A 47,718-nucleotide genomic window follows, 5' to 3' on the forward strand; every position below is an offset into this window, starting at 1 on the left:
TCGCCAGCGGCCACGAGTAGTACCAGGGCAACGCGGCCGGGACGAACAGCACCACGATCAGCATCGAGTACGCCATGCCGGTGAGCGCGGCCCGGTCATCACGCCGGAACCGCCACCACAACAGCGGCAGCGAGACCGCGATGATCGCGATGCCGACCAGCCGGGTGACCCGCAGGAGCGGATAGAAGCTCACCGGAAACAACCCGCTGCCGATCGCGTGGATCAGGTTGGCCGCCGCGGTCGGCACGGTCAGCCAGTTGATGATCTTCACCGAACCGGCCAGCGCGGTCAGCCATCCCAGCCCCACGCCGGCCACCGCGGACAGGATCGCGAACACCACCGCGAAGACCAGCAGCGACGCCGCCGCGGCCGCGAGAAGCGCTCGCGCGGAACGATATCCCCGCCGGTCGCGCAGGTCCCGCGCCCACACCCACACCAGGAAGGGCAGCGCGATGCCGGCGGTGGCCTTGACCGCGATGGCGACCGTGATCAGCGCGGTGCCCGCGACGTGGCGGCCGCCGAACGTCAGCGCGATGCCGGCGGCCATCAGGCCCACCATCAGCATCTCGTTGTGCACGCCGCCCATCAGATGGATGAGCACCAACGGGTTGAGCACGCAGATCCACAGCGCCGTCGAGGGGTCGGCCCCCAGGTGCCGCGCCACCCGGGGCGTCGCCCAGATCAACAGCGCCAGACCGGGCAGCATGCACAGCCGCAGCAACATGGTGCCCGCCACCACGTTGTTGCCGACGAGGACGGTGATCAGCTTCGCCACCAGAATGAACGCCGGACCATAGGGGGCGGTCGTGATCGACCAGATGGGACTGACGTTGTCCAACAAGATGTTTGGATTGGCGACCGGGCCGACGGCGTAGGGATCCAGGCCGTCGCGCAGCAGTGCGCCCTGCGCCAGATACGAATAGGTGTCCCGGCTGAAGACGGGCACCGACACCAGCAGCGGCGCCAGCCAGAATCCGGTGGTGGTCTTCATGACGAACTCGGTCGCGTGGCCGGCCAGCACGCGGCGGCCCAGGCCCAGCCAGGCGATCAGCATGAGGCCGACGCCGGTCCACAGCACGATCGACGACAGCACCAGGCCGTGGCCAAAACGCAGCCAGGACATGTGAATCGACTCGAGCAGCGGGTCGTGCTGGCGGGTGCTGCCCGCGCCCAGCCCGCCCAGGGTGATCAGCACCGACCCCAGCAGGCCCAGTTTGGCCGGCCGCGATTCGTCGGCCGCCACGAACGCCCTCAGCTGGGAAAGCCGTTCGCCGCGAGGGGGTTTGGCTGCTGGCGCGTCGTCGGCCGGGGTGTCGGTCGGAGTCGTCATCGGTTCAGGCGGACCGGTTCGTGGCGATCTTGGCCAATTCGGACAGCCCGGCTTTGGCCGCGGTGTTGATGGGGGCGGCGGCCAGCGTCGCCAGCGCCCGCTGGGTCAGCGTGGCGATCCGTTGTTCGGCCGCGGCCAGGGCACCCACCGACTCGATGACGTCACGCAGCCGATCCACTTGCGCGTCGGTCAGCTGGGCGCCGATCGAGGTCCGTAACAGGTTGGCCGCCACCGGGTCTGACGTCTCCGCCAACTCCACCGCCTCGGCCAGCAGCACGGTGCGCTTGCCGGATCGCAGGTCGTCCCCGGACGGCTTGCCGGTCACCGCGGGGTCACCGAAGACGCCCAGGACGTCGTCGCGCAGCTGGAACGCCACCCCGAGGTCCGTGCCGAACTGGCTGAAGATGTCGTGGACGTCGGGTCGGTCGGCGGCGGCGGCCACGCCGAGCTGCAGCGGGCGCGACACGGTGTAGCAGGCGGTTTTGAAGGTGTCGACGTTCATCGCCGACGCGATCGAGGCGGCGGCGCTGGCTTCGGCGACGATGTCGAGGTACTGCCCGCCGAGCACCTCGGTGCGGATGTTGGCCCAGACCCGGCGGATGCGGCGCTGGGCCTGCGGCGTCAGGTCGACACCGAAGACGATGTCGTCGGCCCAGGCCAGGGCGAGGTCACCGAGCAGGATGGCGGCCGACGCCCCGAACCGCTCGGGCGAGCCCCGCCAGCCCCGGTCGCGATGCAGGGTCGCGAACTGGACGTGGGTGGTCGGCCGTCCCCGCCGGGTGGAGGAGTCGTCGATCACGTCGTCGTGCACCAGCGCGCAGGCGTGCAGCAGCTCGAGCGCGGAAAACAGCAGCAGCACTTGCTCATCGGGTTCGTCGGTGGCCACGGCGCGCCACCCCCAGTAGGCGAACGCGGGGCGCAGCCGCTTCCCGCCGCCCAGCACGAAATCTTCGAGCGCGGCGATCAGGCCGTTGTAGTCGTCGCCGATGTAGGCGGTCTCGGCGCGCCGCTCGTCCAAATACCGCCGCAACTGTTCGGTGATGGCGCCGGTCAACTCGACGGTTGCCGCCGCTGCTGTGGCTTTGACGCTCAGCGCGGCGCCCCTTTCTGCTCGGCTGGCTGGGTGTTCCAGGCCCGACCAGTGTATTCGTCGCGCGGCCCGGGGTGGGTCCCGCGTGAGGTCGCCGGGTGCACCCAGTTGCTTCGACCGCCTCACTAACCCGCCCCTATGCTGGCGGGTGCGCTGGGGCTCGCGCGGATGCTGCGCGGCCAAGAGACGCCCCGGGCCCAAAGTCGTCGGACGGAGAGAAGCCGCGTGACCCTCAACACCATTGCGCTCGAACTGGTGCCACCAAACGCCGACGAAGGTCGGGAGCGGGCACTCGAAGAGGCGCACAAAGTGGTGCGGCATTCGGCCGAGGCCGGTCTGGACGGCCGGATCCGGCACGTGATGATCCCCGGGATCATCGCCGAGGACGACGACCGTCCCATTCAGATGAAGCCCAAGCTGGATGTGCTCGACTTCTGGTCGGTCGTCAAGCCGGAACTGACCGGGATCAGGGGCTTGTGCACGCAGGTCACCGCGTTCATGGACGAGCCGTCGCTGCGGGGCCGGCTGACCGAGTTGTCCTCGGCCGGAATGGAAGGCGTGGTGTTCGTCGGCGTGCCGCGCACCATGAACGACGGCGAGGGCTCCGGCGTCGCCCCGACCGACGCCCTGTCGATCTATCGCGAGCTGGTGACCAACCGCGGGGTGATCCTGATCCCCACCCGCGACGGCGAACAGGGCCGGTTCAACTTCAAGTGCGACCAGGGCGCCACCTACGGCATGACCCAGTTGCTGTATTCCGACGCAATCGTGGGGTTCCTGAGCGAGTTCGCCAGGCAAACCGATCACCGGCCCGAGATCCTGCTGTCCTTCGGCTTCGTGCCGAAGATGGAAAGCCGCGTCGGACTGATCAACTGGCTCATCCAGGACCCGGGCAACGCCGCGGTCGCCGACGAGCAGGAGTTCGTCCGCAAGCTCGCCGAATGCGAGCCCCCGCAGAAGCGTCAGCTGATGGTCGACCTCTACAAGCGCGTCATCGACGGGGTGGCCGACCTCGGTTTCCCGCTGAGCATCCATCTAGAGGCGACCTACGGGATCTCCGGTCCCGCGTTCCAGACCTTCGCGGAGATGCTCGCATACTGGTCACCCGCCCAGCAGGGTTAGCGCCGCGAGGCTAGGTGGGCGGCGGCTGGTCGCGGGGCGCGGTGAGCCGCGGTGAGCGGTCCCGGCCGACCCACGCCAGCAGCCCCACCACGCCGGCGGCCGCGAAGGACGCGATGCCCAGCCACACCACGGCGCCGGTGAAGGAACGGGTGTTGGGGTCGGTGTAGCGGGCCTGGGCGGTCATGGTGCTCACCACGCCCGGCTTGAGCTTCCAGGACACCACGTCGGGCTCGACCCGGTCGCCGTTGGTGGAGGTGACCACCCCCGGAAAGGCGACCGTCAGCTCGACGTCCGCCTCCGAATCGGTCAGCGACGTCAGATCCGCGCGGCCCTCCAGGATCACCAGGTTGCCGTTGCGGCGCAGCGACAGGTTGACGCCGGAGGCGTCGGAGTTCATGTTGGCCAGCTGCGGCAGCTCGGCGAACGTCAGATCGGAGAACACCGCCTGGGAGCCGACGTAGCCGTCGCTGTCGTAGTTCGACACCGCCACCTTCTGGCTGAACGGCAGGTTGTTGCTGTCCAGCTGGGGGCCGGTGTCCTTCGGGGTCTTGGGTTTCGCGGCGGCGACGATCTCCCCGGAGACCAGGTCGTCGGGGGAGACGGTGAGCGAGGCCCGGACCCGCAGGCATCCGGTGGCCAGCGGCACCAGCAGCAGCAACATCGCGATGGCCAGCAGACGGCGCCGTCGGGCCCGGGGGGCTTTCACGCCGCGGTCGCGGGCTGGGGGAGAGCTGGCGCGCACCAGGTCATCGTGCCAGATCCGATGTGCCACTTGAACAAGGCCACTCCGGAGCGCGGGCGTCCGATGCGCGCCCGATTCCGCGGTGTCACAGCGGCAGTTCGCGGCCCAGGATCGCAAACGCCCGCGGGTCGCCGGCGAAGTGGTAGCGGCGGATGACGTCGGTGAAGCCCAGCCGGCGGTACAACCGCCAGGCGCGGTTGGGCTCGCCGTTGGTTTCCGGCGTCGACAGCAGCACGTTCTTTTCCGCGCGTCCGGCGAGCAGCCGCCGAGCCAGCGCCTCGCCGAGGCCGCGGCCCTGGGCGCGGGGATGAATGTGCAGCTCGGTCAACTCGAAATAGCTGTTCATCAGCCGGGCGATCTCGTGGGGCGGCGAGCCGCCGCGCTGCATGCCCAGCACCACCTGCTGCTGCCACCATTGGCCGGGCGCCCCGGGATAGCCGTAGGCCACGCCGAGCAGCGGGGCGCTGGTCAGATCCTCCGCTGAGGGCATCGGCGCGCCCTCGTCATCGGGCCCCTCGGCTTCGACGACCCCGGCCCCTTGCCAGCCGCGGCGGCGGATGTGCTCGAGCCACATCGCGGCGCGCTGTTGCTCGGTGCCGCGCGGGTAGCGCATCGCATCGACGTACACCGTCAGGGCGTCGGTGAGGCGACGCTCCATATCGTGGGGGAGCAGATCGATGAGGAATATCCCCAACTCGCGGTGCCCTCCTCATCCGGTGATCGGTCTCGTTCGATGCTGCGGCGGTCTTACCCGGCTGCCAAGAATCATTATCGGACCCTCACGGGCCGGCGCGACGAGCGGTCGTGGCGCCGAACCGACGGACCGCCCCGGTTCGGGAAGCCGGTTGTAGCGCACGGGCGTTCCGGTCTGGCGGATTGCCGCGATCCGGCCGGGATAGAATCGGCGCGGAACCAGTGGTATGGGGCAGATTGACCTCGTATCATTCAATTAGTTGCCCGCGCAACGGGCATCGCGTGCTATCGATAGTCACGTGCCAAACTGTCGGCAAGGAGGGACGAATGCCACTCTCCGATCATGAGCAGCGAATGCTCGATCAGATCGAGAGCGCTCTCTACGCCGAAGACCCCAAATTCGCGTCAAGCGTCCGCGGCGGGGGCTTTCGCGCGCCCACGGCCCGCCGGCGCCTGCAGGGAGTGGCGCTGTTCGTCGTCGGCCTGGCGATGCTGGTGTCGGGGGTGGCGTTCAAGGCCACCTGGATCGGCGGCAGCGTCCCCATTCTCAGCATTTTCGGGTTCATCGTCATGTTCGGCGGCGTGGTGTTCGGCATCACCGGTCCCCGATTGTCAGGCAGGCCAGACCATTCCGGCTCCGCGCCCACCTCGCTGCGCCAGCGCCGCAACAAGGGCGGGGGCTCCTTCACCAGTCGCATGGAGGATCGGTTCCGCCGCCGCTTCGACGACTGAGCGCCGACCCACCCGCACGGGGTAGCCGCTGGCTGCCCCGTTTTGCATTTCTCCCGCGTCGTCCCACGCCTCGCGCCGCCCCGGCCGTCATCGTCGCAGCTTCCGGCCGGCTGACTGACGCCGCGCAACCGTCGATACCGTTTTGCGCCCCAACCGAGCCCTAGCCGACGCGCGGGCCGGCGGTTAATCCCCACCGGGCCCCACTAGAGTTCCCCACTACGCCCCACCGGCGACATTTTCCCTGCTAGCTGCCCTGCCGGCGCCGCCCTGAATCACGGTGCGCGGGCCGCCCGACACGCCTCTCGTAGCGCGTCGAGGGCCCCGTGACGACGGAGAACCCGGAAAACGCCACGGCGACATGCCATGAATGGGGCGAAGTGGGGGATTGTGGGGTATGGTGGCTGCAGTGTTTGGGTGACCTCGAACGGGAGGTGAGCTGGTGTTTCTTGGCACCTACACGCCCAAACTCGACGACAAGGGGCGGCTGACGTTGCCCGCCAAGTTCCGTGACGCGCTGGCAGGGGGGTTGATGGTCACCAAGAGCCAGGACCACAGCCTCGCCGTCTACCCGCGGGCGGAATTCGAGCAACTGGCCCGCCGGGCGAGCAAGGCGTCGCGAAGCAACCCTGACGCCAGGGCCTTCCTGCGTAACCTCGCCGCCGGCACCGACGAGCAGCACCCCGACGCCCAGGGCCGCATCACGTTGTCGGCCGACCACCGTCGTTACGCCAGCCTGTCCAAGGAGTGCGTGGTGATCGGCGCGGTCGACTACCTCGAAATCTGGGATGCGCAGGCCTGGCAGGACTACCAGCAGACTCACGAAGAGAACTTCTCCGCGGCCAGCGATGAAGCACTCGGCGACATCATCTGAGGCGCATGCCCGTGCAACGTGGCCTCTGCCCGAACCGACCCTGGCGTACTTCCCCAACGCCAGGTTCGTGCCTTCGGACAGGGACCTCGATGCAAGGGCGCCACACCTTTTCCGGCACGCTCGGGCCGTGCCGGGGCGTGCGGCCCACGGGTGGCGGCAGATCCGGGGAGGCGTTGCGGTGGCTGACAATTCAGGGCGCGGTGATCGCAAGCGCGGCCGTGGTGATCGCAAGCGCGGCCGTGGTGATCGCAAGCGCGGCGCAGCCGGGCGCAGCGGGTCGCCACTAAAGGATGCAGCCGGGCGCAGCGGGTCGCCACTAAAGGATGCAGCCGGGCGCAGCGGGTCGCCACTAAAGGATGCAGCCGGGCGCAGCGGGTCGCCGCCATCGGGATCAGGCGGGCACGTGCCCGTCCTGCTGGAGCGTTGCGTCGCGCTGCTCACACCCGCATTGACCCGCCACCACCCGGACGGGACGGGGGCGACCCTCGTCGACGCGACCGTCGGCGCGGGAGGGCACGCCGAGCGGTTCCTGACCGAACTGCCCGGCCTGCGGCTGATCGGACTCGACCGCGACCCCACCGCTTTGGACATCACCCGAACGCGGTTGGCGCGATTCTCCGACCGGGTCACGCTGGTGCGCACCCGCTACGACGGCCTCGCCACGGCGCTGGCCGAATCCGGCTATGCCGCAACCGAATCGGTCGACGGGATGCTGTTCGACCTCGGTGTGTCGTCCATGCAGCTCGACCGCGCCGAACGCGGTTTCGCCTATGCCCAGGACGCGCCGCTGGACATGCGGATGGACCCCGACGCGCCGCTGACCGCGGCCGACATCCTCAACACCTACGACGAGGCCGAGCTGGCGAACATCCTGCACCGCTACGGCGAGGAGCGCTTCGCGCGGCGCATCGCCGCGCACATCGTGCGCCGGCGGGCCCGCCAGCCGTTCGCGTCGACCGCGGACCTGGTGGCCCTGTTGTACGAAGCGATTCCGGCCGCGGCCCGGCGCACCGGCGGGCACCCGGCCAAGCGCACCTTCCAGGCGCTGCGGGTCGCGGTCAACGACGAATTGGATTCGCTGCGTGCCGCGCTCCCGGCCGCCCTGGACGCGCTTGCCGTCGGCGGTCGCATCGTGGTGATGGCGTACCAATCGCTGGAAGACCGGATCGTCAAACGGTCGTTCGCCGAGGCGGCCGCGTCCCGCACCCCGGTGGACCTGCCGGTCGAACTCCCCGGTCACCAGCCCCGATTCCGGGCCCTGACGCAGGGTGCCGGACGGGCCGATGCCACCGAGATCGAACGCAACCCGCGTAGCGCCGCGGTGCGGCTGCGGGCCCTGCAACGAATGGAATCACAGCAGGCAACCGGGAAAGGCGATTGATGAAAGCGGACCGCGAGACGTCGAAACGACGCGTCGGCAGCGACCGCCGGGGCGCCCGCGACGGTGCTGCCCGACGGGGCAGGCGTCCGGCGCCCGAACCCGGCGCGGCGCGGCGCGCCCGCGGCGCCAGGACCGCGGCGCCCGCCCGCGAACCCCGCGCGCCCAAGGCCGGTCCGCAGAGCAGCCCCGTCGCCCGGCCGGTCGAGCGGTCGGCGCGGCCGAAGAACGCCAGCCAGGCCAAGGCGCGCGCCAAGGCCCGCAAAGCCAAGGCGCCCAAAGTCGTTCGGCCCAAGCTCACCGAGCGTCTGGCCGCCCGGCTGGCGTCGATCGACCTGCGGCCGCGGACGCTTGCGAGCAAGGTTCCGTTCGTCGTGTTAGTCATCGGGGCGCTGGGCGTCGGGCTCGGGCTCACGCTGTGGTTGTCCACCGACTCCGCCGAACGCTCCTACAAGTTGAGCCACGCCCGCGAGCGGACCCGGTTGCTGCAGCAACAGAAGGAGGCCCTGGAGCGCGACGTGCGTGAGGCCGAAGCCGCCCCCGCGCTGGCGGAGGCCGCCCGCAAGCAGGGCATGATCCCCACCCGGGACACCGCGCACCTGGTCCAGGACCCGTCCGGGAACTGGGTGGTGGTGGGTACCCCCAAGCCCGCCGACGGTGTTCCGCCGCCGCCGCTGAACACCAAGCTCCCCGACGAAGCGCCGCAGCCCCCGAAGCCCGCGGCGCCCGCCGCGGAGGTCCCGATGCGGCTCGAGCCGGTCCCCGGCGCCCCCGCCCCGGCCAGGTCGGGGCCCGAAGCGCTGCTGCGCGCACCCGACGGCGCCTCGACGGTAGGCGGTCAACACTTCCCGCCGGCAGTTCCGCCGGTGCCCGGCGCGCCTGGCGCCGCCGGTGCGCCCCCTGCCGGTACGCTGCCCGGCATGCCAGGCGGCCCCGTGACCGGTGCGCTCCCCGGCATGCCCGGTGGGCCGGTGACCGGCGCGCTGCCGACGCCGGGGCTGCCGATGCCGGCCAGACCCGCGACCCCCCCGGTGCCCGTCGAGGTCCCGATCCCGTTGGGCGGCCTGCCCATTCCGGCCCCTGGCCAGCTACCTGCGCCCCTGCCGCCGGAGGTTTCCGTCCCGGTGCCGCTGGGCCGCGCGGCCGGCCCCCAGCCGATCGCCCCCGCCGCTCCGGCGCCCGCCCCGATGCCGCAACCGGGTACCGGCTCCCTGCCCGGGCCCCCCGGCGCGGTGCCAGGTGCTCCCAGGTGAGCCGCGGCGACACCCCACGGGCACGCCGGTCGCAGGCCGCACGCCCGACACGCGGTCCCCGTAAGGACATGGCGGACAACGCCGCCCGGCAGCCCAAGCGCCGCGCGAAACCGCAGCAGGCGGACCAGGGCGGTGACGTTCGCGAACCGAAACGACTCCGGAAAGCCAAGCAGCCCAAGGCCAGCCGGGGTGCGCAGCGCCCCGAGCCGGTGGGGGCCGGGCATTCGGCGCGGGAGCGACGCACCCGTCAGATCGTGCAAATGGCCGGCCGCGGTGGGTCGTTCGTCTTCCGCCATCGCGCCGGCAACGTGGTCATCCTGGTACTGATGCTGGTGGCCGCCGCCCAGCTGTTCGTCCTGCAGGTGACCAAGGCCCCGACGCTGCGCGCCCAGGCCGCCGGGCAGCTCAAGGTCACCGACGTGGAAAAGGCGGTGCGGGGCAGCATCATCGACCGCCGCAAGGATCAACTGGCGTTCACCATCGAATCTCGTGCGCTGACGTTTCAGCCGAAACGCATTCACAAGCAGCTGGAGGAGGCCAAGGCCAAGAATTCGGCCGCCCCCGACCCGCAGCAGCGCTTGCGCGACATCGCCAAGGACGTCTCGGGTCGCCTCGGCAACAAACCCGACTCGGCGACCCTGCTGAAGAAGCTGCAAAGCGACGAGAACTTCGTCTATCTCGCGCGTGCCGTCGACCCCGCCGTCGCCAGCGCGATCTCGGACAAATTTCCCGAGGTCGGTTCCGAACGCCAGGATCTGCGCCAGTATCCGGGCGGATCGCTGGCCGCCAACATCGTGGGCGGCATCGACTGGGACGGCCACGGGCTGCTGGGCTTGGAAGAGGCCATGGACTCCGTGCTGTCCGGGACCGACGGTTCGGTCACCTATGACCGCGGATCCGACGGTGTGGTCATCCCCGGCAGTTACCGCAACCGGCATCGGGCGGTCAACGGCTCGATGGTGCAGCTGACCCTCGACGACGACATCCAGTTCTATGTGCAGCAGCAGGTTCAGCAGGCCAAGAATGTTTCTGGCGCGCACAATGTTTCGGCCGTCGTGCTCGACGCGAAGACCGGTGAAGTGCTGGCCATGGCCAACGACAACACGTTCGATCCCTCCCAGGACATCGGGCGTCAGGGCGACAAACAGCTGGGCAACCTGGCGGTGTCCTCGCCGTTCGAGCCCGGCTCGGTGAACAAGGTGATCACCGCGTCGTCGGTCATCGAGTACGGCCTGTCCAATCCCGATGAGGTGCTGCAGGTTCCCGGCACGATCCAGATGGGCGGGGTCTCCATCCACGACGCGTGGGACCACGGCGTGATGCCCTACACGACCACCGGTGTGTTCGGAAAGTCTTCCAACGTCGGCACTTTGATGCTCGCGCAGCGGGTGGGGCCGGAGCGCTTCTACGACATGGTCCGCAAGTTCGGGCTCGGGCAGCGCACCAACGTGGGCCTGCCCGGTGAGAGCGCCGGGCTGGTGCCGCCGATCGACCAATGGTCGGGCAGCACCTTCTCCAACCTGCCCATCGGGCAAGGCCTTTCGATGACGCTGCTGCAGATGACGGGCATGTACCAGACGATCGCCAACGACGGGGTGCGGATCCCGCCGCGGATCATCAAGGCCACCATCGCGCCCGACGGCACCCGCACCGAAGAACCGCGCCCGGACGGCGTGCGGGTGGTGTCGGCGCAGACGGCCCAGACCGTGCGCAACATGCTGCGAGCCGTCGTGCAACACGACCCGATGGGCTATCAGCAGGGGACCGGCCCCGCCGCCGCGGTGACGGGCTACCAGATGGCCGGCAAGACCGGCACCGCCCAGCAGATCAACCCGGCCTGCGGCTGCTACTTCGACAACGTCTACTGGATCACGTTCGCGGGCATGGCCACCGTCGACAACCCCCGGTATGTCATCGGCATCATGATGGACAACCCGGAGCGCAACGCCGACGGCACGCCGGGCCACTCGGCGGCCCCGTTGTTCCACAACATCGCCGGCTGGCTCATGCAGCGCGAGAACGTGCCGCTGTCGCCGGACCCGGGCCCGCCGCTGACGCTGCAGGCCACCTAGCGACGATCGCCAGCGCGGCGTAGCCGGGCGCAGCGGGTCGTCGCCGGCAGGCTAGGCTTCCCGGCCGCGGCCGGTTGCGACGGTGAAATCGCGGTTGCGCGCGTCGATTTGAGCTTGGGTGGCCGGAACCAGGAGGTCACCGCCGGGTGCCGCCGTGGCCTGGCAGCGCAGGGCGTGCGGTCGCTGGTCGCGTTCGTATTGCTCGCACGCGTGGCCGAGATCGCCGGGATGGTCGCGCAGCGCTCGAGCGAGAAACCAGGCCCCGGTCAGGGCCAGGGAGGTGCCGCGGCCCGACAGGCTCGAGGCGCAGTGCGCCGCGTCCCCGACCAGGACGACGCGACCGCGGTGCCAGCCGGGCATGTGAATCTGGCTGACGGAATCGAAGTAAAGTTCCGGGTCGGCGACCGCGGCGTCGAGCAGTTCGGGTACCCGCCACTCGCTGTGGCCGGCGAACGCGTCGACGAGTATCCGCTTCTGCGCCGCGAGGTCGTGGTAGTCGTAGTCGATCCAGGGCGATCGAAACATCAAGACCGCCAAGGCTTTGTCGTTGTAGGCGGCGATGCCGGCCAGGCGCCCGGGGAAGTTGTACATCGGGTTGTCGCGCCCGGACGGCGTATAGCCGGGCAAGTCGGCCAGTGCGACATAGAAGCCGAGATGGCGCAGAAACCGTTGCTCGGGACCGAACGTCAGCCGTCGCACGGCCGAGTGCATCCCGTCGGCACCGACAACCAGGTCATAGCGCTCGCGGCCGCCGGAATTGAACCGCACGTCGACGCGACGGTCATCGTCGTCGAGTTCGCCGATGGATTCGTTGAACCGCAGTTCTACCGTCGGCCCCAGGCGGTCGCGCAGGATGGTTGTGAGGTCTTCCCGCGGGATTTCGATGTCGCCGGCGGAGTCGTTGATCTCGTCGAGCGGCGGTTCGGCCACCACGGCGCCGTTTTCGTCGACGAACTGGACGCGTTCGGTCATGTCGACCCGGTGCGCGCGGATCGGTGCGAGCACGCCCATCTTGTCGGCGACACCGATGGAGTCCCCGCGAATGTCGATCGGGGAGCCGTTCACCCGCAGGTGGTTGGCGCGTTCGACCAAGGTGACGTCGTGGCCGTCGGCGCCGAGGTTTATCGCCGCGCTCAGGCCGGCGATTCCGGCACCGGAGACGAGAATGCGCATCGATTCCACTCCTGTTCGCTATAAGATACGTTCTGTATCCAAAGAACGTAGACCCGACCGTTAGGAAACGCAATGTCTCTTAACTCGGCCGGCGTGGCCCGGCGGCGCCGGGGTCCCGCGTTGGAGGAGGCGTTGCTGGATGCGGCGTGGACGGAGCTGACCGAACGCGGGTACGACGAGCTCACGATCGACGGCGTCGCCGTGCGGGCGGGCACCAGCCGTGCGGTGCTCTACCGGCGCTGGCCGAACAAGCAGGAACTCGTGCTCGCCGCGGTGGCACATGAGGTCGCCAAGGACGTCGTGGTCGCCCCTGACACCGGCAGCCTGCGCGGTGACGCGATCGCGCTGCTGCGGCAAGCGAACAAGGTCAGGGTGGGGTTGGTGGTCCCGTTGCTGACCCGGCTCGGCGGCTTCTACCAGCAGACCGGCAGCAGCCTGGCCGATCTCGAAACGCTGGTGCGGGGGCGGCGCGATGCCGCATTGAATCAGGCGATCCAGCGCGCCATCGATCGCGGCGAAATCGAGCCCGACCAGGTGACCGAGCGCATTGCGCGCCTGCCCGTGGACCTGTTTCGCTACGAGGTCCTGATGACGCTGCGGCCCCTGCCCGACGAAGCCATCGAAGAGATCGTCGACACCGTCTGGCTCCCCCTGCTCGAGCGGCGCAACGGGTCGTGACACCGGGGCCCGGGCGCGGGAACATCCGTCGGCCGGTGCTCCTAGGTAGGGTGTCATGGCCGATCATGGCTGACGGAGGTGGTGACGGGGTGTCGGTGCCCAGTGCGCTGCGGCCCAGCGCCGCAGCGGGCGTGCGCTTGCCGGCGTTGGCGGCTGACATCGGAGCCGCGCCGGCCGGCGATCGGGCCGTCCCGAACCTGCCGGTCACCGGGGTCACGCTGCGCGCCCAGGAGGTGCGGCCCGGCGATCTGTTCGCCGCGCTGCCCGGTTCCACCACCCACGGCGCGCGTTACGCCGGCGACGCGGTCGAACGCGGCGCGGTCGCCGTGCTCACCGACGCCGGCGGGGTCGCCGAGATGGGCGCCCTAGGGCAATCCGTGCCGATCCTCGTTCACCCGGACCCCCGCGGCGTGCTCGGCGGGCTGGCCGCCGCGGTGTACGGGAACCCGTCCGAGCGGGTGACGGTCGTCGGCGTCACTGGCACGTCCGGCAAGACCACCACGACGTATCTCATCGAGTCCGCACTGCGCGCCGCCGGCCGCACCGCCGGGCTGATCGGCACCATCGGGATCCGCATCGACGGCGCCGACATTCCCAGCGCGCTGACCACCCCGGAGGCCCCCGCCCTGCAGGCAATGCTGGCGGCCATGGCCGAACAGGGGGTGGACACCGTCGTCATGGAGGTCTCCAGCCACGCCCTGGCGCTGGGGCGCGTGGACGGAACCCGGTTCGCGGTGGGCGGTTTCACCAACCTGTCCCGCGACCACCTCGACTTCCACCCGACGATGGCCGACTACTTCGAGGCCAAGGCGATGCTCTTCGACCCGAGCTCCCCGCTGCGGGCCCGGCGCGCCGTGGTCTGCGTCGACGACGACGCCGGGCGCGCCATGGCCGCCCGCGCCGGGGACGCGATCACCGTCAGCGCCGAGGGCCGGCCCGCGCACTGGCGCGCCGCCGACGTGGCCCCGATGGGCGCCGGGGGACAACGGTTCACCGCCATCGATCCCGCCGGGGCGCGCCATCAGCTGGGTGTTCGGCTGCCCGGCCACTACAACGTCGCCAATTGCCTTGTCGCACTGGCTATTCTGGACGCGGTCGGGGTGTCCCCGGAGCAGGCGTCGACGGGCCTGCTACAGGCCCGCGTGCCGGGACGCATGGAGGAGGTCGATGCCGGCCAGGACTTCCTGGCGCTGGTCGACTACGCCCACAAACCGGGCGCGTTGCGCGCCGTCCTGACCACGCTGGCGCGTCCGGATCGCCGGCTGGCCGTGGTGTTCGGCGCCGGCGGCGAACGCGACCCGGGCAAACGGGCGCCGATGGGCGCGACGGCGGCCGAGCTGGCCGATCTGGTCGTCGTCACCGACGACAACCCGCGCGGTGAGGACCCGGCGTCGATTCGTCGCGAAATCATCGCCGGGGCGACCGAAAGCGGTTGTGCGGCAGACATTGTCGAGATCGCCGACCGCCGCGACGCGATCAGGCACGCCGTCGCCTGGGCGGGCCCGGGCGACGTCGTGCTGATCGCCGGCAAGGGCCACGAAACCGGCCAGAGCGCCGGCGGGCACACCCGCCCCTTCGACGACCGGGTCGAGCTGGCGCAGGCGCTGCGGGACCGGAACGGGGCACCGCGATGATCGAGTTGACCGTCGCCGAGATCGCCGACATCGTCGGCGGCACCCTGGCCGACATCTCGCCGCAGGACGCCGCGCGACGCCGCGTCACCGGGACGGTGGAATTCGACTCGCGCGCCGTCGGACCCGGCGGGCTGTTCCTGGCGCTGCCGGGCGCGCGCTCGGACGGCCACGACCACGCGGGCGCGGCGATCGCCGCCGGCGCGGTGGCGGTGCTGGCCGCCCGGCCGGTCGGCGTTCCCGCCGTCGTCGTCGCCCCCGCGGGCGCGTCGGGATCGCGGGCCGGGGTGCTCGAGCACGACCCGGACGGCTCGGGCGCGGCGGTGCTCGCGGCGCTGGCCAAATTGGCCCAGGTGGTGGCCGCCGAACTGGTCGCCGGCGGGCTCAGGATCGTCGGGATCACCGGATCGTCGGGGAAGACGTCGACCAAGGACCTGGTGGCCGCCGTGCTGAAACCGCTCGGCGAGGTGGTCGCCCCGCCCGGGTCGTTCAACAACGAGCTGGGGCATCCGTGGACCGTGTTGCGCGCGACGCCCGACACCGACTTCCTGGTCCTCGAGATGTCGGCGCGCCACCCGGGCAACATCGCCGCGCTGGCCGAGATCGCCCCGCCGGCGATCGGCGTCGTCCTCAACGTCGGCACCGCGCACCTGGGCGAATTCGGCTCGCGCGAGGCCATCGCACAGACGAAATCCGAACTGCCCCAATCGGTTCCGGCATCCGGGGTGGTGATCCTCAATGCCGACGACCCGGCGGTGGCGGCCATGGCCGGCGTGACCGCGGCCCGGGTGGTGCGGGTCAGCCGCGCCGAGAACACCAGCGCGGGCCCCAGCCAGCTGTGGGCCGGGCCCGTCTCGCTCGACGAGGTGGCCAGGCCGTGCTTCACGCTGCACCACCGCGACGCCTCCGGGACCACCCAGGCGCAGGTCCGGCTCGGCGTCTACGGCGACCACCAGGTGACCAACGCGCTGTGCGCCGCCGCGGTCGCGCTGGAATGCGGCGCCGACGTCGACCAGGTGGCGGCCGCACTCGCCGGCGCCGGCCCCGTCTCGCGGCACCGGATGCACGTCACCACGCGCGCCGACGGCGTCACCGTGATCGACGACGCCTACAACGCCAACCCCGATTCGATGCGCGCCGGGCTGCAGGCGTTGGCCTGGATCGCCCACGGCGGGGGGGACCGGCCTGCCGAAAAGCGCAGGAGTTGGGCGGTGCTCGGTGAGATGGCCGAACTCGGCGAGGACGCGATCGCCGAGCATGATCGCATCGGCCGGCTGGCCGTGCGCTTAGATGTGTCTCGACTCGTTGTCGTGGGAAGTGGGAGGTCGATGAGCGCCATGCACCACGGAGCGGTCATGGAGGGTTCGTGGGGCTCGGCCGATAAGGGGGCCGTCAACGTGGCCGACAGCGAGGCCGCCCTGGCGTTGCTGCGGGCCGAGCTGCAACCCGGCGACGTCGTGCTGGTCAAGGCCTCCAACGCGGCCGGGCTGGGGGCGCTGGCCGACGCCCTGGTATCACAAGGCTCGCAGGGCGGTGCCCGCCCGTGAGACAGATCCTCATCGCCGTCGCCGTCGCGCTGACCGTGTCGATCCTGTTGACCCCGGCGCTGATCCGGCTGTTCACTCGGCAGGGATTCGGCCACCACACCCGCGACGACGGCCCGCCGACCCACCACGCCAAGCGCGGCACGCCGTCGATGGGCGGCGTGGCGATCCTGGCCGGCATCTGGGCCGGTTACCTGGGGACCCACCTGGCCGGGCTGGCGTTCGACGGCGAGGGCGTCTCCGCGTCGGGTCTGCTGGTGCTGAGCCTGGCCACGGTGCTCGGCGGCGTCGGCTTTCTCGACGACCTGATCAAGATCCGCCGGTCGCGCAATCTCGGGCTGAACAAGACGGCCAAAACCGTCGGCCAGGTCGCCGCCGCGGTGCTGTTCGGCGTGCTGGTGCTGGAATTCCGTAACGCCAACGGCCTGACCCCGGCTAGCGCGGACCTGTCCTACGTGCGCGAGATCGCGACCGTCGCGCTGGCCCCGGCGCTGTTCGTGTTGTTCTGCGTGGTCGTCGTCAGCGCCTGGTCCAACGCCGTCAACTTCACCGACGGCCTGGACGGGCTCGCCGCCGGCAGCATGGCGATGGTCACCGCGGCCTACGTGCTGATCACGTTCTGGCAGTACCGCAACGCGTGCGTCACCGCGCCCGGGCTGGGTTGCTACAACGTGCGTGATCCGCTCGACTTGGCGATCGTCGCCGCCGCCACCGCGGGCGCCTGCATCGGCTTTCTGTGGTGGAACGCCGCGCCCGCCAAGATCTTCATGGGCGACACCGGATCGCTGGCGTTGGGTGGCATCATCGCCGGCATCTCGGTCACCAGCCGCACCGAGATCCTCGCCGTCGTGCTGGGTTCGCTGTTCGTCGCCGAGGTCAGCTCGGTGGTGTTGCAGATCCTGACTTTCCGCACCACCGGGCGCCGGGTGTTCCGGATGGCGCCGTTCCACCACCACTTCGAATTGGCCGGCTGGGCCGAGACCACGGTCATCATCCGGTTCTGGTTGCTCACCGCGATCGCCTGCGGGCTGGGCGTGGCCCTTTTCTACGGTGAGTGGCTGGCCGCGATCGGTGCCTGATGAGCGGGCTTGACCCCTTGGCGCCGGGCGCCCCGGTGCTGGTGGCCGGCGGCGGGGTGACGGGCAAGGCGGTGCTGGCGGCTCTGACCCGCTTCGGCGTGGTGCCAACCCTGTGCGACGACGACCCGGCCACCCTGCGCGGGTACGCCGACGCGGGGGTGGCGACCGCGCCGACGTCGGTGGCCGCCGAGCAGGTCTCCCGCTACGCCCTGGTGGTGACCAGCCCCGGCTTCTCGCCGACCACGCCGCTGCTGGTCGCCGCCGCGGCGGCGGGCGTGCCCGTCTGGGGCGATGTGGAGCTGGCCTGGCGGCTGGACGCGGCCGGCCACTACGGCCCGCCGCGGCGCTGGCTGGTGGTGACCGGGACCAACGGCAAGACGACGACGACGTCGATGCTGCACGCCATGCTCACCGCGGCGGGGCGGTCAAACCTGTTGTGCGGCAATATCGGCAGCCCGGTGCTCGACGTGCTGGACCAACCCGCCGAGCTGCTGGCCGTCGAGTTGTCCAGCTTCCAGCTGCACTGGGCGCCGTCGCTGCGGCCCGAGGGCGGCGCGGTGCTCAACATCGCCGAGGACCACCTGGACTGGCACGGCACCCTGGCCGACTACGCCGCGGCCAAGGCCCGGGTGCTCGACGGCCGGGTAGCCGTCGTCGGGCTGGACGACGCCCGGGCCGCCGCGCTGCTGAGCACGGCGCGGGCGCCGGTGCGGGCCGGCTTTCGGCTGGGCGAACCGGGCCCGGGGGAGCTCGGCGTGCGCGACGGACACCTGATCGACCGCGCGTTCGCCGACGACCTGACGCTGGCGCCCGTCGACTCGATACCGGTGCCGGGCCCCGTCGGCGTGCTCGACGCGCTCGCCGCCGCCGCGCTGGCCCGCAGCGTCGGGGTGCCGGCCGAGGCGATCGCGTCCGCGCTCGCGGCCTTCCGGGTGGGGCGGCACCGGGCCGAGGTGGTGGCCGTCGCCGAGGGCGTCACCTACGTCGACGACTCCAAGGCCACCAATCCCCACGCCGCCGAGGCGTCCGTGCTCGCCTACCCCCGCGTCGTCTGGATCGCCGGCGGCCTGCTGAAGGGCGCCTCGGTCGACGCCGAGGTCGCCAGGATCGCGTCGCGGCTGGTCGGGGCGGTGCTCATCGGCCGAGATCGGCAAGAGGTTGCAGAGGCGTTATCGCGACACGCGCCGGATGTCCCCGTCCTCCAGGTTGTGACAGGCGAGGATGCTGGTATGGATGCGACTGCAGTGGTTCTTGGTGCAGATGTGACAGAAGTGAAATATTCGGGTGGAGATCTCGGCGCCACCGTCATGACCGCGGCGGTCGCCGCGGCTCGTGGCTTGGCCGCGCCCGGTGACACTGTCCTGCTGGCACCGGCGGGCGCATCGTTCGACCAGTTCGCCGGGTATGCCGACCGGGGCGACGCGTTCGCGGCCGCCGTGCGCGCGGCGATCCGGTAGGGCGGGGCGTGGGTAACTCACTGACCCGGCTGCTGGGCCGGCGCAAGGCGACCAGCGGAACCGCGACCGAGCCGGGGCCGGCGCAGGACGCGGACGCGACGGCCGAGGTCACCGACGCGGCCGCGGGCGACGGCGACAAGGCCGATGAGCCCGCCAAGGCCGCGAAGGCGCCCAAGGCGAAAAAGGACCAGGCCGCCGGTGGCGATGGCGGTTCGCCCACCCGGTTCGGCGCCTGGCTCGGCCGCCCGATGACCTCGTTTCACCTGATCATCGCCATCGCCGGCCTGCTGACGACGCTTGGCCTGATCATGGTGCTCTCGGCATCGGGGGTGCGGTCCTACGACGCCGACGGGTCGGCCTGGATCATCTTCGGCAAGCAGGTCCTCTGGACGGTGATCGGGCTCATCGCGTGCTACACCTCGTTGCGGATGTCGGTGCGGTTCATCCGCCGCGTCGCCTTCACCGGCTACGTCGTCACCGTGATCCTGCTGGTCCTGGTGCTCGTTCCCGGCATCGGCAACCTGGCCAACGGATCCCGCAAGTGGTTCGTGGTCGCGGGCTTTTCCATGCAGCCCTCCGAGCTGGCCAAGATCGCCTTCGCCATCTGGGGCGCGCACATGCTGGCGGCCCGCCGCCTCGAGCGCGCCAGCCTGCGCGAACTGCTCATCCCGCTGGTGCCGGCGGCGGTGATCGCGCTGGCGCTGATCGTCGCGCAGCCCGACCTCGGGCAGACGGTGTCGCTGGGCATCATCCTGCTCGCCCTGCTCTGGTACGCCGGCCTGCCGCTGCGCGTCTTTGCCACCTCGCTGCTCGCCGTCTTCATGGCCGGGGCGATCCTGGCGATGTCGGCCGGCTACCGGTCCGACCGGGTGCGGTCCTGGATCAACCCCGAGAACGACCCGCAGGACACCGGCTACCAGGCCCGGCAGGCGAAATTCGCGCTGGCCCACGGCGGCATCTTCGGCGACGGCCTGGGCCAGGGCACCGCCAAGTGGAACTACCTGCCCAACGCCCACAACGACTTCATCTTCGCGATCATCGGCGAGGAGCTCGGTTTCATCGGCGCCTTCGGGCTACTGGTCCTGTTCGGGCTGTTCGCCTACACCGGGATGCGGATCGCCCGCCGGTCGGCCGACCCGTTCCTGCGGCTGCTGACCGCCACCACGACGATGTGGGTCCTGGGTCAGGCGTTCATCAACATCGGCTACGTGATCGGGATCCTCCCGGTGACGGGCATCCAGCTGCCGCTCATCTCCGCCGGTGGAACCTCCACGGCGGCAACGCTTTTCATGATCGGGATCATGGCCAACGCGGCCCGTCACGAACCCGAGGCGGTGGCCGCGCTGCGGGCCGGCCGCGACGACAAGGTGAACCGGCTGCTGCGGCTGCCGCTGCCCGAGCCCTATTCGCCCACGCGCCTGGAGGCGTTCCGCGATCGCAAGCGATCGCGCCCGCAATCGGGCACCGCGCCGCGCAAGGGCGCCGGGTCGCCCGGGCGCAAGGCGCCCCGCAACGGCGAGGCGCCGCTGCGCGGGGCTCCCCCGCGGGCGGCCGGTCGCCCGGTGCGCCGGTCTGCGGGTAACCCCCGCTCGCGGGCGGGGCATCATGGATCTGGCCAGCGCTATGCGACCCTGGGAGCCAATCAGGCCGCCGGCCGGCGCCAGCAACGGCGCACACGCGCATTGGAAGGTCAGCGTTACGGGTGAACGACACGGTCAACGAGCCGACCGGCGGGCGGGGGGCAGACCCTCTGCCCGCCGGTGCCGCGTTGTCGGCTTTTAAGCCCTTGTCGGTCGTGCTGGCCGGCGGGGGAACGGCCGGACACGTCGAACCGGCGATGGCCGTCGCCGACGCGCTGCGCGCGCTGGATCCCAAGGTCCGGATCACCGCGCTGGGCACGGCGCGGGGGCTGGAGACCAGGCTGGTGCCCGCGCGCGGCTACGACCTCGAGCTGATCACGCCGGTGCCGCTGCCGCGCAAGCCCAGCGGTGACCTGGCCCGCCTGCCCTCGCGGGTGTGGCGGGCCGTCCGGGAAACCCGCGCCGTGCTGCGGTCGGTCGACGCCGACGTCGTGATCGGCTTCGGCGGATACGTGGCGCTGCCGGCCTATCTCGCAGCGCGTGGTGTCTCGCCGCGCAGACCCCGGGTTCCGGTGGTGATCCACGAAGCCAACGCCAGCGCCGGGCTGGCCAACCGGGTCGGCGCCCGCAGCGCCGAGCGGGTGCTCTCCGCGGTGCCCGACTGCGGCCTGCCGGGCGCCCAGGTCATCGGGGTGCCGGTGCGCGAAGCCATCACCTCGCTGGACCGCGCGGCGCTGCGCGCCGAAGCGCGCCGACACTTCGGTTTCGCCGACGACGCCCGGGTGCTGCTGGTGTTCGGCGGCTCGCAGGGGGCGGCCTCGCTGAACCGGGCCGTCTCCGGGGCGGCCGCCGGGCTGGCCGCCGCGGGCGTGGCGGTGCTGCACGCGCACGGCCCCAAGAACACGCTCGACCTGCGCGAACCACTGCCGGGCGACCCGCCGTACGTGGCGGTGCCCTACCTCGACCGGATGGACCTGGCCTACGCCGCCGCCGACCTGGTGATCTGCCGGTCCGGGGCGATGACGGTCGCCGAGGTCTCGGCGGTGGGCCTGCCGGCGATCTACGTGCCCCTGCCGATCGGCAACGGCGAGCAGCGCCTCAACGCGCTACCGGTGGTCAACGCCGGCGGCGGCATGGTGGTCGCCGACGCCGACCTGACCCCCGGGCTGGTCGCCCGGGAGGTGGCCGCGCTGGTGGGCGACCCGCCGCGGCTGGCGGCGATGACGACGGCCGCCGCGCGCGTGGGACACCCCGACGCGGCCCGCCAGGTGGCCCAGGCGGCGCTGGACATCGCCAGGAAGGCGCAGCTCGGCCGCTTGTCGGCCGGAGGGAAGCCATGACCACCCAGCAGCTGCCGCCGGAGCTGCAGCGGGTGCACATGGTCGGCATCGGGGGAGCCGGCATGTCGGGCATCGCCCGCATCCTGCTCGACCGCGGCGGGCTGGTCTCCGGCTCCGACGCCAAGGAGTCGCGCGGCATCCACGCCCTGCGGGCCCGCGGCGCGCAGATCAACATCGGGCACGACGCGTCGTCGCTGGACCTGTTGCCCGGCGGCGCCACCGCCGTCATCACCACCCACGCCGCCATCCCGAAAACCAACCCCGAGCTCGTCGAGGCCCGGCGGCGCGGCATCCCGGTGATCCTGCGGCCCGCCGTGTTGGCCAAGCTGATGGACGGGCGCACCACGCTGATGGTCACCGGCACGCACGGCAAGACGACGACGACGTCGATGCTGATCGTGGCGCTGCAGCACTGCGGGCGCGACCCGTCGTTCGCGGTCGGCGGTGAGATGGGGGAGGCCGGGACCAACGCGCACCACGGCAGCGGCGACTGCTTCGTCGCCGAGGCCGACGAAAGCGACGGGTCGCTACTCGAGTACACGCCCAACGTCGCGGTGGTCACCAACATCGAGACCGATCACCTGGACTTCTACGGCAGCGCCGGCGCCTACGTCGACGTGTTCGACGCGTTCGTCGACCGGCTGGCCCCCGGCGGGGCGCTGGTGGTCTGCGTCGATGACCCCGGGGCGGCGGCGCTGGCCCGACGCACGGCCGAACTGGGAATCCGGGTGCTGCGCTACGGATCCGGGACCTCGTTTCCCGGTGAACCCCTGGCGGCCACCCTGTTGTCGTGGCAGCAGCAGGGCACCGAGGCGGTCGCCCAGATCCAGCTGGCGCCCGACCTGGACCCCGAGCAACGCCCGCGGGTGATGCGGCTGTCGGTGCCCGGACGCCACATGGCGCTCAACGCGATGGGCGCGCTGCTGGCGGCCCTCGAGATCGGCGCCCCCGTCGACGCGGTGCTGGACGGGTTGGCGGGCTTCGAGGGGGTGCGGCGCCGATTCGAGCTGGTCGGTACCGCGGGCAACGGGCAGCCGGTGCGCGTGTTCGACGACTACGCCCATCACCCCACCGAGATCGTCGCCACGCTGGCGGCGGTCCGAACCCTGCTCGAGCAGAGTGGCGACGGCCGCAGCATCGCGGTGTTCCAGCCCCATTTGTATTCGCGGACAAAGGCTTTCGCCGAGGAGTTCGGTCACGCGCTGGACGCCGCCGACGAGGTCTTCGTCCTCGACGTCTACGGCGCGCGCGAACAACCGCTGGCCGGCGTCAGCGGTGCCAGCGTCGCCGGGCACGTCAGCGTCCCGGTGCGCTACCTGCCGAACTTCTCCGCCGCCGCCGAGCAGGTGGCCGCGGTCGCCGGGCCCGGCGACGTCATCGTCACCATGGGGGCCGGCGACGTGACCCTGCTGGGACCCGAGATCGTCACGGCGCTGCGGGCGCGGGCCAACCGCGGCGCGCCGGGAGCTCTGTGATGACCCAGCCGCTCGACCCGGGCACACCGGGCGGCGGGGCCGGCCAGGCCGACGACCCGGTCCCGGACGACGCCGCCACCGAACCGCTGGTCACCGGCACGGGCACCGAGCCGACGGCAACCGATCAACAGCCCGATCCGGCCGAGGTCGAAGGGCCGCGCCGGCGCGCCCGCCGGGAGCGCGCCGAACGACGCGCCGCCCAGGCCCGCGCCATGGCCATCGAAGAGGCGCGCCGGGAGGCCAAGCGCAGGGCCACCGGGCGGCCGGTCCACGAGCCCAAACCCGTTGCGCGCGGCGTTGTTCGGGGGCTCAAGATGCTGTTGATCACCGTCCTGCTGGTGATCGTCGGCATCGGCCTGGCATTGGTCCTCTATTTCACGCCGGCGATGTCGGCCCGCAACATCGTCGTCGTCGGGACCGGGGTGGTGACCCGCGAAGAGGTCCTGGATGCGGCTCAGGTGCGGCTCGGAACGCCGCTGCTGCAGATCAACACCAGCCAGGTCGCCGACCGGGTGGCGGCGATCCGCCGAGTGGCCAGCGCGCGCGTGCAGCGTCAGTACCCGTCCGCGCTGCGGATCACCATCGTCGAGCGAGTCCCGGTGGCGGTCAAGGATTTTCCCGACGGGCCACACCTGTTCGACCGGGACGGCGTGGACTTTGCGACCGGACCGCCGCCACCGGCGCTGCCCTACCTCGATGTCGCCGATCCCGGGCCCAACGACCCGGCCACCAAGGCTGCCCTGCAGGTGCTCACCGCGCTGCGTCCCGAGGTCGCCGACCAGGTCGGCCGGGTCGCGGCGCCCTCGGTGGCCTCGATCACGCTCACACTGGGCGACGGCCGGGTGGTGATCTGGGGGACCACCGACCGCACGGACGAGAAGGCCGAGAAGCTGTCCGCGCTGTTGACCCAGCCCGGCAAGACCTACGACGTGTCCAGCCCGGACCTGCCGACGGTCAAGTAGCGATCTTCGTCACGTCGCTCGCGCCGCGGCGCCGCCGAACAGCGCTCACGCCCGCTCAGCCGCGGAAAAATGCCCAAAATTTGCGGGACGCGCCTCGGCGCGCCTGCGGGGTTCGCGCGCGCCATGCCCATACCGTTCTGGTTGCGCGGAACTACTTGACATAACTCTAACTCTATGGTTGAGGTTGAGGGTTTGCCAGGGAGACCGCCACCGTCCGGAGGAGCCCACCACCGGGAGAGCCGAGCCCATCAGGGAGGAAGACGAATGATGACCCCCCCGCACAACTACCTGGCCGTGATCAAGGTCGTGGGTATCGGTGGCGGCGGCGTCAACGCCGTCAACCGAATGATCGAACAGGGCCTCAAAGGCGTCGAGTTCATCGCGATCAACACCGACGCGCAGGCGCTGTTGATGAGCGACGCCGACGTCAAACTCGACGTCGGGCGCGACTCCACCCGTGGCCTGGGCGCCGGCGCCGACCCCGAGGTCGGGCGCAGGGCCGCCGAGGACGCCAAGGACGAGATCGAGGAGCTGCTGCGCGGGGCGGACATGGTGTTCGTCACCGCCGGCGAGGGCGGCGGGACCGGCACCGGCGGGGCTCCCGTCGTCGCCAGCATCGCCCGCAAGTTGGGCGCGCTCACCGTGGGTGTGGTCACCCGCCCGTTCTCGTTCGAGGGCAAGCGGCGTGGCAACCAGGCCGAAAGCGGCATCGCGGCGCTGCGCGAGAGCTGCGACACCCTGATCGTGATCCCCAACGACCGGCTGCTGCAGATGGGCGACGCCGCGGTGTCACTCATGGACGCCTTCCGCAGCGCCGACGAGGTGCTGCTCAACGGTGTCCAGGGCATCACCGACCTGATCACCACCCCGGGTCTGATCAACGTCGACTTCGCCGACGTCAAGGGCATCATGTCCGGCGCCGGCACCGCGCTGATGGGCATCGGCTCGGCGCGCGGCGAGGGCCGCTCGCTCAAGGCCGCCGAGATCGCCATCAACTCGCCGCTGCTGGAGGCGTCGATGGAGGGTGCGCAGGGCGTGCTGATGTCGATCGCCGGTGGCAGCGACCTGGGGCTCTTCGAGATCAACGAGGCGGCCTCGCTGGTGCAGGACGCCGCGCACCAGGACGCCAACATCATCTTCGGTACCGTCATCGACGACTCGCTGGGCGACGAGGTGCGCGTCACCGTCATCGCGGCGGGCTTCGATGCCACCGGCCCCGGCCGCAAACCCGTCATCGGCGGCAATGCCGACAAGGAAGAGAAAGTCGGCGCGCACCGCATCGAGTCGGCAAAGGCCGGCAAGCTCACCTCGACGTTGTTCGAACCGGTCGACGCGGTCAGCGTGCCGGTGCACACGAACGGTTCGACCTTGAATATCGGTGGCGATGACGACGACGTCGACGTGCCGCCGTTCATGCGCCGCTGAGGTCTCGATTTGCTTGCCACTGCGCGACGAACCGGCCTCGAAAGATAGTGGCCCTACGTCGATGCAGCCTGGCAGGCAACAACTTCCGGATACTGATCACGTGAGCGTTCGCGTCCGACGGGTGACCACCACCCGCGCCGGTGGTGTCTCGAAGCCGCCCTTCGACACCTTCAATCTGGGCGACCACGTCGGCGATGACCCGGCCGCGGTCGCCGAGAACCGGGCCCGGTTGGCCGCCGCCGTCGGTCTGCGCCCCGGCCGCGTGGTGTGGATGAACCAGGTCCACGGCGATCGGGTCGAGGTGGTGGACGGGCCACGCGAGGCCGCCGTGGAGGGCACCGACGCGCTGGTGACCCGCACGGCGCGACTGGCGCTGGCGGTGGTGACCGCCGACTGCGTTCCGGTGTTGATGGCCGATGCGCGCGCCGGGGTGGCCGCGGCGGTGCACGCCGGCCGGGTCGGTGCCCAGCGCGGCGTGGTGGCGCGCACGGTGGAGGCGATGCTCGAGCTGGGGGCGCAGCCCGACGACATCTCGGCCCTGCTGGGCCCGGCGGTCAGCGGCCACAACTACGAGGTGCCGGAGGCGATGGCCGACGAGGTCGAAGCTGCGCTGCCGGGCAGTCGCACCATCACCGGTGCCGGAACCCCCGGGCTTGACCTGCGGGCCGGAATCGCTTGCCAGCTCAAGGGTTTGGGCGTCACCGCGATCGATATCGATCCGCGGTGCACGGTCGCCGACCCGACGTTGTTCAGTCATCGCCGGGAGGCGCCCACCGGCCGGCTGGCCTCGCTGGTCTGGATGGAGTGACCGCGATGGCGGTGGACATGTCCAATGGGGGAGACCGCGAATCGGAATTGACCCACGCATTGGCGGCGGTGCGCTCCCGCCTTGCCGCGGCAGCACAAGCCGCGGGCCGCAATGCCGCGGAAATCGAGGTTTTGCCGATTACCAAATATTTTCCAGCAATCGACGTCGTGACTTTGTCCCGATTGGGGTGCCGGGCCGTCGGCGAATCGCGGGACCAGGAAGCGACCGCAAAAGTGGCCGAAGTCACTCGGCTCCTGGCGGCTCCCGAACGGGCGAACGTGGGAAATCCGCGCTGGCACATGGTGGGTCATATCCAACGGAACAAGGCTCGGTCGGTGGCCTGTTGGGCCCACACCGCGCACTCGGTCGACAGCACCCAGCTGGTGACCGCCCTCGACCGGGGGGTGGCGGCGGCGCTGGCCGAAGGGCGCCGCACCGACCCGATGCGGATCTACGTCCAGGTCAGCCTCGACGGCGACGAGTCCCGCGGCGGTGTGGACATTTCCCGGCCGGGGGCCGTCGACCAGATGTGCGCCCAGGTCGAGGAGGCGTCCAATCTCGACCTGGCCGGGTTGATGGCCATCCCGCCGCTGGACTCCGATCCCGACGAGGCCTTTGACCGGCTGCAATCGGAACATCGGCGGGTCCTGGAGTCGCACCGGAACGCGGTCGGGCTCTCCGCCGGCATGTCCAACGACTTCGAAATCGCGGTCAAACACGGATCGACATGTGTGCGTGTCGGTACCGCCCTATTGGGCCGTCGGAGGTTACCGTCACCGTAAGTAGTCACTGCAGTAACAGCTTTATCACTAACACCAGGAATCCCAGGGGCTAGAAGGGTCAACGCAATGAGCACACTGCACAAAGTCAAGGCCTATTTCGGTATGGCCCCAATGGACGACTACGAGGACGAGTATTACGACGACCGCGCGCCGTCCCGCGGTTTCCCGCGCCCCCGATTTGATGACGGCTACGGCCGCTACGACGGCGACGACTACGAGGACCCCCGTCGCGAGCCCGCCGACTACCCGCCGCCCGCCGGCTACCGCGGCGGCTACGCCGACGAACCCCGCTACGGCTCGGTGCACCCCCGCGAATTCGACCGGGCCGAGCGGGGCGGGCCGCGCTTCGGCTCGTGGTTGCGCAACTCCACCCGCGGCGCGCTGGCGATGGACCCCCGCCGGATGGCGATGATGTTCGAAGAGGGCCACCCGCTGTCGAAGATCACCACGCTGCGGCCCAAGGACTACAGCGAGGCCCGCACCATCGGCGAGCGCTTCCGCGACGGCACCCCGGTCATCATGGACCTGGTGTCGATGGACAACGCCGACGCCAAGCGGCTCGTCGACTTCGCGGCCGGCCTGGCCTTCGCGCTGCGCGGTTCCTTCGACAAGGTGGCGACCAAGGTGTTCCTGCTGTCGCCCGCCGACGTCGACGTGTCCCCGGAGGAGCGTCGCCGGATCGCCGAAACCGGTTTCTACGCTTACCAATAGGCGCACCCGCCGCGCTCGGCAGCGAGAGCTGACCGCACCCTCGAACGGTTGAACGACTCCCGAGACCACGTGAGGTGGGGCCGCTGACCCGGAGTCGGTAGGCTGGCAGGCGCCGCGCACGTCCGCGGCGCTTGGCATCTCATCGATAAGGTCGGGGCACTTCAGTTGGTGTTGTTCTTTCAGATCCTTGGGTTTGCGCTGTTCATCTTCTGGCTGCTGCTCATCGCTCGGGTCGTCGTTGAGTTCATCCGCTCGTTCAGCCGGGACTGGCATCCCACCGGGATCACCGTGGTGGTGCTGGAGATCATCATGTCGATCACCGATCCGCCGGTGAAACTGCTGCGCCGGCTGATCCCCCAACTCACCATCGGAGCGGTCCGCTTCGACCTGTCGATCATGGTGCTGTTGCTGGTCGCGTTCATCGGGATGCAGCTGGCGTTCGGCGCCGCGGCGTGACCCCGTTCCGGCCCGCCGCCTGAGGCCTCCGCGCCGCCCCGGAGACGGTTCGGACACGTTTTAGCGTCGGTTTGGTTCCCGCGATTTAAAATTTCTAAGGTTTCGGATTTTATTGGCCTCAATGTTTGAAATTGGCTCTTATTTATTGGGCTAATCAGCAACCGTCGCGCCTGGTGTGACAGGATGGACGGCAGTTGCACCACGGCTACCACTGCGTTCTACACTTTCCAGAACGTTCGACAGGAACTTGAGGGGACGAAACAATGCCGCTTACACCAGCCGACGTCCACAATGTGGCGTTCAGTAAGCCACCGATCGGCAAGCGGGGCTACAACGAAGACGAGGTGGATGCCTTCCTCGATCTGGTGGAAGCCGAGCTGACGCGACTCATCGAAGAGAACAGCGATCTGCGCCAACGGATTGAAGAGCTCGACCAGGAGCTGGCCTCCGGCGGCGGGGCCGCCGCCCCGGCCGCGGCCGCCGCGCCCACGCAGGCCATTCCGGTCCGCGAGCCCGAGCCCGAGCCCGTCAAGGCCGCGGCCGCGCCGGCCGCCGCGGTCAACAACGAGGAACAGGCCATGAAGGCCGCTCGGGTGCTGAGCCTGGCCCAGGACACCGCCGACCGGCTCACCAGCACCGCGCAGGCCGAGTCGGAGAAGATGCTGTCCGACGCCCGCGCCAACGCCGACCAGATCCTCAGCGAGGCCCGCAGCACCGCCGAGACCACGGTCGCCGAGGCCCGGCAGCGCGCCGAAGCGATGTTGGCGGACGCGCAGACCCGCTCGGAGACCCAGTTGCGCCAGGCCCAGGAGAAGGCCGACGCCCTGCAGGCCGACGCCGAACGCAAGCATTCCGAGATCATGGGCACCATCAACCAGCAGCGCACGGTCCTGGAGGGTCGCCTCGAACAGCTCCGCACCTTCGAGCGCGAATACCGGACCCGGCTCAAGACCTACCTGGAGTCTCAGCTCGAGGAACTCGGCCAGCGCGGGTCGGCGGCCCCCGTGGACTCCAGCGCCGATGCCGGCGGGTTCGACCAATTCAACCGGGGCAACAACTAGCGTTTTCAGCTGTGCCGGACGCTCGCCGAGCTCGGGGTTGGCACACTAGGTCCTGAACACCGCAGTCCCGCTCGTCGCCTGGAGGATGCCCGATGCTCGTCATTGCGCTGGTATTGGCCCTGATCGGGCTCGTCGCGTTGGTGTTCGCCGTCGTCACGAGCAACGAGCTGGTCGCCTGGCTGTGCATCGCCGCCAGCGTGGTGGGTGTGGTCCTGTTGATCCTCGACGCCTTGCGCGAGCGCCAGCACCGCGAGCCCGGTGGGGCCGAGGCCCAGGATGCGGGCGAGGCCCGTCCCGACGAGGACGACTACGTGGACTATCCCGAGGAGGCTGCCGCCGAGGGCGAAGCGGAGGCGGTCACCGACGGGACCGAGGCGACGGAGGAATCCAGCGTCGCGGCCGAGGGCCGCGGCGACGAGTCCGCCAAGTAACGCTCAGGCCGTCGGGGTGGCGAGCAGTTCGCGCACCTCGTCGTCGCTGACCTGATGAAAATCGTCGTAGACCTGCCCGACCGCTTCGAATCCGGGCGGCATCGTCGCGCACACCACGTCATCGGCCTCCCGCGCCAGGTCGCGGCAGGCGGACTCCGGCCCCACCGGGACCGCGACGGTGATTGATTCCGGCCCCGCGGCGCGCACCGCTCGCACGGCGGCCAGCATGCTGGCGCCGGTGGCGATCCCGTCGTCGGCCAGGATCACGACCCGGTCGCGCGGGTCGGCGATCGGCCGGCCGCCCCGGTAGGCGTGCTCGCGCCGGAGCAGTTCGGTCGTCTCGCTGTCGATCACCTCGCGCACCTGCTCATCGGTGACGCGCAAGCTGGCCACGACGTCGTCGTTCATCACCAGGCCGCCACCGCTGGCCAGGGCGCCCATCGCCAGCTCCGACCAGTTCGGCACCCCGAGCTTGCGCACCAGGAACACGTCCAAGGGGGCGCCCAGGGCCGCGGCGATCTCCCAGGCCACCGGCACGCCGCCGCGCGCCAGCCCGAACACCAGCACGTCGCGCCCACGGTAGGACGTCAGTTCCTCGGCCAGCGCGCGACCGGCCTCGCGGCGGTCACGGAAGTTGCGCGTCGCCGTTCGCCGGAGAAAGCCGTTCGGTCGATTCATTGGTCGTATACCAGCCTACGTGGGAAAGCTCACTTCGGCGGTGCATGTTCGGTGGGACGGCCGGCGCAAGCGCAATACGGTTGCGCGGGAAGGCGATTGGATTTGGCCGGCGGCGCAGGTCTGGGCCGCAGCATCGGTGTGATCGCGGCTTCGCCGCTCAACACGCTCCATCGGGTGTGATCGCGGCTTCGCCGCTCAACACACTCCATCGCCTCAGGAATGAATGCGAGCATTCATTCCATTCGGCTCAGTCGTGTGTCCGAGGGGGGACTTGGCCACTTACGACACGGGTTGAGACCTTTCAACTGCGTCTCTGACCAGTGAGTTTACGGCGTCAGGCGTCTGGGGTGCAGTGGACGCAACGGAGCGATGTCCGGTGGGGTTGCAGAGGTGGCCGAGTTCGGTATTCGTGCGCTCGAACCATCACGCGGCGCCGAGTTTGCGAGGGCAGGCAGTAACGATGTACACGCGACCGCCGAGGCGGCGGATAGGTAATTCAGCGGTCTTCACCGTGCCGTAGGCAGACGCCGTTCGCCAAGAAGAAGAGCCGGCACGGGGCCGTCAGTGTCCATCAAAGGCATCGTCGCGACTGGGTGGTCAGAAAGGTCCGCGGCGCAGCTGCGCGACGGTGGCCGTCCATACGGTGTCGACGGCTTCCTGTAGCCGTTTCTTTGATCCCCCGAACAGACCGGCTTCTACGGCTGGCCACTGGTCGCCCGCGTTTCGAGCATCCACCAACGTGTGCGCGACTTCGGTCTCCTCGAAGGGGTAGCACTCGGCCGCGTGCGCGACGAACAGCCCCAGCCAGGGCTGGTCGAGGAGGCCTGGGCTACGTTGAGCCGCGAGATCGGTGACTAGAAGGGCAAAAAGTAGCTCGCTGGCATCGAACAGCCTGATGTACTGAGAATCGGTGTGGTCGGGAAAGTACGACCGCAGCGCATCGAACAAGAAAGCCGAGACCGGGTAGACCGGTCGGCGCGGAAGTCGACCCGCTGCGAGGGCGTCCAGCAGCTGCTCGGTGAGTACACCTGTCTGGGCGGCACGCAGGGCAAGTCCGAGATGCCGCTCGCGGCCGACTATCTCCCAGGGGCCAGCCTTATCGAGGACCGCCACCTTGCGGTTCGTAAAAAGGGACCAATCGACGGTCAGAGCGCGGACGGCGCCATAGTTCTCGTGTTCAATTGCCGCGATTGTGCCGGCGTAGATCGTGAGCGTCGCTGGCAGCAATGCCAACGCCTCCAGCTGTTGGTTTCGGACAGCCGTGATGAGCGAACCACTCTCTTGGGCAAGCGGTCTCGGCTCGGCGAGCGCGGTGATGACCTGTCGATATTCGACTTCAAGCGTAGTGCTTTCGACCCGACAACCCTCGATGACGAGAGGAAGCAAAGGCGCCGCGGTCTCGCAGTAGCCATCAGCGATCTCGACGTATTGGGTGATCTGCTTCGTCGGCACTCGACTGGCGAAGCCGGGTGGGAACTGTTCAGGGTTGCTGCACGCGTCGATCACACCGCGGGCGGCGCTGCGCATCAGGCGGCCGGCCAACCGGTAGTTGCCGTTACCGATCGCCTCGTCGAACGCGTCACTGTCAGAGACCGGAGGGTCCTGCAGGAGCCGGTTCTGCAGTTCGTTGAGCTCTCGATGGGTTGCCGGCTCGGAGCCGGAGATGCCGCGGCGGAAAACAGTTCCGGACTTGTAGCTCTCGTAGTCCTTGACCAGGGAGTGGATCCGGTGGCCGGGCTGCGGTGGTGCGACCGTGATGATCAGGACGTGTTGCCCGTGGAACTCGACATAGTCGACGTCCCAGTGTGGTCCGTCGACGTAGGTTCGCAGCATCCCGGCGAGGTCCGCCGCGTCGTGCACCGCGACGGCGCCGAGCACGCCGTCAGGCGAAACGCCCACGACGAGGTACCCTTCGCCCTCGCACTCGCGGGCCGCGTTCGCCGGGTCGCGATTGGCCAAAGCGATGATCGCTTTGGCCGCGCTGACCTTGTCCTTGGCCTTGGAGAAATCCAGGGTGCTTTTCCACTCCACCCAATGGGTCTCGGGCGTGGTGGTCGAGGTGGCGTGATAAATCGCTTCGACGAGTTCGCCGAAGCGGTGGCTGCGTCGAAATGACACACTCGTGTCTAGGTTGAGACCCACAGCGGTCGAGCATATTCCCGACCCCGCGCAGGAGCGTCGGCCTGGGGACTCCCGCGGGCGAGACCAACGGCGGAGCGGTCGGAATGTGGTGAGGCACCAGCGTGTGAAACCCCGGCTCTGCGAGCGCAGTTCCGTCGAAAAAGTCGAACAAGATCTCTGGATCTGAACATCGCCCAGCCACGGGCGCGTCGGGCGATGTGGCGATTAACGGAGATCGCTGGCCGACGACGGGGTGCCCGCGATCGCCAGTTTCGTCGAGAATCAGCGGGCAATCCGCCAGCCGCCAGGTTGAATGCGATAACCGCCAACTCCACTGACTCCGGACACAACCACCATCGCCCGCTGCCTATCTCCGTCCCGGGATGAATGTGCGCTTGACGGAGCCGAGGATTATCGGCCCTGTCGACGACGACCCGGTGCAGTGCATCTTTCGTGGCCGGATGACGGCGGTCTTCAGTTGGATTGATCCTCTAGTCCGGCGATGCGTGCCGTCCAGGTTGACAGAAACTCGCGCCCTTCCGCAGTCGACAGCACAGACAGGAGCCCGGCATAGACATCGCAGACGGCCCCCACCAACCGCGGGCCAGCTGACTCACGATTCACGGCGTCGAAGACGTTTGTTGAGTCTGGCGCGATCTTCAGCGCGCATGGCTTCGATCGCCTGTGCTGCATACCGGTTGTAGACATCAAAACTGTCCGCCGCCGGCGCAGTGCTGAACCGGTGGATCTGGCTGTCGATCGTTTGAACGTCTAGACCGAAATACTGGATTACGACTCGATAAGCGAAGTCGACTGCCCGTAGCAACTGCGCCAGCCGCCCGGATTCCGCCGCTTCAGTAAGCGACCAGTGCAGGCCGTCGGAATGGTTCGTTCCGCGGTGGGAGATCAAGGCGGCGGCGCGTCGGAGGTCGCTGAGGTCTGGATCATCACCCGTGACTACTGGCCAGCGCTCGACAATCACACCATCGCAACGTAATTGGACCGTCGCATACTCCAGCATTTCCGCCACACGAACCGTTTCAGCGAAGACCTGACGCGCAGCGGCCTCCGATGACTGATCCACGGCGACGGTGATATACCCCGCCGCAGGGTTGCGACGATCGTTCGGCTCGAGATGTGTCACAGTCCATTGGCTCATGAATGCGGATCATTCCATGGGGGTGCGACACAATCCTCGTCGTGACGGGACGGCTATAAGGTCAACACACTGGTGCGATCCACCTTCAGGTGCGCTTTCTTCGACGAGTGGACCCCAGCCGTCCTGATCTGCCAGGAGCTGCAGATATTCGAAGGTGTCTGCGAGCACCGCTCGCTGAAAGGCTTCGTCCGCCTGATCGCCAAGTGGCGTGAAGTGTGCACCAACGAGATGCCGATGCAGCCGCAGACCTTCCTAGACCTGACCGCCCTCGCCGCCCGATGAGCAACTACCCAGCCGTAGCGCTGTCGCGCCTCATCAAAGCGCTCCAAGGCGACGCTTAGAGCAGGCGAAGTTCGCCGCATCGTCGGGCTGTCGATAGCGTCAGCCAGCGCTGTTGTCCCAGGGTTGCTCACCAACGGAAGCGCCTGCCGCAGTCAGCTTGTGCGGCCGGGGTGGGCAGTGCGGCAGCCGCGGGCGATGCGCTGGAGCAATCGTTCGCGGTCGGTCAGGATGTCGAGGAGATACACCATGGGCACGAACACGATGTCTGCCGGCAGGCGGCCGGTGTGTTCGGCGAGGATCTCGGCGTTTTCGTTGAATCCGTGGGTGGTGTTGCGGCGGGCGTTCCATAGGTGAATCAGTCGCGACTCCGTTGTGGCGTCGGGGTTGGAGCTGGGGGCGAAGAACTCGTCGGAGACCTGCTGCGCTGCTGTGAGTGCGCGATAGGCCGGCGCCATGACGAGTGGTTTGATCCGGGTGGGTACGTGTTCTTCAATTGCCTTGATGCGCTTCGCGAGTCGCGTCGGTGTCATGAGTTGGCCGATGCCGTTGGCGCCAGTAAAGCTGTCGGCTAGAAGGTCCATGGCTGGGAACATGAGCATGAGTTGTGCTGACCGGTCGCGGGGATGGCTGAGGATCGCCCCGATGCGGGTAATCAATTGTTCAAGGTTCAGCATCCAGCGTTGGTGGGCCTCGGGGACGTAGGTGTTCTTAGCGTCGAGATACGTTGTGGGAGAAAAGATGTCGTTTATTGTCTTGTCGACACGTGAGGCCCACCAGTCAACGGTCTCAGAGAAGATCGCCCTGTGCATGTCCGACGCGTCGGCGATTGTGTTCGCGAAGTCGTGGGTGGGGGAGTGGTGGATAAGCACCCGGAGGCAGTCGAGCGGGTCGCGGCTTGCTCCGAATCCTCTTCCGTTAATCAGGCGGCCGAAAGTGTAGACGATGACCTGTCCGACTCGTGGTACGCCTATTCCCCACATCGATGGACTCTGACTGCCGAGTAAGGGAGCAAAATAGAGGCCTCCGAAAACAGTGCCTTCTAACAGCGCTCCCGACGACTGGAACGTCGCCTTCTCGGGGTTTTGTTTGGACTCCTCGACCAGTTCGGCTGCGGTGGTGTGTCTGAGGCGTAGGAGCACCTGGGGGAGTTTGGACCAGCGGTAGGCGAGAGGGTCGATCCGGACGTCGTGGACGGAGAGGCGCGGGAACAATGGCTCAGTGGCGCCGTCAGCCCGTTCTAGGGGTATGCGGGAGAGCGCAGCGCTGCCCCATTCGATGGCGGCAGGGACTTGGTGGTCGGGGACGGCGATCAGCGTGGTGATGATGCGGTCAAGGCGGGCCGCCAGCGCGGGGTTTTCGTCGAGGGCTTGGGTGATCTTGTCGAAGGTGTCGGACAGTTTCGGTGGCATGCCTCCTGGTACGTCGGGGGTAGGTGCTGGCGAGACATCGAACCTGCTGCGTTTGAGGGCGGGGCCATGCAAGGTCTGCGCGGAGACGAGGTCGGTGTGCTTGGCGGAAACTTCCCACACCGTGTCAGAGCCGATGGGGCGTCGCAAGACGACGAGGCCGAGGTGGTCGATGAATCCGGCCGGATCGTTGCCATACATTTCGGGCGGGACGTCGATGTTCATGATGGCCCGTTGTCGATTTGGTACGCCAGCCAGCGGGTGGCCGTCTCGATAGCTGTGGTGTAGCGGGCGTTGACGGTGCCTAATCGGTCAGTGATCACGACGGGGTCTACAAGGTGCTCTTGGATGAGTGCCTGAACGAAGTTCTGGTCCTTGGGACGGAATGCGCAGAGTTTGGCGACGCAGAGGTCTTCTTTGTCCAGGCACCAGCCGATGAATTGGGGATCACCGGAGGGGGCGGCGGTGTTGGCGTTCTGAACTTTGACGAGGCGGTCTCTCCAGCCCTCGGGTAGGGCAGCGGTGGTGAGGTCGACACCATCGATGCTGAATCCGTGCGTTTGTTCGAATGGTGAGAGTTCGCCGGCAACCCCGACGATGAGGTCGGCAAGTTCAATGGTGGTGTTGTTGTCGTCGGTGATGGGTAGGATGTCGACTTCCATTGAGCGGGTCGCAAGGTGCGGCAACTCGTATTCGGGGTAGGTGCCAAGGATGGCCTGAGAGCCAATCACGATGACTTCGGTTTGGGCGGTGATCTGGCAGGCGGTACGGATTGCGTGTTCCAGTTGGTCGCGGCGCATCACACAGCGTTTCGGAGTGCTTGCCGGCGCTCTTCGTCAGTGAGGATCCCGCCCATCGGTGTGACCTCGCGCATTTCGATCGAATGGCGGTCGACGCCGGTCAGGATGCGGCGCAGCGCGGGGACATCCTTGGTACTGACGAGATGCTGCCAGTGGTCGAGGTTGGCGAGATGCGGTTGGCCACGTACACCAGCGCGTAGGCGGGCTATGTTGGCAAAGATCGTTGGCTGCCAGGCAGTTAAGGATGTGGCATTCAGGTGCGTCGCCAATTGCCGGTGCATGCTCCAAGAGCGGCGCTCGGAACGCGTTAGGTTCGCGTTTACGGCCTGGCGGCTGACTTCGAGTCGATAGCCCATGCACGACAGCAGTCGGTCGATCTGGTCATCGCTGAAATCGATTGTGCCGCTTAGAAACTGGCTGATGCTGGGCTGTCGGACACCACTGATTCGCGCGAGCTGCGATTGGCTCATCCCGGTTGCAGCCATGACATGGCGAAGGACGTCACGGGGACCCATCTTGAAACTATAGCATCCAATACTATAGGCGTAGCCACGCAGAGCGGGCATCTTTGCACAGGGGTGCCACCGTGGTGCTCGTGCGGAGCGAGCACAGGACGACTGCCGCGGTATGGCACCGCAATGGGATGTTCTCCGTTCCCACCGTCGGGCAGAATTAGGACATCGACGCGATGCCAACTTGGCATCAGCAAATACTGGAAATTAGCTTCGACCGAGCTCAGAGCGGATATGCTATCCGTGCAGCTAAGAAATTGTGTCCGAGGGGGACTTGCCCACCTACGACACGGGTTGAGACCTGGCGAATCGGTACCTGATCGTCGTCCGTGCTGGGGTCGGCCCACTCTAATGTCGGGCGGTCGGATTAGGGGTCGAGTTGGGCGGGGGCGACTCGGCACCCGGCGGCTTGGGCTCCGGTGTGCAGGCGTCGGTCCCAGACGGCGACGATCAGGCCGGGGTCACCGACAGCCGACGCGCTGGCCAGATGTACTGCGTCGGCTCCGCGTAAGGCATGGGCTCGGGCGAGGCGGCCGGCGTGCTGTTCAACGGTGGCGGTGAGTTCGACCGGGCGGGTGGCGGCCCAGAAGTCCTCCCAGTCACGCTCGGCGTCGGCGAGCTCGGATTCGGTTAGGTCGTGATTGCGGGCTGCTGCGGCGAGTGCGGCGCGGACTTCGGGGTAGGCCAGGCGGCTGGACAATGCGGCGTCGCAGCCGTCCCATAGCGCGGACGCCAGCCAGCTTCCTGTCTCGGTGGTGAGAAGTTTGACGAAGGCGCTGGCGTCGAAGTAGACGAGTGGCACCGGTCAGCGCCGCTGGTCGCTGACCCGGTCAGACACCGGCCGCCGCGGTCGGGGCCGGGACCGACCCGCAGCGACGGGCCGCTGGGCGGTGGCCTTGCCAATCACGCCTTCGGCCGCGAGACGCTCCAAGTTGCCTGCGCTGTCCAGTGCAGCGAGCCGCGCGACCGGAATCCCGCGGTCGGTGATGACGACCTCACCACCAGCCCGAACTCGATCGAGCCAATCGCTGAGGTGCGCGCGCAACTCGGTCACGGATACCTCCACACCATGAACTGTACACTCACTGAGCCATGATTTGTACATGTCACTTCTGAGTGTGGCAACGACGACTTGAGAGATTGACCTGCGCAAGCCGGAGGCGAGGTGGCAACGGGCCGGTACACCGATTCGTCCGCGGTGCTGGCGACGCCGAGACGGTCGATATCATGGTGGCTGGTGGCCTTCCGTCCAAGCTGCATCCGAAGGTGTTGCGGCGGAAGGTGTTTGCCGTCCCCGGTGGGACTTCGGCGCAGCTGGCGTTCGTGGTCAGCTGCATGGAGACGGCAGCGCCTCGGTGTCGGACGCCGGGTCTAGCTTGCAGCAACGAGCTTTTGAATTCTCTGCTTGAGTTGCTGTGTGCGGTGACTGCTGGCGATCGCCTTCATTGGCGTTCTGTTGCCAGCGACCCGATTGAACGACTCTCCCAGTAGTAACAGTTGGCCTGAGTCGCGAAGAACCTCGACATCCCTTGGATCGTATTCGTATGACGGAGCGTGCTTCAAGCTGGTGTAGGCGTCCCAGAACAGTTGGCTCCACATGTCTAGTTGGTGGCATTACCCCGAGACCGTGGCTATGAGACCGAAATCACAACTACCCGTTTAAAATTCAATAGCCCACAACTGACTAGGAACATAAGGGGTAACCCAGCTTCAAAACTTGGGTGCGATTGCTGAACAACCGTTTTTACTCAATCGTCACGTCGAGGGGCTCGCCCATCGGGCGGCCAGGAGTCGGTACCCGACTCAAGCGGAATATTCAAGGATCGAAGCAGGATCGAAAAGAGCCGCCAATTGGCGATCGCTCCGACAAGTTCGACCAAAACCGCGTGATCGCCATTGAATGCCTTGTGGCACGCGGCCCAGTTTTCCTCGGCAATGACCCCGTCACGTACCACATCATCGGTCGCGGCCAGGACCGCACGCTCGGCATGGCCCAGACGATTGGAACTTTGCCAGTCACGCACCGCCAGAAGGTCATCCGAAGCCACACCGAGCAGCGTCGCGATTCGCCAATGCTGTGTCCACTCATATACCGACCCCGTTACCCAGCCGATGCGCATGATGATCAATTCGCGTAGCCGGGCGTCGAGCACACCGTTAAATAGCAGCGCCTCGAGCATTCCGTACAGGGCCACTGCGAGGCTCGGCTGGTGAAGTGCCACGCGAAATACTGACAGTTCTGCCATCTCTTCGGGCAGCCCACACTCGGCAGCCCGCAGCCGGGCCTGCTCAAGGTCGAGCATCGGTACGCGTTCCGTCCTCGTCACGTGACCTTTCTCTGTTGAAGCTCCGCATGCTGTGAGGGCGTGGGCACGAAGACGTTGTGCAGGGCCGCACTCGATTTGGCATTTTCATCTGCAAGCGAACTGAGCAGCGGCGCGAGACCAGCGAATCCGGTTGATTCTCTTGTGATCCGGTCGAACGGCCAGCGGCGCGTGGCCAGAATCTCGAGGGCTGCCCGGTAGGCGGGATACTCCACGCCGAGTGCACCGGCGATGTGTAATTCCTTATACACCAGCGTGTCTGGTTCAAAGCCGGGCGCGCCGCCTCCGCCGCGGGTGCCGGCAACCACGACCGTGCCGCCAGGCTTGGCAAGGGCGACGGCGTCGGCGAACGCGGAGGGTGCTTTGGCGGTGACATCGACGACCACGTCGGCAAGCTGTCCGCCTGTCTCACGCTGGAGCGCTGTCACTACATCGTCCTGCGATACGTCGATGGGCAGGTCGACACCGAATGATCTGGCTATGGCCAGTCGCTGATCGTCGCGTGGACCGATGCCGGTCATCGCGACGAAAGCGGCTCCCGCCTCTTTCGCCGCCACCGCCGCGCAGATCCCGCGGATGCCGGGTCCCAGTATCGCTACGATACTCCCCGCCTTGGTGTCGGGAAGAGTTTTCCCCCATTGGATACCGGCCCCGAGAGGGTTGAACAACGTGGCGAGAACGGGGTCCATGTCTTCGGCAATCGGGAGTAGCATCGCGTCCCACGGAAGCTCCACATGGGTGGCGTATCCGCCCCATAACCCGGCGCCGATCTCCACGTCGACGAACCCGAACATGGTGGCGATGCCGTTCACCGCACATCGCCGGTATTCGCCGCGGCGACACTCCGGGCAGTCTCGGCAGGACCGGAACACCTCGACGGCCACGCGCTGGCCGGCCTGTACGCACCAGCGTTCGCTGGCCGCGTTGCCGACATGTTCGACGATGCCGACGATTTCGTGACCTGGAACGAATGAGAAGCCGGCAGGCAGGTGTCCGGTGAATTGTTCGTGATCTGTACCGCATAGACCACATGCTTCAACTCGCAGGATCGCACCGCGGTCACCGACGTCGGGGATGGTCATCTGGCGTCGCTCCAGATTCCGCGGTCCGGTCAACACCATGGCCTCGGCGATCATGGAAGCTCGAATCCCGTGGACGACCCTGTGTTTCGGAGGCAAACCGTTCTGCCAACGTACATCTCGCCCGCCATCGCCTCGGCAATCTGCGGATCGTCGCTGCGTGCGACGACTCTTCGCCCGTCGGAGAGGTGCGCGATGATCGGTGTCCATCGAGGTCGTCCGTCTCGGTCGTACACGACCGTGTACCCGTCCACTGTCGCGCGACCGGTCGCCTCGTCGACGCCTGCGACGGCCAGCCGCGATGAATCGATCTGAGCTTGTTCCTCTGCCGTGTCGATCAGTCGCCACCCGGTTGGTGGAGGGGTGGCCGACCACACACCGACCGAATGTTTCGTCGAATACCAACCGAGGCCGGTGACGAGTCCGGCATCGGTGGGGTCGCGTCTGCAGCGTCGGACCATCTCAACGATCGCGTGACTGACGTAGTTGTTACCGGGACCGCCGTGATAGGGGAGGCCTCCGGTTACTGTGAGGCCTCTATCGTCGCGGGGGTCCAACTCGAGAGCCTCGGTGGCTATCTGAACTGCCGACGGGAAGCAGGAGTAGAGGTCGAACCACCGAATGTCGTCGGTGGTCAATCCGCCCGCGTCGAGAGCCTTCCGTGCCGCTACTTCGATACCCGTTGAGCGACTGAGGTCCGGCCGTTGCACGGGGAAGTACACGTCGTTGCAGGTTGCCGCTGACCAGGGAAAGACCCAACGATCGCGCGAGACGCCCAATTCGTCTGCCATCTCGGCCGCCACAACGATGAACGCGGCAGCCATGTCGACGGACATGTTGCTGTTGAGCAGCTTGGGATAAGGCAAGCACACCATGCGGTTTTCCGCCGTTACTTCGCTGAGTTCGGCGGCACTTCGTGTGCGCGGGAACCAGGCCTGCTCGGGATGGCGCGCCGCCTCGGCTGTGAACGGTGCCATCAGCGTTCCCAGCCACTCCCTTTGCGCATCGAAATCATGGCCGTGGCGTGCGGCGATCGCGGACTCGAAGATGGGATACACCTCGTGCGGCCAACTCAGACCTACCGACATCTCGGCTTGACTCAGCCCGGGGCGGGCGTCCCCAAGGGATTCGTCGCCGGAGCGGGGCGGGGCTGGGCAGTTGAGAAGTGTCTCACCCTGGAGCTTGCGCGCGGAATGCCCGCTCTCCGCGCCGACGACCAGGACAACATCTGCGCGGCCCTCGGCTATTTCTCCACCCAACACCTCGACGAGATACTGCGGGGTGTTTCCGCCGACTGGACAGCTGATGCGGCGGGCGGGACTGATGCGCATCGCTTCGGCGATCCTGCTGGCGGGATTGTCCCGCGATATGACCAGGATGCCGGGAGCCGCGACCGTGTCGATGCGCCGTTCGACCGCGCGACCGGTGTCGTTGACCGCGCGGCGTGCGGCCTCCACTGCCAAGTCGATCGGGTCCACGACGTCGTTCCCGCGATGGGTGACTTCGCCTACGCCGACCACCACCGGAGTACGCGCTTCTACCGACAATCGATCACTCGCTCAGGGCCACGGGCTGTTGTGAGACACGAATGCGATGGTGTCATATCTGCAGTCAAGCCACAATGGTGTGCGCCCGCGGCATACTGGCTGTTGTGTCGACGAAGTTGGTGCGATGGGGTGCTGCCGCGCCGTCAGATCGTGGTTCCGCTCGCGACCGATTGCTAGATGCTGCCGAGCGGTGCCTAGAGAGTTGCGGCGTGGTAGGCACGACCATGGAGGACATCGGCAGAACAGCGGGTGTCTCCAGGGCAACGGTGTATCGCTACTTCCCCAATCGGGAGGCGGTGATGTCGGGCGTCATCATTCGCGCCGCCGAGCGCTATCTCGATCGCATCAACCCCCGGATCGCGGAGCACACCGATCTGGGCTCCGCTCTCGTCGATTTCGTAGAATACACAGTTGAGGCCGCGCGCCGCGAAGAGATCATCGGATTGTTGTTCGGCAGCGACGAGGAACTCGCCGGCGTTGGCCTCGCGGCGGGGACCTCGACGTCACTCTTCGAACTCGTCACCGAGTTTCTCCGTCCCATCTTCAGGAGACACTGGAGTTACGTAGAACCGGGCGTCTCCGTCGACGACGCCGCCGAGTGGGTTCTCCGCACGATACTGAGCCTGCTGACTGTTCGAGGACCGCGGGAGCGCAGTCGTGACGGGCTCCGGACATTTCTTTCAAGGTTTCTCCTTCCCGCAATCCTGGCGAGCGACCATTGTCGACCGATGTGACAGACAAGGCGTAATGTCTCAACCACAGCTGAGGTAGGAGGCCGGACATGTCTGTGCAGTTCACCACGTTCAACCAGCAGGTCGCTGAACAACTGCAGAGCGCAGCAGAAACCACGGGCGGGTTGGCCGGTTACTTCGGCTTCCGGCACACTGAATTCACTGCTGGACGGCTCGTCGCGGAGATGGACGCACGCGACGACCTGAAGACGCCTTTCGGCAACTTGCATGGCGGCTGCTTGTCGGCCATGGTCGACCATTGCCTTGGAGTGGTGTTTTATCCCGTGATTCCGATGGGATCCTGGGTCGCGACGACGGAGTTCAAACTGAATTTGCTTCGTCCAGTCTCCAGCGGAACCTGTGTAGCCACGGCTGAGATCATCTCGCTGGGCAGAACCAGCGGTGTGGCACGTATCGACATCTGCAACGACGGCAGAGCGGTGTGTGCGGCGCAGGGCACCGTCACCGTCGTCGCACCGAAGGCCATCTCTTGATGTCTGCAAACAGAGCACATGATTCGTCCGCTCCTGTCGTCGAGCGCGTGCCCACGGTGGATGGGCTCTCGCTGGCGGTCGACTTCTACCGCTGTGACGGACCGCGGGCGGTCGTGTTGCTCCTTCACGGCGGTGGTCAGAGCCGGCACGCCTGGGATGTCACCGCCCAACGATTGCATCAGCGGGGCTACACCGTTGCCGCCTACGACGCAAGGGGACATGGTGACAGCGACTGGGATCCGGACGGACGCTATGACATCGAACGGCTGGGGTCCGACCTGTTGGCCGTGCGCGCGTACGCCGGCTCCGCCCGCCCAGTTGCCGCGATCGGGGCATCGTTGGGCGGTTTGACCATCCTCGGCACGCACTTGCTCGCCCCGCCGGAGCTATGGCAGGCCATCGTCCTGGTTGACATCACTCCGCGAATGGAGATGCACGGCGCCCGACGAGTCGTAGCGTTCATGTCGGCCCATCCCGAAGGTTTCGACAGCTTAGAGTCGGCCGCTGACGTGATCGCCGCCTACAACCCGCACCGCCCTCGCCCCGAAAACGTCGACGGCCTCCAACAAGTCCTCCGGCGACGTGGAGATGGTCGCTGGGCCTGGCGATGGGATCCGGCGTTTGTGACGTCGAATTTTCAGTTCCTGCAGGGTGATTTAGACGACGGCGCAGAGGAGTTCGAGATGATGAGCGCATTCCTTGTCGATGGCGCGCGACAGGTGTCCGCGCCGACGCTGCTGGTCCGCGGCCTTCTATCAGACATGGTCTCCGAAGAGACAGTGAAGGATTTCCTCACCCTGGTTCCCCACGCGCAAACCGTTGACGTGTCGGGCGCGGGCCACATGGTTGCTGGCGACAACAACGACGCATTCTCAACGGCGGTCGTCGACTTTCTCGACTGCACCGTTTGACGCCTGTCGTCAGGCTGCGCGGGGGATCCCAGTTCGCCACCTATTCTGCTCGTATGCCAACTGAATCGGTGCGGATGTCGTTTCGCCGACATATGCGCGAGCAGGTCTTGAGGGCGACACGGGAACTCACCATTGAGAAGGGCTGGGAACAGGTCCGGGTGAGTGAGGTCGCCGAACTTGTCGGCGTCTCCCGACCGACGTTATATAAGGAGTTCGGCGATAAGCAGGGACTCGGTGACGCGCTCGTGGTGGCCGAGGGTCAGCGCTTCCTGGAGGGTATCCACGCCATCCTCGCCGAACACACCGGCGACGTTCAGGGCGGCATCACTGCAGCGGTGCGGTTCACCCTCCTTGAAGCAGAAGCTAGTCCGCTCCTGAAGTCGGTGCTGACGTCCAACCACTCAGGGGATGATCGCGCTGGTGCGCCGACGATGGGCGTCCTTCCTCTCCTGCCGACATCGGCGTCCCTGCTCCAGCTCTCCTCCGCGGCTTTGGTCGCGTGGTTTCACGACCACTTCGCCGATCTCGACTCCGAAGACGTCGAGGAGGTCGCAGACGTTCTGGTGCGGTTGACCGTGAGTCACGTCGTCCTTCCCTCCGCGGACATCGCCACCACGGGTGAGCGGATCTCGCGTGTGGCGCTCTGCTACCTCGGCGTTGGGCATAGATAGCTGTGAGTTGAGCGGTCTTACCCGCGAGCGGCGCCTTACAGAAACTGATTTTCGTAAGATTCTTGATTGCTGTGCTTTAAATGTAAACATCGCGCGGCTGGCGCGCACTTGCCATGACCCCCGCCGGGCTACGCCGGTTCCAAGACCTGCGCCGCAGCCTGCTACAACCACCCCGGCAACTACGGCCTCGGCACATGCCGGACTCCGCGAGCAGCACCACCGAAACCGCTAGCGCCACGGCGTAGCATCACCCACCGAAGCCAGAACCTGCACCCGTGGACGTAGAGCAACGGAACTGCGCGCGGATCGACTGCAGGTGTCGGCTGCCAGTTAGAAGGGACCAGCTCGGCGCCTTCGATTTTAAACGGGCAGTTGTGATTTCGCTCTCACCGGGCGTGTCGCTGCTGTAGGGGGCCCTTGGCCTTCTGAAGTCTGAATGTTGCGAAGCATTCAGGCGAACGAAGGGACCGGGGGCCGTGTCTGACGGTACGACATTGTTGTTCGGGTTGCCCGGTGTGCGGGTCGAGCGTGTCGAGCGTTCAACTGACGGGATGCGTGTGGTGCATGTGGCGACTGCCGAGGAGGAGGGGGCGGCGTGTCCGTCGTGTGGGGTGTTCTCCACCTCGCTCAAGGGCCGGGTGACGACGTCGCCGCGGGACATCCCGTACGGCAAGGGTCGAATCATGATGCGGTGGCACAAGACCCGCTGGCGATGCCGGGAGGACTACTGCGAGCGCGGCTCGTTCACCGAGGCGATCGCGCAGATCCCGGCGCGGGCGCGGACCACCCGGCGGTTGCGCACCCAGATCGGCGCGGCGATCGGGGAGGCCGCCCGGTCGGTGACCGAGGTCGCGATCGCGCACGGCGTGTGGTGGCCGACCGCGCACCGCGCCTTCTCGCCCACGCCGAGGAGCTACTGGGCGAGCCGAAACCCACCCGGGTGCTGGGCATCGACGAGACCCGCCGCGGTAAGCCCCGCTGGGAGCACTGCACCGAGACCGGCCGCTGGGTGCGGGTCGACCCCTGGGACACCGGCTTCGTCGACCTGGCCGGCTCCCAGGGCCTGCTCGGGCAGCGCGAGGGCCGCACCGGTGCCACGGTGATCGCGTGGCTGTCCGAGCGCAGCGTGCCTTTCCGCGAGGGCATCGAGTACGTGGCGATCGACCCAGCCGCCGCCTACGCCTCCGCGGCCCGCACGCCGGGGCTGTTGCCCAACGCCACCCTGGTGGTCGACCACTTCCACCTGGTGAAATTGGCCAACGACGCACTGACCAAGGTCCGCCGCCGCATCACCTGGGACCTGCGCGAGCGCCGCGGCCGCAAGATCGACCCGGAGTGGGCGAACCGGCGCCGCCTGCTACGTGGTCGGGAACGCTTGTCGAAGAAGAGCTTTGCGAAGATGTGGAACCAGATCCAGGCCGAGGACACGAGCGCGCAGATCCTGACCGCCTGGATCGCCAAGGAAGAATTGCGGACCCTGCTGGCAACCGTTCGTCTCGGCGGCGACCCCCACCTGACCCGGCACCGACTGCACCGATTCCTCACCTGATGCGTCGACTCCCAGATCCCCGAACTGCTCACCCTCGCCGTCACCGTCGACGACTGGTGGCCCGAGATTAACGCGTTCGTGCAGACCGGCATCACCAACGCCCGCACCGAGGGCTACAACCGCTGGCCAAACAGGTCAAGCGTGTCAGCTGCGGATTCCGGAATCGAGAGCACTCGGCCCGCCGGATACGATTCCACTGCACCCGCAAACAGCGGGCCGCAACCCAGACTCCATGCTGATTGCCCGGTCAAAATCGAAGAGCCCGCAAACAGCGGGCCGCAACCCAGACTTCATGCTGATTGCCCGGTCAAAATCGAAGAGCCCTCATTGCACCAGAATACCCAACAACGCATTAGCTACTTCGACCTGAAAAAGTCGGCGCGTTGATCCGCGGGCTGGCGGTGCTGAACTGGGAGGATGGCCTCAAGCCCTTGGGCTAGAAGGGATTGAGGCCATCGTGTTTCGTACTGTAGGCGATCAGCCGTCGTTGTGGGAGTCGATCCTGCCGGAGGAGGTGCGGCGGCTGCCCGACGAGCTGGCGCGGGTGGATGCGTTGTTGGACGATCCGGCGTTCTTCACACCGTTTGTGCCGTTTTTCGACCTGCGGATGGTGGCGTCCGAAATCTGGTGTAAATCGGAGGGTGAAGGTTCTGGCTTCGGTGGGTGATGTTACGCGGTGGCGCTAGCGGTTTCGGTGATGCTGCTGGCGGAGTCGGGGGTGTGCTGAGGCCGCAGTTGCTGGGGTGGTTGTAGCAGGTTGCGGCGCAGGTCTTGGAGCTGGCGCATTCCGGCGGGTGTCATGGTCAGTCCGCGCCAGCCGCGGGATGCGCGGTCGAGCACGGCCCAGGCGATGCTGATGCAGCTGGTCTCGCCCGGGAAGCGGCCGATAACCTTTGCGCGGCGGCGGGTTTCGCCGAAGGTGCGTTCGATGAAGTTCGAGTGCCGGATGCGGTGATGATGTTCGGGTGGGAACCGCAGATAGGCGGTCAGGCCCTGGCGATCGGTCAGCAGGATCTTCATCGCTGCCGGGTAGGCGGCGCCGTAGCGGGCAGCGAACGCGCTCAGCCGGGCATCGATTTGTTCGACCAGCCGCGGGCCGGGCTCGGTAGTGAGATCTTCGGTGTCGAACACGGCCCAGTAGCCGTCGCGGATCTCGGCCTGCATCCCGGCGGGGATCTTGGCCAGCACGTTGCGTAACCGGTGGATCAGGCAGCGTTGGCGCAGCGCGGTCGGGAAGATCTGCTCGATCGCGGCGATCAGGCCGCGGGCACCGTCGGAGACGACCAGCAGCGGGCATGCTAATCGCCGGTCGGTGAGATCGGTCAAGAAATCAGCCCAGGCGTCGGTGGACTCCACTACGCCGGGGGCCAGGCCAACGAAGACGGGCTTGCCGGCGGTGGTCACACCCCAGGCGGCCAGGATCGGCTCGGCCGGCGAGCCGGGATGCATCCGAAAGAACGAGGCTCCAGGAACAGGTAATCGAGCACGACATCGCCCAGGGGACGCCGCGCCCAAGTGTCGTACTCGGTCTTGATCGCTTGGCATACCTGCGCCACAGTCGATTTCGAGATCGCGGCC

At 67.9% G+C, this 47,718-nt stretch carries 45 protein-coding genes and 4 pseudogenes (1 of these 49 cut by a window edge); 31 read left to right on the forward strand and 18 right to left on the reverse strand.

The window, feature by feature from the left end; all coding sequences use genetic code 11:
- Positions 1-1,330, reverse strand: partial view of an alpha-(1->6)-mannopyranosyltransferase A gene (locus tag K883_RS18915; protein WP_020822323.1) — the 5' portion only. Its footprint begins 218 nt before the window's first position; the window shows 1,330 of its 1,548 coding nt (coding positions 1-1,330); the start codon lies at positions 1,328-1,330; its stop codon lies beyond the left edge, outside the window.
- A gap of 4 nt (positions 1,331-1,334) precedes the next feature.
- Positions 1,335-2,384, reverse strand: a complete 1,050-nt coding sequence (gene idsA2, locus K883_RS18920; protein ID WP_036455201.1) for a bifunctional (2E,6E)-farnesyl/geranyl diphosphate synthase — start codon at positions 2,382-2,384, stop codon at positions 1,335-1,337.
- Between the two features lie 261 nt (positions 2,385-2,645).
- Here idsA2 and K883_RS18925 point away from each other — a divergent pair, with 261 nt between their 5' ends.
- Entirely contained in the window at positions 2,646-3,542 is an 897-nt protein-coding gene (locus tag K883_RS18925) for a mycobacterial-type methylenetetrahydrofolate reductase (RefSeq protein ID WP_020822325.1), read from the forward strand.
- Positions 3,543-3,552: 10 nt separating this feature from the next.
- Here K883_RS18925 and K883_RS18930 read toward each other — a convergent pair whose 3' ends face one another.
- Both K883_RS18930 and K883_RS18935 read right to left on the reverse strand, forming a co-directional pair.
- Positions 3,553-4,203 carry a lipoprotein LppM gene (locus tag K883_RS18930; RefSeq protein ID WP_009953480.1) on the reverse strand — a complete coding sequence of 217 codons (651 nt, stop codon included), beginning with the start codon at positions 4,201-4,203 and terminating at the stop codon, positions 3,553-3,555.
- A gap of 166 nt (positions 4,204-4,369) precedes the next feature.
- Positions 4,370-4,978, reverse strand: coding sequence for a GNAT family N-acetyltransferase (locus K883_RS18935; RefSeq protein WP_036455202.1), 609 nt, complete (start codon positions 4,976-4,978; stop codon positions 4,370-4,372).
- A 326-nt stretch (positions 4,979-5,304) separates the two neighbouring features.
- On the opposite strand from K883_RS18935, the gene K883_RS18940 reads away from it, so the two are divergent.
- From K883_RS18940 to K883_RS18960, 5 genes are all read left to right on the forward strand, one after another.
- The gene (locus K883_RS18940; RefSeq protein WP_008256119.1) at positions 5,305-5,709 is read left to right on the forward strand and encodes a DUF3040 domain-containing protein; all 405 of its coding nucleotides are present in this window, start codon (positions 5,305-5,307) and stop codon (positions 5,707-5,709) included.
- A 439-nt stretch (positions 5,710-6,148) separates the two neighbouring features.
- Positions 6,149-6,580, forward strand: coding sequence for a division/cell wall cluster transcriptional repressor MraZ (gene mraZ / locus K883_RS18945; RefSeq protein ID WP_008256120.1), 432 nt, complete (start codon positions 6,149-6,151; stop codon positions 6,578-6,580).
- 403 nt (positions 6,581-6,983) lie between these two features.
- Complete coding sequence (rsmH, locus tag K883_RS18950; RefSeq protein ID WP_020822329.1) at positions 6,984-7,961, forward strand: 16S rRNA (cytosine(1402)-N(4))-methyltransferase RsmH; 978 nt, start codon at positions 6,984-6,986, stop codon at positions 7,959-7,961.
- Positions 7,961-9,211, forward strand: a complete 1,251-nt coding sequence (locus K883_RS18955) for a cell division protein FtsL (RefSeq protein WP_036455203.1) — start codon at positions 7,961-7,963, stop codon at positions 9,209-9,211. Before rsmH ends, K883_RS18955 begins: the two co-directional genes overlap by 1 nt.
- A gap of 68 nt (positions 9,212-9,279) precedes the next feature.
- On the forward strand, positions 9,280-11,283 hold the full coding sequence (locus K883_RS18960; protein ID WP_081656327.1) for a peptidoglycan D,D-transpeptidase FtsI family protein: 2,004 nt from the start codon (positions 9,280-9,282) through the stop codon (positions 11,281-11,283).
- 51 nt (positions 11,284-11,334) lie between these two features.
- Here the strand turns inward: K883_RS18960 and K883_RS18965 are convergent, their stop codons facing one another.
- A complete protein-coding gene (locus K883_RS18965) occupies positions 11,335-12,465 on the reverse strand; it encodes an FAD-dependent monooxygenase (protein WP_020822332.1) in 1,131 nt (376 codons plus the stop codon).
- Positions 12,466-12,528: 63 nt separating this feature from the next.
- On the opposite strand from K883_RS18965, the gene K883_RS18970 reads away from it, so the two are divergent.
- From K883_RS18970 to K883_RS19045, 16 genes are all read left to right on the forward strand, one after another.
- Positions 12,529-13,134 carry a TetR/AcrR family transcriptional regulator gene (locus K883_RS18970; protein ID WP_197095513.1) on the forward strand — a complete coding sequence of 202 codons (606 nt, stop codon included), beginning with the start codon at positions 12,529-12,531 and terminating at the stop codon, positions 13,132-13,134.
- A gap of 65 nt (positions 13,135-13,199) precedes the next feature.
- Positions 13,200-14,768 (forward strand): UDP-N-acetylmuramoyl-L-alanyl-D-glutamate--2,6-diaminopimelate ligase, encoded by a 1,569-nt coding sequence (locus K883_RS18975; protein WP_036455205.1) that lies wholly within the window; start codon positions 13,200-13,202, stop codon positions 14,766-14,768.
- Positions 14,765-16,312 carry a UDP-N-acetylmuramoyl-tripeptide--D-alanyl-D-alanine ligase gene (murF, locus tag K883_RS18980; protein WP_008256138.1) on the forward strand — a complete coding sequence of 516 codons (1,548 nt, stop codon included), beginning with the start codon at positions 14,765-14,767 and terminating at the stop codon, positions 16,310-16,312. The genes K883_RS18975 and murF overlap by 4 nt, the downstream gene beginning before the upstream one ends.
- Positions 16,309-17,388 carry a phospho-N-acetylmuramoyl-pentapeptide-transferase gene (mraY, locus tag K883_RS18985; protein WP_008256140.1) on the forward strand — a complete coding sequence of 360 codons (1,080 nt, stop codon included), beginning with the start codon at positions 16,309-16,311 and terminating at the stop codon, positions 17,386-17,388. Before murF ends, mraY begins: the two co-directional genes overlap by 4 nt.
- Positions 17,388-18,845 (forward strand): UDP-N-acetylmuramoyl-L-alanine--D-glutamate ligase, encoded by a 1,458-nt coding sequence (murD, locus tag K883_RS18990; protein ID WP_036455206.1) that lies wholly within the window; start codon positions 17,388-17,390, stop codon positions 18,843-18,845. Before mraY ends, murD begins: the two co-directional genes overlap by 1 nt.
- Positions 18,846-18,853: 8 nt before the next feature.
- The gene (gene ftsW, locus K883_RS18995; RefSeq protein ID WP_036455207.1) at positions 18,854-20,551 is read left to right on the forward strand and encodes a putative lipid II flippase FtsW; all 1,698 of its coding nucleotides are present in this window, start codon (positions 18,854-18,856) and stop codon (positions 20,549-20,551) included.
- Complete coding sequence (gene murG, locus K883_RS19000; RefSeq protein ID WP_020822338.1) at positions 20,548-21,765, forward strand: undecaprenyldiphospho-muramoylpentapeptide beta-N-acetylglucosaminyltransferase; 1,218 nt, start codon at positions 20,548-20,550, stop codon at positions 21,763-21,765. The genes ftsW and murG overlap by 4 nt, the downstream gene beginning before the upstream one ends.
- On the forward strand, positions 21,762-23,240 hold the full coding sequence (gene murC, locus K883_RS19005) for a UDP-N-acetylmuramate--L-alanine ligase (protein WP_020822339.1): 1,479 nt from the start codon (positions 21,762-21,764) through the stop codon (positions 23,238-23,240). Before murG ends, murC begins: the two co-directional genes overlap by 4 nt.
- Positions 23,240-24,202 carry a cell division protein FtsQ/DivIB gene (locus K883_RS19010; protein ID WP_036455208.1) on the forward strand — a complete coding sequence of 321 codons (963 nt, stop codon included), beginning with the start codon at positions 23,240-23,242 and terminating at the stop codon, positions 24,200-24,202. Before murC ends, K883_RS19010 begins: the two co-directional genes overlap by 1 nt.
- Before the next feature lie 267 nt (positions 24,203-24,469).
- Positions 24,470-25,627, forward strand: coding sequence for a cell division protein FtsZ (ftsZ, locus tag K883_RS19015; RefSeq protein ID WP_008256146.1), 1,158 nt, complete (start codon positions 24,470-24,472; stop codon positions 25,625-25,627).
- 100 nt (positions 25,628-25,727) lie between these two features.
- Entirely contained in the window at positions 25,728-26,435 is a 708-nt protein-coding gene (gene pgeF, locus K883_RS19020) for a peptidoglycan editing factor PgeF (protein ID WP_036455209.1), read from the forward strand.
- 5 nt (positions 26,436-26,440) lie between these two features.
- Positions 26,441-27,217: a YggS family pyridoxal phosphate-dependent enzyme gene (locus tag K883_RS19025; RefSeq protein ID WP_009956061.1), complete on the forward strand. Its 777-nt coding sequence runs from the start codon at positions 26,441-26,443 to the stop codon at positions 27,215-27,217.
- 66 nt (positions 27,218-27,283) lie between these two features.
- Positions 27,284-27,928: a cell division protein SepF gene (locus K883_RS19030; protein WP_008256149.1), complete on the forward strand. Its 645-nt coding sequence runs from the start codon at positions 27,284-27,286 to the stop codon at positions 27,926-27,928.
- Between the two features lie 165 nt (positions 27,929-28,093).
- Positions 28,094-28,384 (forward strand): YggT family protein, encoded by a 291-nt coding sequence (locus K883_RS19035; protein ID WP_003878110.1) that lies wholly within the window; start codon positions 28,094-28,096, stop codon positions 28,382-28,384.
- A 263-nt stretch (positions 28,385-28,647) separates the two neighbouring features.
- A complete protein-coding gene (locus K883_RS19040; RefSeq protein WP_036455210.1) occupies positions 28,648-29,445 on the forward strand; it encodes a DivIVA-like cell division protein Wag31 in 798 nt (265 codons plus the stop codon).
- 92 nt (positions 29,446-29,537) lie between these two features.
- Entirely contained in the window at positions 29,538-29,876 is a 339-nt protein-coding gene (locus K883_RS19045) for a phage holin family protein (RefSeq protein WP_008256156.1), read from the forward strand.
- A gap of 3 nt (positions 29,877-29,879) precedes the next feature.
- Here K883_RS19045 and K883_RS19050 read toward each other — a convergent pair.
- From K883_RS19050 to K883_RS26990, 3 genes and pseudogenes are all read right to left on the reverse strand, one after another.
- Positions 29,880-30,563, reverse strand: a pseudogene (locus tag K883_RS19050) (phosphoribosyltransferase); the annotation flags it as partial.
- A 588-nt stretch (positions 30,564-31,151) separates the two neighbouring features.
- A complete protein-coding gene (locus K883_RS19055) occupies positions 31,152-32,696 on the reverse strand; it encodes an AlbA family DNA-binding domain-containing protein (RefSeq protein WP_231504857.1) in 1,545 nt (514 codons plus the stop codon).
- A gap of 592 nt (positions 32,697-33,288) precedes the next feature.
- On the reverse strand, positions 33,289-33,834 hold the full coding sequence (locus tag K883_RS26990) for a hypothetical protein (RefSeq protein ID WP_081656329.1): 546 nt from the start codon (positions 33,832-33,834) through the stop codon (positions 33,289-33,291).
- Between the two features lie 72 nt (positions 33,835-33,906).
- Between K883_RS26990 and K883_RS19060 the strand changes: the two genes are divergently transcribed.
- A complete protein-coding gene (locus K883_RS19060; RefSeq protein WP_008256163.1) occupies positions 33,907-34,116 on the forward strand; it encodes a hypothetical protein in 210 nt (69 codons plus the stop codon).
- A gap of 152 nt (positions 34,117-34,268) precedes the next feature.
- Here K883_RS19060 and K883_RS19065 read toward each other — a convergent pair whose 3' ends face one another.
- From K883_RS19065 to K883_RS19095, 8 genes and pseudogenes are all read right to left on the reverse strand, one after another.
- The gene (locus K883_RS19065; protein ID WP_014711465.1) at positions 34,269-35,747 is read right to left on the reverse strand and encodes a hypothetical protein; all 1,479 of its coding nucleotides are present in this window, start codon (positions 35,745-35,747) and stop codon (positions 34,269-34,271) included.
- Positions 35,744-36,322: a DUF6036 family nucleotidyltransferase gene (locus tag K883_RS19070; protein ID WP_014711466.1), complete on the reverse strand. Its 579-nt coding sequence runs from the start codon at positions 36,320-36,322 to the stop codon at positions 35,744-35,746. Before K883_RS19070 ends, K883_RS19065 begins: the two co-directional genes overlap by 4 nt.
- Positions 36,322-36,837, reverse strand: a complete 516-nt coding sequence (locus tag K883_RS26995; protein ID WP_014711467.1) for a helix-turn-helix domain-containing protein — start codon at positions 36,835-36,837, stop codon at positions 36,322-36,324. Before K883_RS26995 ends, K883_RS19070 begins: the two co-directional genes overlap by 1 nt.
- Before the next feature lie 364 nt (positions 36,838-37,201).
- Complete coding sequence (locus K883_RS19075; protein ID WP_008256169.1) at positions 37,202-37,636, reverse strand: type II toxin-antitoxin system VapC family toxin; 435 nt, start codon at positions 37,634-37,636, stop codon at positions 37,202-37,204.
- Between the two features lie 3 nt (positions 37,637-37,639).
- Positions 37,640-38,094, reverse strand: a pseudogene (locus K883_RS28325) (type II toxin-antitoxin system Phd/YefM family antitoxin).
- 488 nt (positions 38,095-38,582) lie between these two features.
- On the reverse strand, positions 38,583-39,161 hold the full coding sequence (locus K883_RS19085; protein WP_036428816.1) for a carboxymuconolactone decarboxylase family protein: 579 nt from the start codon (positions 39,159-39,161) through the stop codon (positions 38,583-38,585).
- Complete coding sequence (locus tag K883_RS19090; protein ID WP_008256175.1) at positions 39,158-40,294, reverse strand: zinc-dependent alcohol dehydrogenase; 1,137 nt, start codon at positions 40,292-40,294, stop codon at positions 39,158-39,160. The genes K883_RS19085 and K883_RS19090 overlap by 4 nt, the downstream gene beginning before the upstream one ends.
- Positions 40,291-41,784 carry an acetyl-CoA acetyltransferase gene (locus K883_RS19095; RefSeq protein WP_170320561.1) on the reverse strand — a complete coding sequence of 498 codons (1,494 nt, stop codon included), beginning with the start codon at positions 41,782-41,784 and terminating at the stop codon, positions 40,291-40,293. The genes K883_RS19090 and K883_RS19095 overlap by 4 nt, the downstream gene beginning before the upstream one ends.
- Positions 41,785-41,993: 209 nt before the next feature.
- Between K883_RS19095 and K883_RS19100 the strand changes: the two genes are divergently transcribed.
- From K883_RS19100 to K883_RS28330, 5 genes and pseudogenes are all read left to right on the forward strand, one after another.
- On the forward strand, positions 41,994-42,518 hold the full coding sequence (locus K883_RS19100) for a TetR/AcrR family transcriptional regulator (RefSeq protein ID WP_008256180.1): 525 nt from the start codon (positions 41,994-41,996) through the stop codon (positions 42,516-42,518).
- Between the two features lie 53 nt (positions 42,519-42,571).
- Positions 42,572-43,009 carry a PaaI family thioesterase gene (locus tag K883_RS19105; RefSeq protein ID WP_008256182.1) on the forward strand — a complete coding sequence of 146 codons (438 nt, stop codon included), beginning with the start codon at positions 42,572-42,574 and terminating at the stop codon, positions 43,007-43,009.
- Positions 43,009-43,920: an alpha/beta fold hydrolase gene (locus K883_RS19110; RefSeq protein WP_008256185.1), complete on the forward strand. Its 912-nt coding sequence runs from the start codon at positions 43,009-43,011 to the stop codon at positions 43,918-43,920. The genes K883_RS19105 and K883_RS19110 overlap by 1 nt, the downstream gene beginning before the upstream one ends.
- A 92-nt stretch (positions 43,921-44,012) precedes the next feature.
- The gene (locus tag K883_RS19115) at positions 44,013-44,591 is read left to right on the forward strand and encodes a TetR/AcrR family transcriptional regulator (protein WP_020822352.1); all 579 of its coding nucleotides are present in this window, start codon (positions 44,013-44,015) and stop codon (positions 44,589-44,591) included.
- A gap of 551 nt (positions 44,592-45,142) precedes the next feature.
- A pseudogene (locus K883_RS28330) lies at positions 45,143-45,253 on the forward strand (hypothetical protein); the annotation flags it as partial.
- Positions 45,254-45,315: 62 nt separating this feature from the next.
- Here K883_RS28330 and K883_RS28335 read toward each other — a convergent pair.
- Positions 45,316-45,495 (reverse strand): hypothetical protein, encoded by a 180-nt coding sequence (locus K883_RS28335; RefSeq protein ID WP_036455211.1) that lies wholly within the window; start codon positions 45,493-45,495, stop codon positions 45,316-45,318.
- On the opposite strand from K883_RS28335, the gene K883_RS28060 reads away from it, so the two are divergent.
- The 3 genes and pseudogenes from K883_RS28060 to K883_RS27015 form a co-directional block, all read left to right on the forward strand.
- Entirely contained in the window at positions 45,463-46,140 is a 678-nt protein-coding gene (locus tag K883_RS28060; RefSeq protein WP_145958867.1) for a transposase, read from the forward strand. The genes K883_RS28335 and K883_RS28060 overlap by 33 nt on opposite strands.
- 78 nt (positions 46,141-46,218) lie before the next feature.
- Positions 46,219-46,527, forward strand: a complete 309-nt coding sequence (locus K883_RS28070; protein WP_218917176.1) for a hypothetical protein — start codon at positions 46,219-46,221, stop codon at positions 46,525-46,527.
- Positions 46,528-46,597: 70 nt separating this feature from the next.
- Positions 46,598-46,741 (forward strand): annotated as a pseudogene (locus K883_RS27015) (ISNCY family transposase); the annotation flags it as partial.
- Positions 46,742-46,809: 68 nt separating this feature from the next.
- Here the strand turns inward: K883_RS27015 and K883_RS19135 are convergent.
- On the reverse strand, positions 46,810-47,589 hold the full coding sequence (locus K883_RS19135) for an IS256 family transposase (protein WP_036455212.1): 780 nt from the start codon (positions 47,587-47,589) through the stop codon (positions 46,810-46,812).
- Positions 47,590-47,718 lie beyond the last annotated feature (129 nt).

The organism is Mycobacterium sp. TKK-01-0059 (assembly GCF_000709305.1).
GTDB lineage: Bacteria > Actinomycetota > Actinomycetes > Mycobacteriales > Mycobacteriaceae > Mycobacterium > Mycobacterium intracellulare.

Excerpts from the sequence above, each read along its gene's own strand:
- K883_RS18930 (WP_009953480.1), bottom strand. The coding sequence starts at position 4,203 with ATGTTGCTGCTGCTGGTGCCGCTGGCCACCGGATGCCTGCGGGTCCGG.
- K883_RS18940 (WP_008256119.1), top strand. The coding sequence starts at position 5,305 with ATGCCACTCTCCGATCATGAGCAGCGAATGCTCGATCAGATCGAGAGC.
- K883_RS18955 (WP_036455203.1), top strand. The coding sequence starts at position 7,961 with ATGAAAGCGGACCGCGAGACGTCGAAACGACGCGTCGGCAGCGACCGC.
- K883_RS18960 (WP_081656327.1), top strand. The coding sequence starts at position 9,280 with ATGGCGGACAACGCCGCCCGGCAGCCCAAGCGCCGCGCGAAACCGCAG.
- K883_RS18970 (WP_197095513.1), top strand. The coding sequence starts at position 12,529 with ATGTCTCTTAACTCGGCCGGCGTGGCCCGGCGGCGCCGGGGTCCCGCG.
- K883_RS18975 (WP_036455205.1), top strand. The coding sequence starts at position 13,200 with ATGGCTGACGGAGGTGGTGACGGGGTGTCGGTGCCCAGTGCGCTGCGG.
- murF (WP_008256138.1), top strand. The coding sequence starts at position 14,765 with ATGATCGAGTTGACCGTCGCCGAGATCGCCGACATCGTCGGCGGCACC.
- murD (WP_036455206.1), top strand. The coding sequence starts at position 17,388 with ATGAGCGGGCTTGACCCCTTGGCGCCGGGCGCCCCGGTGCTGGTGGCC.
- murC (WP_020822339.1), top strand. The coding sequence starts at position 21,762 with ATGACCACCCAGCAGCTGCCGCCGGAGCTGCAGCGGGTGCACATGGTC.
- K883_RS19010 (WP_036455208.1), top strand. The coding sequence starts at position 23,240 with ATGACCCAGCCGCTCGACCCGGGCACACCGGGCGGCGGGGCCGGCCAG.
- ftsZ (WP_008256146.1), top strand. The coding sequence starts at position 24,470 with ATGACCCCCCCGCACAACTACCTGGCCGTGATCAAGGTCGTGGGTATC.
- K883_RS19025 (WP_009956061.1), top strand. The coding sequence starts at position 26,441 with ATGGCGGTGGACATGTCCAATGGGGGAGACCGCGAATCGGAATTGACC.
- K883_RS19030 (WP_008256149.1), top strand. The coding sequence starts at position 27,284 with ATGAGCACACTGCACAAAGTCAAGGCCTATTTCGGTATGGCCCCAATG.
- K883_RS19040 (WP_036455210.1), top strand. The coding sequence starts at position 28,648 with ATGCCGCTTACACCAGCCGACGTCCACAATGTGGCGTTCAGTAAGCCA.
- K883_RS19045 (WP_008256156.1), top strand. The coding sequence starts at position 29,538 with ATGCTCGTCATTGCGCTGGTATTGGCCCTGATCGGGCTCGTCGCGTTG.
- K883_RS26990 (WP_081656329.1), bottom strand. The coding sequence starts at position 33,834 with ATGAGCCAATGGACTGTGACACATCTCGAGCCGAACGATCGTCGCAAC.
- K883_RS19065 (WP_014711465.1), bottom strand. The coding sequence starts at position 35,747 with ATGAACATCGACGTCCCGCCCGAAATGTATGGCAACGATCCGGCCGGA.
- K883_RS19070 (WP_014711466.1), bottom strand. The coding sequence starts at position 36,322 with ATGCGCCGCGACCAACTGGAACACGCAATCCGTACCGCCTGCCAGATC.
- K883_RS26995 (WP_014711467.1), bottom strand. The coding sequence starts at position 36,837 with ATGGGTCCCCGTGACGTCCTTCGCCATGTCATGGCTGCAACCGGGATG.
- K883_RS19090 (WP_008256175.1), bottom strand. The coding sequence starts at position 40,294 with ATGATCGCCGAGGCCATGGTGTTGACCGGACCGCGGAATCTGGAGCGA.
- K883_RS19110 (WP_008256185.1), top strand. The coding sequence starts at position 43,009 with ATGTCTGCAAACAGAGCACATGATTCGTCCGCTCCTGTCGTCGAGCGC.
- K883_RS19115 (WP_020822352.1), top strand. The coding sequence starts at position 44,013 with ATGCGCGAGCAGGTCTTGAGGGCGACACGGGAACTCACCATTGAGAAG.
- K883_RS19135 (WP_036455212.1), bottom strand. The coding sequence starts at position 47,589 with ATGCATCCCGGCTCGCCGGCCGAGCCGATCCTGGCCGCCTGGGGTGTG.